Annotated in this window: 56 protein-coding genes (2 of these 56 cut by a window edge); 35 read left to right on the top strand and 21 right to left on the bottom strand. The window is 63.6% G+C overall.

The genetic code is table 11. The features are described 5' to 3' along the window. Positions 1-739, bottom strand: the 5' portion of a protein-coding gene (locus ACGYKA_RS05720) for an NAD-dependent succinate-semialdehyde dehydrogenase (protein ID WP_067266799.1). Its footprint begins 737 nt before the window's first position; 739 of the gene's 1,476 nt are visible here — the first part of the coding sequence; its start codon is at positions 737-739; the stop codon falls past the left edge of the window. Between the two features lie 91 nt (positions 740-830). Here ACGYKA_RS05720 and ACGYKA_RS05715 point away from each other — a divergent pair, with 91 nt between their 5' ends. The 3 genes from ACGYKA_RS05715 to ACGYKA_RS05705 all read left to right on the top strand — a co-directional run bounded on the left by ACGYKA_RS05715 (position 831) and on the right by ACGYKA_RS05705 (position 4,961). Next, positions 831-1,619 carry an alpha/beta hydrolase gene (locus ACGYKA_RS05715; RefSeq protein WP_394408459.1) on the top strand — a complete coding sequence of 263 codons (789 nt, stop codon included), beginning with the start codon at positions 831-833 and terminating at the stop codon, positions 1,617-1,619. 128 nt (positions 1,620-1,747) lie between these two features. Further along, a complete protein-coding gene (locus ACGYKA_RS05710; RefSeq protein ID WP_394408462.1) occupies positions 1,748-2,377 on the top strand; it encodes a DUF1523 family protein in 630 nt (209 codons plus the stop codon). A gap of 76 nt (positions 2,378-2,453) precedes the next feature. Then, positions 2,454-4,961: a cation:proton antiporter gene (locus ACGYKA_RS05705; protein ID WP_394408464.1), complete on the top strand. Its 2,508-nt coding sequence runs from the start codon at positions 2,454-2,456 to the stop codon at positions 4,959-4,961. Between the two features lie 115 nt (positions 4,962-5,076). Here ACGYKA_RS05705 and ACGYKA_RS05700 read toward each other — a convergent pair whose 3' ends face one another. Continuing rightward, positions 5,077-5,589 carry a PepSY domain-containing protein gene (locus tag ACGYKA_RS05700; protein ID WP_394408466.1) on the bottom strand — a complete coding sequence of 171 codons (513 nt, stop codon included), beginning with the start codon at positions 5,587-5,589 and terminating at the stop codon, positions 5,077-5,079. Between the two features lie 99 nt (positions 5,590-5,688). Then, positions 5,689-7,266 carry a DUF5928 domain-containing protein gene (locus ACGYKA_RS05695; protein ID WP_394408468.1) on the bottom strand — a complete coding sequence of 526 codons (1,578 nt, stop codon included), beginning with the start codon at positions 7,264-7,266 and terminating at the stop codon, positions 5,689-5,691. Between the two features lie 170 nt (positions 7,267-7,436). Between ACGYKA_RS05695 and ACGYKA_RS05690 the strand changes: the two genes are divergently transcribed. The 5 genes from ACGYKA_RS05690 to ACGYKA_RS05670 all read left to right on the top strand — a co-directional run bounded on the left by ACGYKA_RS05690 (position 7,437) and on the right by ACGYKA_RS05670 (position 13,083). Then, positions 7,437-8,255, top strand: a complete 819-nt coding sequence (locus ACGYKA_RS05690; protein WP_394408471.1) for a sulfotransferase family protein — start codon at positions 7,437-7,439, stop codon at positions 8,253-8,255. A gap of 47 nt (positions 8,256-8,302) precedes the next feature. Then, a complete protein-coding gene (smpB, locus tag ACGYKA_RS05685; RefSeq protein WP_067266812.1) occupies positions 8,303-8,791 on the top strand; it encodes an SsrA-binding protein SmpB in 489 nt (162 codons plus the stop codon). 306 nt (positions 8,792-9,097) lie between these two features. Then, positions 9,098-9,952: a 3-mercaptopyruvate sulfurtransferase gene (sseA, locus tag ACGYKA_RS05680; protein ID WP_394408474.1), complete on the top strand. Its 855-nt coding sequence runs from the start codon at positions 9,098-9,100 to the stop codon at positions 9,950-9,952. Positions 9,953-9,985: 33 nt separating this feature from the next. Further along, positions 9,986-11,167 carry an aromatic amino acid transaminase gene (locus ACGYKA_RS05675; protein WP_394408477.1) on the top strand — a complete coding sequence of 394 codons (1,182 nt, stop codon included), beginning with the start codon at positions 9,986-9,988 and terminating at the stop codon, positions 11,165-11,167. Between the two features lie 215 nt (positions 11,168-11,382). Next, on the top strand, positions 11,383-13,083 hold the full coding sequence (locus ACGYKA_RS05670) for a histidine kinase N-terminal 7TM domain-containing protein (protein WP_394408480.1): 1,701 nt from the start codon (positions 11,383-11,385) through the stop codon (positions 13,081-13,083). A gap of 59 nt (positions 13,084-13,142) precedes the next feature. On the opposite strand, the gene ACGYKA_RS05665 is transcribed toward ACGYKA_RS05670, so the two are convergent. Beyond that, on the bottom strand, positions 13,143-14,450 hold the full coding sequence (locus ACGYKA_RS05665; protein ID WP_067266825.1) for an ammonium transporter: 1,308 nt from the start codon (positions 14,448-14,450) through the stop codon (positions 13,143-13,145). Positions 14,451-14,721: 271 nt separating this feature from the next. Here ACGYKA_RS05665 and ACGYKA_RS05660 point away from each other — a divergent pair, with 271 nt between their 5' ends. From ACGYKA_RS05660 to ACGYKA_RS05625, 8 genes are all read left to right on the top strand, one after another. Continuing rightward, positions 14,722-16,971, top strand: coding sequence for a transglycosylase domain-containing protein (locus tag ACGYKA_RS05660; protein ID WP_394408483.1), 2,250 nt, complete (start codon positions 14,722-14,724; stop codon positions 16,969-16,971). 112 nt (positions 16,972-17,083) lie between these two features. Further along, positions 17,084-18,820 (top strand): type I secretion system permease/ATPase, encoded by a 1,737-nt coding sequence (locus ACGYKA_RS05655; protein WP_394408486.1) that lies wholly within the window; start codon positions 17,084-17,086, stop codon positions 18,818-18,820. After that, entirely contained in the window at positions 18,817-20,127 is a 1,311-nt protein-coding gene (locus ACGYKA_RS05650) for an HlyD family type I secretion periplasmic adaptor subunit (RefSeq protein WP_394408489.1), read from the top strand. Before ACGYKA_RS05655 ends, ACGYKA_RS05650 begins: the two co-directional genes overlap by 4 nt. An 85-nt stretch (positions 20,128-20,212) precedes the next feature. Continuing rightward, positions 20,213-20,671, top strand: coding sequence for a RidA family protein (locus ACGYKA_RS05645; protein WP_394408492.1), 459 nt, complete (start codon positions 20,213-20,215; stop codon positions 20,669-20,671). Next, positions 20,668-21,429 (top strand): glycerophosphodiester phosphodiesterase family protein, encoded by a 762-nt coding sequence (locus tag ACGYKA_RS05640; protein ID WP_394408495.1) that lies wholly within the window; start codon positions 20,668-20,670, stop codon positions 21,427-21,429. The genes ACGYKA_RS05645 and ACGYKA_RS05640 overlap by 4 nt, the downstream gene beginning before the upstream one ends. 48 nt (positions 21,430-21,477) lie before the next feature. Beyond that, positions 21,478-22,665: a GNAT family N-acetyltransferase gene (locus ACGYKA_RS05635; protein ID WP_394438174.1), complete on the top strand. Its 1,188-nt coding sequence runs from the start codon at positions 21,478-21,480 to the stop codon at positions 22,663-22,665. Continuing rightward, positions 22,662-22,970 carry a 4a-hydroxytetrahydrobiopterin dehydratase gene (locus tag ACGYKA_RS05630; protein WP_209218515.1) on the top strand — a complete coding sequence of 103 codons (309 nt, stop codon included), beginning with the start codon at positions 22,662-22,664 and terminating at the stop codon, positions 22,968-22,970. The genes ACGYKA_RS05635 and ACGYKA_RS05630 overlap by 4 nt, the downstream gene beginning before the upstream one ends. Positions 22,971-22,982: 12 nt before the next feature. Continuing rightward, positions 22,983-23,828, top strand: a complete 846-nt coding sequence (locus ACGYKA_RS05625; RefSeq protein WP_394401907.1) for a mechanosensitive ion channel family protein — start codon at positions 22,983-22,985, stop codon at positions 23,826-23,828. 222 nt (positions 23,829-24,050) lie between these two features. On the opposite strand, the gene ACGYKA_RS05620 is transcribed toward ACGYKA_RS05625, so the two are convergent. Then, the gene (locus tag ACGYKA_RS05620; protein WP_394408501.1) at positions 24,051-24,539 is read right to left on the bottom strand and encodes a peroxiredoxin; all 489 of its coding nucleotides are present in this window, start codon (positions 24,537-24,539) and stop codon (positions 24,051-24,053) included. An 88-nt stretch (positions 24,540-24,627) separates the two neighbouring features. Here ACGYKA_RS05620 and ACGYKA_RS05615 point away from each other — a divergent pair, with 88 nt between their 5' ends. The 8 genes from ACGYKA_RS05615 (at position 24,628) to ACGYKA_RS05580 (ending at position 32,226) form a co-directional block, all read left to right on the top strand. After that, the gene (locus ACGYKA_RS05615; protein WP_394408504.1) at positions 24,628-25,833 is read left to right on the top strand and encodes an NAD(P)/FAD-dependent oxidoreductase; all 1,206 of its coding nucleotides are present in this window, start codon (positions 24,628-24,630) and stop codon (positions 25,831-25,833) included. Next, the gene (rsmD, locus tag ACGYKA_RS05610; RefSeq protein WP_394408507.1) at positions 25,830-26,387 is read left to right on the top strand and encodes a 16S rRNA (guanine(966)-N(2))-methyltransferase RsmD; all 558 of its coding nucleotides are present in this window, start codon (positions 25,830-25,832) and stop codon (positions 26,385-26,387) included. The genes ACGYKA_RS05615 and rsmD overlap by 4 nt, the downstream gene beginning before the upstream one ends. Positions 26,388-26,515: 128 nt before the next feature. Then, positions 26,516-27,778, top strand: coding sequence for an imelysin family protein (locus tag ACGYKA_RS05605; protein WP_394408510.1), 1,263 nt, complete (start codon positions 26,516-26,518; stop codon positions 27,776-27,778). Positions 27,779-27,839: 61 nt separating this feature from the next. After that, complete coding sequence (locus ACGYKA_RS05600) at positions 27,840-28,088, top strand: bacterioferritin-associated ferredoxin (RefSeq protein ID WP_067266845.1); 249 nt, start codon at positions 27,840-27,842, stop codon at positions 28,086-28,088. Beyond that, positions 28,085-28,570 carry a bacterioferritin gene (gene bfr / locus ACGYKA_RS05595; RefSeq protein WP_136720255.1) on the top strand — a complete coding sequence of 162 codons (486 nt, stop codon included), beginning with the start codon at positions 28,085-28,087 and terminating at the stop codon, positions 28,568-28,570. The genes ACGYKA_RS05600 and bfr overlap by 4 nt, the downstream gene beginning before the upstream one ends. Positions 28,571-28,622: 52 nt before the next feature. Then, on the top strand, positions 28,623-30,164 hold the full coding sequence (locus tag ACGYKA_RS05590; RefSeq protein WP_394408513.1) for a di-heme oxidoredictase family protein: 1,542 nt from the start codon (positions 28,623-28,625) through the stop codon (positions 30,162-30,164). Beyond that, positions 30,164-31,150 (top strand): imelysin family protein, encoded by a 987-nt coding sequence (locus tag ACGYKA_RS05585; RefSeq protein WP_271688801.1) that lies wholly within the window; start codon positions 30,164-30,166, stop codon positions 31,148-31,150. Before ACGYKA_RS05590 ends, ACGYKA_RS05585 begins: the two co-directional genes overlap by 1 nt. Further along, complete coding sequence (locus ACGYKA_RS05580; protein WP_271688802.1) at positions 31,150-32,226, top strand: DUF1513 domain-containing protein; 1,077 nt, start codon at positions 31,150-31,152, stop codon at positions 32,224-32,226. Before ACGYKA_RS05585 ends, ACGYKA_RS05580 begins: the two co-directional genes overlap by 1 nt. Positions 32,227-32,254: 28 nt before the next feature. Here the strand turns inward: ACGYKA_RS05580 and map are convergent, their stop codons facing one another. Together map and sfsA are read right to left on the bottom strand one after the other, a co-directional pair. Next, positions 32,255-33,085, bottom strand: a complete 831-nt coding sequence (map, locus tag ACGYKA_RS05575) for a type I methionyl aminopeptidase (RefSeq protein ID WP_271688803.1) — start codon at positions 33,083-33,085, stop codon at positions 32,255-32,257. A gap of 51 nt (positions 33,086-33,136) precedes the next feature. Then, on the bottom strand, positions 33,137-33,844 hold the full coding sequence (gene sfsA, locus ACGYKA_RS05570; protein ID WP_271688804.1) for a DNA/RNA nuclease SfsA: 708 nt from the start codon (positions 33,842-33,844) through the stop codon (positions 33,137-33,139). A 47-nt stretch (positions 33,845-33,891) separates the two neighbouring features. On the opposite strand from sfsA, the gene ACGYKA_RS05565 reads away from it, so the two are divergent. The 4 genes from ACGYKA_RS05565 to ACGYKA_RS05550 are packed head-to-tail and all read left to right on the top strand — an operon-like array spanning position 33,892 to position 36,855. Further along, the gene (locus ACGYKA_RS05565) at positions 33,892-34,611 is read left to right on the top strand and encodes a molybdopterin-binding protein (RefSeq protein WP_271688805.1); all 720 of its coding nucleotides are present in this window, start codon (positions 33,892-33,894) and stop codon (positions 34,609-34,611) included. Next, positions 34,608-35,324 carry a GNAT family N-acetyltransferase gene (locus ACGYKA_RS05560; RefSeq protein WP_394408516.1) on the top strand — a complete coding sequence of 239 codons (717 nt, stop codon included), beginning with the start codon at positions 34,608-34,610 and terminating at the stop codon, positions 35,322-35,324. The genes ACGYKA_RS05565 and ACGYKA_RS05560 overlap by 4 nt, the downstream gene beginning before the upstream one ends. An 11-nt stretch (positions 35,325-35,335) precedes the next feature. Then, complete coding sequence (locus ACGYKA_RS05555) at positions 35,336-35,905, top strand: peroxidase-related enzyme (RefSeq protein ID WP_271688807.1); 570 nt, start codon at positions 35,336-35,338, stop codon at positions 35,903-35,905. Further along, on the top strand, positions 35,902-36,855 hold the full coding sequence (locus ACGYKA_RS05550; RefSeq protein ID WP_394408519.1) for an OmpA family protein: 954 nt from the start codon (positions 35,902-35,904) through the stop codon (positions 36,853-36,855). The genes ACGYKA_RS05555 and ACGYKA_RS05550 overlap by 4 nt, the downstream gene beginning before the upstream one ends. Position 36,856: 1 nt before the next feature. Here the strand turns inward: ACGYKA_RS05550 and ACGYKA_RS05545 are convergent, their stop codons facing one another. Then, positions 36,857-37,288 carry an Lrp/AsnC family transcriptional regulator gene (locus ACGYKA_RS05545; RefSeq protein ID WP_067262523.1) on the bottom strand — a complete coding sequence of 144 codons (432 nt, stop codon included), beginning with the start codon at positions 37,286-37,288 and terminating at the stop codon, positions 36,857-36,859. Between the two features lie 123 nt (positions 37,289-37,411). Here ACGYKA_RS05545 and ACGYKA_RS05540 point away from each other — a divergent pair, with 123 nt between their 5' ends. Further along, positions 37,412-38,653 carry an MFS transporter gene (locus tag ACGYKA_RS05540; protein ID WP_394408522.1) on the top strand — a complete coding sequence of 414 codons (1,242 nt, stop codon included), beginning with the start codon at positions 37,412-37,414 and terminating at the stop codon, positions 38,651-38,653. Here the strand turns inward: ACGYKA_RS05540 and ACGYKA_RS05535 are convergent. Genes ACGYKA_RS05535 through ACGYKA_RS05515 form a run of 5 tightly spaced genes read right to left on the bottom strand, consistent with a single transcriptional unit; the run spans position 38,650 to position 42,461 of the window. After that, a complete protein-coding gene (locus tag ACGYKA_RS05535) occupies positions 38,650-39,564 on the bottom strand; it encodes an ornithine cyclodeaminase family protein (protein WP_394408525.1) in 915 nt (304 codons plus the stop codon). The two genes, ACGYKA_RS05540 and ACGYKA_RS05535, sit on opposite strands and share 4 nt — an antisense overlap. Then, positions 39,561-40,181: an HAD family hydrolase gene (locus ACGYKA_RS05530; protein ID WP_394418128.1), complete on the bottom strand. Its 621-nt coding sequence runs from the start codon at positions 40,179-40,181 to the stop codon at positions 39,561-39,563. The genes ACGYKA_RS05535 and ACGYKA_RS05530 overlap by 4 nt, the downstream gene beginning before the upstream one ends. Before the next feature lie 32 nt (positions 40,182-40,213). Next, a complete protein-coding gene (locus tag ACGYKA_RS05525; RefSeq protein ID WP_394408530.1) occupies positions 40,214-40,666 on the bottom strand; it encodes a YaiI/YqxD family protein in 453 nt (150 codons plus the stop codon). 3 nt (positions 40,667-40,669) lie between these two features. Continuing rightward, on the bottom strand, positions 40,670-41,503 hold the full coding sequence (gene fghA / locus ACGYKA_RS05520; protein WP_394408533.1) for an S-formylglutathione hydrolase: 834 nt from the start codon (positions 41,501-41,503) through the stop codon (positions 40,670-40,672). 28 nt (positions 41,504-41,531) lie between these two features. Continuing rightward, positions 41,532-42,461: an AEC family transporter gene (locus tag ACGYKA_RS05515; protein ID WP_322328481.1), complete on the bottom strand. Its 930-nt coding sequence runs from the start codon at positions 42,459-42,461 to the stop codon at positions 41,532-41,534. 254 nt (positions 42,462-42,715) lie between these two features. Here ACGYKA_RS05515 and ACGYKA_RS05510 point away from each other — a divergent pair, with 254 nt between their 5' ends. Beyond that, a complete protein-coding gene (locus tag ACGYKA_RS05510; RefSeq protein WP_394408536.1) occupies positions 42,716-43,177 on the top strand; it encodes an I78 family peptidase inhibitor in 462 nt (153 codons plus the stop codon). Positions 43,178-43,185: 8 nt separating this feature from the next. Here ACGYKA_RS05510 and paaK read toward each other — a convergent pair whose 3' ends face one another. Next, positions 43,186-44,496, bottom strand: coding sequence for a phenylacetate--CoA ligase PaaK (gene paaK, locus ACGYKA_RS05505; protein ID WP_394408539.1), 1,311 nt, complete (start codon positions 44,494-44,496; stop codon positions 43,186-43,188). Further along, entirely contained in the window at positions 44,496-44,933 is a 438-nt protein-coding gene (gene paaI, locus ACGYKA_RS05500; protein ID WP_394408542.1) for a hydroxyphenylacetyl-CoA thioesterase PaaI, read from the bottom strand. Before paaI ends, paaK begins: the two co-directional genes overlap by 1 nt. 130 nt (positions 44,934-45,063) lie before the next feature. Between paaI and ACGYKA_RS05495 the strand changes: the two genes are divergently transcribed. Further along, on the top strand, positions 45,064-45,411 hold the full coding sequence (locus ACGYKA_RS05495; RefSeq protein ID WP_209218493.1) for a DUF2794 domain-containing protein: 348 nt from the start codon (positions 45,064-45,066) through the stop codon (positions 45,409-45,411). Here ACGYKA_RS05495 and ACGYKA_RS05490 read toward each other — a convergent pair. The 3 genes from ACGYKA_RS05490 to ACGYKA_RS05480 all read right to left on the bottom strand — a co-directional run bounded on the left by ACGYKA_RS05490 (position 45,408) and on the right by ACGYKA_RS05480 (position 48,010). After that, a complete protein-coding gene (locus tag ACGYKA_RS05490) occupies positions 45,408-46,190 on the bottom strand; it encodes a C40 family peptidase (RefSeq protein ID WP_271688818.1) in 783 nt (260 codons plus the stop codon). The genes ACGYKA_RS05495 and ACGYKA_RS05490 overlap by 4 nt on opposite strands. After that, the gene (locus ACGYKA_RS05485; protein ID WP_394408545.1) at positions 46,187-47,569 is read right to left on the bottom strand and encodes a leucyl aminopeptidase family protein; all 1,383 of its coding nucleotides are present in this window, start codon (positions 47,567-47,569) and stop codon (positions 46,187-46,189) included. The genes ACGYKA_RS05490 and ACGYKA_RS05485 overlap by 4 nt, the downstream gene beginning before the upstream one ends. A 63-nt stretch (positions 47,570-47,632) precedes the next feature. Then, positions 47,633-48,010: a hypothetical protein gene (locus tag ACGYKA_RS05480; protein WP_209218490.1), complete on the bottom strand. Its 378-nt coding sequence runs from the start codon at positions 48,008-48,010 to the stop codon at positions 47,633-47,635. Positions 48,011-48,164: 154 nt separating this feature from the next. On the opposite strand from ACGYKA_RS05480, the gene ACGYKA_RS05475 reads away from it, so the two are divergent. Then, the gene (locus tag ACGYKA_RS05475) at positions 48,165-48,815 is read left to right on the top strand and encodes a carbonic anhydrase (protein WP_394408548.1); all 651 of its coding nucleotides are present in this window, start codon (positions 48,165-48,167) and stop codon (positions 48,813-48,815) included. A gap of 72 nt (positions 48,816-48,887) precedes the next feature. Here ACGYKA_RS05475 and ACGYKA_RS05470 read toward each other — a convergent pair whose 3' ends face one another. The 3 genes from ACGYKA_RS05470 to ACGYKA_RS05460 all read right to left on the bottom strand — a co-directional run bounded on the left by ACGYKA_RS05470 (position 48,888) and on the right by ACGYKA_RS05460 (position 50,988). Continuing rightward, on the bottom strand, positions 48,888-49,910 hold the full coding sequence (locus ACGYKA_RS05470) for an aspartate-semialdehyde dehydrogenase (RefSeq protein WP_067266005.1): 1,023 nt from the start codon (positions 49,908-49,910) through the stop codon (positions 48,888-48,890). 108 nt (positions 49,911-50,018) lie between these two features. Then, a complete protein-coding gene (locus ACGYKA_RS05465) occupies positions 50,019-50,693 on the bottom strand; it encodes a transcriptional regulator (RefSeq protein ID WP_394408551.1) in 675 nt (224 codons plus the stop codon). A gap of 1 nt (position 50,694) precedes the next feature. Continuing rightward, on the bottom strand, positions 50,695-50,988 hold the full coding sequence (locus ACGYKA_RS05460; RefSeq protein ID WP_394408554.1) for a hypothetical protein: 294 nt from the start codon (positions 50,986-50,988) through the stop codon (positions 50,695-50,697). A gap of 217 nt (positions 50,989-51,205) precedes the next feature. Here ACGYKA_RS05460 and ACGYKA_RS05455 point away from each other — a divergent pair, with 217 nt between their 5' ends. The 3 genes from ACGYKA_RS05455 to ACGYKA_RS05445 form a co-directional block, all read left to right on the top strand. Continuing rightward, positions 51,206-51,787, top strand: coding sequence for a hypothetical protein (locus tag ACGYKA_RS05455; protein ID WP_394438159.1), 582 nt, complete (start codon positions 51,206-51,208; stop codon positions 51,785-51,787). 124 nt (positions 51,788-51,911) lie between these two features. After that, positions 51,912-52,541 (top strand): ribonuclease HII, encoded by a 630-nt coding sequence (locus ACGYKA_RS05450; RefSeq protein ID WP_394408560.1) that lies wholly within the window; start codon positions 51,912-51,914, stop codon positions 52,539-52,541. 88 nt (positions 52,542-52,629) lie between these two features. Further along, positions 52,630-53,218 carry the 5' portion of a site-specific DNA-methyltransferase gene (locus ACGYKA_RS05445; RefSeq protein ID WP_136720258.1) on the top strand. It continues 512 nt past the right edge of the window, so the window shows 589 of its 1,101 coding nt (coding positions 1-589); it begins with the start codon at positions 52,630-52,632; its stop codon lies beyond the right edge, outside the window.

The raw sequence follows: 53,218 nt of genomic DNA, 5'->3' as shown, positions 1-53,218 counted from the left end.
CCACCTCGGTCGAGCCGGTGAACGTCAGCTTGCGCACGGCGGGGTTCTCGCAGAACTCCTTGCCCACGGCGGAGGAGGAGGAGGATGGCACCACGTTGAACACGCCCGCCGGGATCCCTGCGCGTTCCGCGAGCACACCCATGACGATGGCCGACAGCGGCGTCTCCGCCGCCGGACGCGCCACAAAGGAACAGCCCGCCGCCAGCGCTGGCGCGGCTTTGCGGGTGATCATCGCATTGGGGAAGTTCCACGGGGTGATCGAGGCCGCGACGCCGATGGGCTGTTTCATCACCATGATGCGCTTGTCGCGCTGGTGGCCGGGGATCATCTCACCGTAGACCCGCTTGGCCTCTTCGCCGAAGAATTCGATGAAGGAGGCGCCATAGGCGATCTCGCCCTTGGCTTCGGCCAGCGGCTTGCCCTGCTCGGCGGTGAGGATGGTGCCCAGATCGTCTTGGTTCTCCATCATCAGGTCGAACCATTTGCGCAGCACGGCGGCGCGTTCCTTGCCAGTCCAAGCGGCCCAGTCCTTCTGCGCCTTCTCGGCTTGGGCAATCGCGCCCGCGACCTGCGCGCGGCTAAGGTCTGCGACCTGTGCGATGACATCGCCCCGCGCGGGATTGGTCACGTCAAATGTACCGTCGTCGCCTTCGACCCATTGGCCGCCGATATAGGCGCGGGTTTCAAGCAGGCTGGGGTCTTTCAGCAGTGATTTCAGATCCGTCTTAGCATCAGTCATGTCATCTCTCCGCTATTCTCTATAGCCTCCAAAGCAACAACGAGTATGATTGTCCAGTTAAGTTTGATCAAATCCGGGGTGGGAGACCCAAATGATGCTAGATGACGCCTATGCAAACGCTGCCTATATCGACGGGGCCGACGGCTTTCCGCCCCGCTGGGAAAAGGAGGCAGAGGCATTCCGCGCGTCATTGGGGGCGCGGGCGCAGCTTAACGTGCGCTATGGTCCTTCGGACCGTCAAAAGTTCGACTTCTTCCAGCCCGAGGGGGTGTCGCGGGGCACGGCGGTTTTCGTGCATGGCGGCTATTGGAAGGCTTTCGACAAGAGCTATTGGTCGCATCTGGCCGCCGGTCCTTTGGCGCGGGGCTATGCCGTGGCGGTGCCGTCCTATGACCTCTGCCCTGAGGTGCGCATTTCCGAGATTTCCACCCAGATCGCCGCGGCGCTGACCGAAGTGGCGAACCGCACGCAGGGCACCATCGTGCTGTCGGGCCATTCGGCGGGCGGGCATTTGGTGGCCCGCATGACCGACCCGCTGCTGCTGGGGGCCGAGGTGCGCGACCGGATCACGCGGATCGTGCCGATCTCCCCCGTGGCCGATCTGGAGCCCTTGCTGCAAACCGAAATGAATGACACCCTGCGGCTGGATGAGGCCGAAGCCGCCGCTGAAAGCCCAATCAAGATGACCCCGCCCCATGGTGTGGATGTGACCGTTTGGGTCGGCGCGGCGGAGCGGCCCGTCTTCCTCGAACAGGCCGAGAATTTCGCCCGCAGTTGGGGCGCGAAACATGTGGTGGCCGAGGGCAAGCACCATTTCGACGTGATCGATCCGCTGTCAGAGCCGGACAGCGACCTGACCAAAGCGCTGCTGGGCAGCTAAGGTCCGCATTTTGCGGCAAATGCCTCGCCTTATTGCGCGTAAGGCATTTGCCGCAGTGCCGCGGAAACACTATGTCAGAAGGGCAAAGGCCCCTGTCCGGCCGCGCGACCTAATGGAAAGGGCCGAAGATGAGAATCGTTAAATGGGTGTTCTGGGTGACCGTCTGGGTGCTGGTGGGGGCGTTCTTCCACTATACCCTGCCGCAGACCGATATCGTCCGCGTCACGGACACCTATGAAAAGCGGATCGACTTCGGCAACAATTCGATCTTCTGGTCCGACTCATCGACCGATAGCGCGGGGCAGGCGGTCAACCGCGATGTCTTTTTCATCCAGACCCGCCGTGCCAAGGGCGATGTCATGGTCTACCGCAACGAAGACACCGGCTGGGGCTGGCCGCCCTATTTCAAGTTCGACACTGCCAACCTTCAGGCCGAGGCAGCCGATGCCCGCAGCACCACCGGCGCGCCGCAGTATTACGCGCTTAAGCATTACGGCTGGCGCAGTGAGCTTTTGTCGATCTACCCCAATGCCATTTCGCTCCGCCCGGTCGATGGGCCGGAGGCGAGCAAGGGTATCCCCTTCGTGACCATCATCGTGCTGACCCTCGCCGCGGCGCTGTTCTATGCGATCTGGGTGCGCTGGCGGCGGTTCCGCCGCGCGCGGCTCGACCCCAAGATCGAGGCGATCGAGGATGACATCGCCGCGCGGCGGGGCCGCTTTGCCCGCTGGCGGGCCGAACGTCGCGCGCGGAAATAACCTCACCACGAACTGCAGGCGCTGAGCGGGGCAAGAAGCGCCCCGCATTCAGCTAAATTCTGGTATTCCATCCTATATGGACATCATCCTCGTCACCACGGTCATTGCGTCGCTCTTTGTCGTTATCGGCTTGGCCGAACCTTTGGCGGCGCGGTTGCAATTGCCTTACAGCGTGATCCTTGCGGTGCTGGGCATCCTGATCGGGGTCTCGGCGACCTTTTTCCTGCGGACCGATCTGACGGATGCGCTAAACCCGGTGGCGGCGGCCATTCTGGGGCTGCCGATCCGGTCGAACGTCTTTCTATACGTCTTCCTGCCGACGCTGTTGTTTCAGGCGACATTGGGAATGAACCTGCGCCGTATGGTCGACGATTGGGTGCCCATTCTGGTGCTGGCGGTCGTGGCCGTGGTGGTGGCGACGGTCAGCATTGGCTACGCGCTGTTCTGGGTCAGTGCGATCCCGCTGGCGGCCTGTCTGCTGATCGGGGCCATCGTCTCGACCACGGACCCATCGGCGGTGGTCTCGATCTTTCGGTCGATCTCGGCCCCGCGGCGGCTTGCGCGGATCATCGAAGGCGAAAGCCTGCTGAACGATGCCGCGGCCATCGCGCTTTTCGGCCTGTTCATGGGCTATGTCATGCTGGGCATTCCCGACCCGGAACTGGGCAGTGCGCTTGCGCAATTCCCGATGCTGATCGCAGGTGGGGCGTTGGTGGGCTGGCTCGGCGCGCGGATCGCGGTTTGGGTCATGGCGCTGTTTGCGCGGCATGAATTGGCGCAACAGTCCATCTCGGTCGCGCTGCCCTATCTGGCCTATATCGTGGCCGAGCAAAGCGTCGGCGCTTCGGGGGTGATCGCCGTGGTGGCGGCGGGTCTGACGCTGAACCTCACCGCGCCGGGGCGGCTGCCGCCGCAGGCGTTGACCAACCTGCGCGAGCTTTGGGACGTGCTGGCCCATTGGGCGGGGGCGCTGATCTTTATCCTCGCCGCCCTGCTGATCCCGCGGCTGCTTGAGGAAGTCCGGCTGGAGGATTTCTTTCTCATCGCCGTGGTCGTGGTGGCCGCCATTTTCGCCCGCGCGGTGATCCTTTTCGGCCTGCTGCCCCTGTTGACGGCGGCGAAGCTTTCGCCCGCGGTCGAGCGGCCCTACCGGGTGGCGATCCTCTGGGGCGGCTTGCGCGGGGCGGTCACCTTGGCGCTGGCGCTGGCGGTGACGGAAAGCGTGCGGGTGCCGGATGACATTCAGCGGATCGTGGGTATTCTGGCCACCGGCTTCACGCTCTTCACCCTGCTGGCCCAGGGTACGACGCTGCGCTGGATCATCGGGCGGCTGGGGCTGGATCAACTCTCGCCCATCGACCACGCCCTGTCGCGGCAGGTCATCGCCGTGGCCCTGCAGACCGTGCGCGAGGACGTGGCCCAAACGACCGAGAATTACGACCTGAACCGCGACATCGTCCGCTCTGAGGCGAAACGGTTTGGCGAGCGGCTTGAGACAGCGGTCAAGACCGCGGAGGAGGCGACCGATATCCTCGACCGCGACCGCATCGCGCTTGGGCTGATCGCGTTGGCGGGGCATGAGCGTGACACGATCCTTGCGCGGGTGCGCGAGCGGACGATCTCGGCCCGGATGGCCGATCTGGTGCTCTCGGATGCGGACCGGCTAATCGAAGGGGCGCGAACCCAAGGGCGCAGCGGCTATCAACGCGCGGCGCGGCGCAGCGTGGCCTATGGGCGCACTTTTCGCGCGGCGGCAGTGCTGCACGGGCGCTACGGCGTGTCGGGGCCGCTGGCGCGGATGACGGCGGACCGCTTTGAAATGCTGCTGTCGCAACGGTTGATCCTGCGGGATCTGGGCACTTTTATCGATGGCCGCATTCGCCGGATCCATGGGCGGCGGGTGGCCGAATTGCTGCACGACCTGTTGGCGCGCCGCATCGAAGGGATTGAAACCGCGCTGGAGGGGCTGCGCTTGCAGTATCCCGGCTATGCTGAGGAGTTGGAACGGCGTTTCATCCGCCGCACGGCACTGCGTTTGGAAGAGCGTGAATATACGTTGATGCGCGAAGACGGTCTCTTTGGGGCCGAGGTCTATACCGCCTTGATGCAGGAACTGGCGACCCGGCGCACCGCGGCAGAGGGGCGTCCTGGCCTTGACCTTGCCGTGCGGCGCGGTGCTTTCATCGAGCAGTTTCCGCTGTTTGCGGATCTGGAGGAGGGCGCGCTCAAACGGCTGAGCCGGGCGCTCAAGACCCGCTATGTCGATATCGGTGACGTGGTTTTGCGTAAGGAAAGCCCGGCGCGCAGCGTGTTTTTCATCGCCTCAGGTGCTGTCGAATTGGAAAGCGCGGGCCAGACTTGGCGATTGGGGCGGGGGGAGATGTTCGGCCAGATGGCCATCCTGACGAACCGCGTCCGTCGGGTGGATGTGCGCGCCATCGCGCCGACCACGCTTTTGGTTCTGGACGAGGACCGGTTCCGCCGCCTGCTGGAACGAAGCGCGGCCTTGCGCGAGGCGGTGCGTGCCAGTGCGGAGAAGCGCGGGATCGATCCGGTGGATCTGATCTCGGGCGGGCGGGGGTAGCTCGGCGCGTCAAACGTTGGGGGGCGTTTGGGGGCGGTGTTGTGCAGGGTATTTGAGAAAGGATGAAGATAAGGGGAAGTGCGGCCGGTAGAGGCGGCCGCACCTTTGGCTGGGCTTAGTCTTCGGGGGAGATTTCGCCGGTGGTGGCGTCGATCAGAAGTTCGCGTTCGCCGGTGGCGTCGGTCAGTTCGACTTCATAGACCATGCGGTCATCTTCATCGTCGAGCGAGACTTCCTCGATCCGTGTGCCGTCTTGGCCTTCCAGCTCGGTCAGCGCGGTCATCAGCACATCGCGGGCCGTGCCAGCGGCGCGCAACTCATCCTCTTGGAAGAGGCCGCTGAGGAAGCTGGTGAGTTGCTCTTCGGATTGCTTCATCACATCGCCGGTGGCGGCATTGACGGTGACTTCGTACACGGATTCGCCGCGTACCAGGTCGATCTCATAGACCAGCGCGTCGCCTTCGGTTTCGATTTCGGCTTCCAGCACGCCGCCATCGATGCTGCTTTGCGCGGATTTGATGGCTTGGGACATGCTGATGCGCTCAGCCTCGGGGGCGGTCTCTTGCGCGAAGAGGGCTGCGGGGGCGAGCAGGAGCGATGTGGCGAGGGCGGTGAACTTATGTGTCATGGAAAACCTCTTGCGTTGTGGTGCGTCGGGCCGCGAAACGGCGGTCTTGGTTCAACGCTTGGCGCGGGGGGCTGTTCCGAACGGTAGGGGCGGGCGGCGCTAATCTGCGAAGAGGCCTGCGGGTTGGACGATCGCGCGGGCCTCGTCTCCGGTCACCTTGAGGAAATGGGCGAGGGCCGCGGCGTTGGTTTCGGGGTTGGCGTATTCGGAGAGGCGGCTGTAGTTTGCGAATTGGGCGTCGCGGATTTGGTCGACCTCATGCAGCATGTTCCCGCGGATCGTGGGGAGCAGGCGGGACAGGTTTTCTTGCGATGTTTGCGCGCCGCTGAGGCCGATGCGCCGGGCGTGGCCGCTGAGATAGGTGTCGGTCAGTTTGCATTCGACTTCGAGCATGCGCACCTGCGCGCGGTCCGAGGCGAAATCGCGCAGCAGGTCGAGGTTCGACGTGTCGATGCAGACGATCAGCCGCGTGCTGTCGTAGTAGTCGTAGAGCATCCGCATCAGGGCGCGGCGGTGGCGGGTGCGTTTTTCCAGCGTGGTTTGAATGCCGCCGAGGTCGGGCAGAGGGGTGTCTTCTTCGTTGAAGAGAAAATCCACCGCCGGGAGGCCGGTTTGCTGGCGTATCCGTCCGACCAGCCTTTTTGCCACATGCCATTTCTTGGCGATGATGATCAGCAGTTCACGTTCGCGGCCAAGGCTGGATTCCGTCTCCCAAAAGCGGGGGGCGAAGCGGCGGCCAATGCGGCCCCGCGCGGTGAGGAATTCGAACAGGTTGCGGCCTTCGTCGCTGATCTGGAAAGGCACGCCTTGGGCGGCGTAGAGCAGGCCGAGGCGGCGTTTGAGGTCCAGTGCCTCGGGGCTGATTTTGCGGGCGAAGAGGTGGTTCTGGCCGAGCAGCAGGTCATAGTGGTCATTGTAGAAGGTGACCGGCATGCCGTAGTCGGAAAACAGCAGAAAGGTCAGGCTGCGGTTGGCAATTTCGCCTTCGGGGACGAGGTGGCGCACGAGGGTTTGAAAGAAGGTCTCATCTGGGATCCAAGTGCTGCGGAAAAAGCGGATGACATCGGGGCGTTCGTGGCTGAATGCCATCAGCGCTTCGACGGTGCGGCGGCGCAGGCACCACCATTGGCTGCCGATTTGCACCTGAAGGTCGGCAGGGATCTTCCGGGTCAGGCCGAGACGCTTTTGCGCCTCGAACATTGCGTAGAAGCGTTTGCGCTGCGTGCGTTCGTTGAACCAATGGCGATAGATCAGCCGCTCTTCTTTCCAGCCGGTCTTGATCCAATCGCTTTCGAAGTAATCCACGCTTTCGATGAAGTCGGTGTCATTCTCATCGAGGAACCGATGCGCGTATTCGGCGGATTTGATCGCCATGCAATCGCCAGAGAGCAGGTAGAAATGCGTGGCGCGCGGGAAGGCTTCCATCGCGGCGGTAAGCGTGTCGAGCGTGGCTTGCACCAGTGACCATTCGCCCCAGCCGCAGCGGATGCGTTTGCGCGGGAAGGCGACGTTGGGGTTGTCGCGCAGGGCCGCGGTGACCTGGGCGTAGTCTTCGGCGCTGGCGGAGGCGTCGAAATGGATCGCCATGTAATCGCCCACGGCGGTCAGCCGCTCGGCTTGCCGGATGATGGCCTCCGGATCCTTGTGGCACAGCAGGATATAGGCAATTTTCGCCATGCAGGATACCGAATGTCCTTGTCGCGGCCCGCTTGCATCGGCCTTTTGTCGTGAATCACCTTCCTAGTTAATCCTGAAGACCGATTGAATAAACAGCATTTCTTTGCTTTTTTGCACCGAGGTCTGACTGTTGCTTAAAACAGCCAGCGCCAGCAGGAGGCAGGACGCGCATGGGTTTTCCCGGAACATGGATGACGGAAAGTGAGAGCATGGTGTACCGCGTGGTGCCGAAATGCGCCTGTTCGACCATCGGCCAGATCATGTATTATTCCGATCATGGAGAGTTCTTTGACGGCGACATCCATGATGCCAAGTCAGGCATTCATAAATGGGCCTTGGATGGGTCGCAGGGGCCGATCACCGAGAATGTGACGGCGTGCAAGTCCTATGCCTTTACCTGCGTGCGCAACCCTTACACGCGGATTCTGTCGTCTTTCTTTGACAAGATTTGCGGCATTCAGCGCAACGGGCGGCGCTATCGCGGCAATCTGGTGCCGCTGCTGGTGCAGAAATACGGGATCGACGTGGGCGGCGATGACGGCAAACAGGAATTTGACCAGATCGCGAGTTTCCGGCGCTTCTTGCTGTTTGCGCGTGATACCATCCGTTGGCGGCGGCCGATGGACCCGGACATTCACTGGTCTGCGGTCTCGGGCCATATCAGCACCTTTATCGTCAATGGCGGCACCTACGACCAGATCTTCTGGACCGAGCGGTTCAACGATGGGATGCAGCAGGTGCTTGATGCCGTGGACACGCCGCACCCTGTCGATCTGGCCGCGATCCCGCGCTTTAACGAGAGCGAGGGCCATGGGCCCAAGCGGGCGCATCCGGTCGAGGATTACTTTGACGATCTGTCGATGCATCTGATGCGCGAGATCTACAAGCGCGACTTCGACCTGTTCAAATATGACTTCGACAACCCCGGCAATAAGCAACCCTTGGGTGAGATCGATCTTGATGAGGTGCACGCCAAACTGGGTGACTGAGCGGCAGCATCTTGCACCGGGGCGGGTCGCGCTCTACATGCTTTGGCATGTCACAGGTCAAATCCAGCTCCAAATCCGATCCGAACTACAAGGTGATCGCCGAAAACCGCCGCGCGCGGTTTGACTACGCGATCGAAGAAGATATCGAATGCGGTATTATCCTTGAGGGATCCGAGGTGAAATCCCTGCGCGAAGGCGGGGCGAATATCGCCGAGAGCTACGCCGCCGTGGAGGATGGCGAACTGTGGTTGGTGAACTCCTATGTGGCGCCCTACAAGCAGGCCAAGACCTTCCAGCACGAGGAGCGCCGGCGTCGGAAGCTCCTGGTCAGCCGCAAGCAATTGGCCGATCTGTGGAACGCGACGCAGCGCAAGGGCATGACGCTGGTGCCTTTGGTGATGTATTTCAACCATCGCGGCATGGCGAAGATCAAGATCGGCGTGGCTAAGGGTAAAAAGCTGCATGACAAGCGCGAGACGGCGGCCAAGCGCGATTGGTCGCGGCAGAAGCAGCGGTTGTTGAAGGATCACGGGTAAGACGCGCGGCAGGCCCGGAATCAAGCCGTAGGCGCCGGGCCATCGCCTGCCCGCCCGTCACGCCAAAGGCGTGCCAGAATATACTAGGCGCACCTTTGGTGCGACCGGGCTGGCGATTTGGTGAGGCGGGCGCCTCCTTGACGGCACACATCAAAGTTGAACCATAAAGTGGTGCCAACAGCCCGTAGCATCGCCACCCCACGGGCAGGCGATGGCCCTCAGCACGCCTCACCCCCGCCCCTTCCACTTGCCAGCATCCCCCGCCGGTTATAGGCATGGGCAACGCCCGCGACGAAGGAGGCCCCCATGGCCGACGATCCCAAGACATTGGTTTCAACCGATTGGTTGGCTCAGCATCTGAAAGACCCGGACCTGCGCATCCTTGATGCCTCGTGGTATCTGCCCGATGCCGGGCGCGATCCGAAGGCGGAGTATGACGCCGCGCACATCCCCGGCGCGCGCTTTTTCGACATCGACGATATCTCGGACGCGCGCTCGGACCTGCCGCATATGGCCCCGCCGATCGAGAAATTCATGTCGCGGCTGCGCGCCATGGGTGTGGGTGACGGGCATCAGGTGGTGGTCTATGATGGCGCGGGGCTGATGTCCGCCGCGCGCGTCTGGTGGCTGTTCCGCCTGATGGGGCAAGAGAATGTCGCCGTGCTGGATGGCGGGCTGCCCAAATGGCAGGCCGAGGGTCGCGAGACCGAAGACATGCCCCCCGTGCCGCGCGACCGCCATATGACCGTGCGCTTTCAGAACCAATTGGTGCGCGATGTGACACAGGTGGCCCATGCCTCCAAACTCGGCGATCCGCAGATCGTCGACGCCCGTGCCGCAGCACGTTTCCGCGGCGATGCGCCTGAACCGCGCGAGGGGCTGCGCGCAGGCCATATTCCCGGCGCGCGCAACGTGCCCTTCACCGAATTGCTCAACGACGACAAGACGATGAAAACCCCCGTAGAGACCCGCGCCATTTTCGAGGCAGCGGGCGTGGACCTGTCGAAACCCGTCATCACCTCTTGCGGGTCGGGTATCACCGCCGCCGTGCTGGCGCTGGCGCTAGAGCGGATGGGCCACCGCAAATGGTCGCTCTACGATGGCTCATGGGCGGAATGGGGCATGTTCCCCACCGTGCCCGTGGCCACCGGCGCGGCTTAATCCTTTACCGTTACCTTCCAACCGGAGAACCCCATGTTCGAGACGCTCAAGGCGCAACCCGCCGATAAGATCCTCGCCCTTGTACAGGCCTACCGCGAAGACCCGCGCGACACGAAGATCGACCTCGGCGTCGGTGTCTACAAAGACGCCAGCGGCAACACCCCGGTGATGCGCGCCGTCAAAGCCGCCGAGCAGCGCATCTGGGAAAACCAAGACACCAAGGTCTACACCGGTCTTGCGGGTGATCCGACCTATACCAATGCGATGGTTGCGCTTGTTCTGGGCGATGCCGTGCCGCGCGGCGCGATTGCCGCCGCCGCCACCCCCGGGGGCACAGGTGCCGTGCGTCAGGCCTTTGAACTGGTGCGTATGGCCAACCCCGAAGCGCGCGTTTTCGTCTCTGATCCGACATGGCCGAACCACCTGTCGATCCTGTCCTATCTGGGCATGGAAGTGGTGAACTACCGCTATTTCGACAGCGCGACCGGCGGCGTGAACTTCGACGGTATGATCGAAGACCTCAAGACCGCCAAGAAAGGCGATGTGGTCCTGCTGCACGGCTGCTGCCACAACCCCACGGGCGCGAACCTCAACAGCGCGGAGTGGGACGCGGTGATCGAAGTGCTGCAAAGCACCGGCGCCGTGCCGATGATCGACATCGCCTATCAGGGCTTTGGCGACGGGCTGGAAGCGGATGCCGCCGCGACGCGCAAAGTGGCCGCCTCGGTGCCTGAGTGCCTGATCGCGGCAAGCTGCTCTAAGAACTTCGGCATCTACCGCGAACGGACCGGCATTCTGATGCTGGTAGCCGCCGAGGCGGCGCAGGGGCTGAACCAAGCCACTTTGGCCTTCCTCAACCGCCAGAACTACAGCTTCCCGCCCGATCACGGCGCGCGGATCGTGTCGACCATCCTGACCGATGACGAGCTCAAGGCCGATTGGATGGCCGAGCTTGAGGATGTTCGCAACGCCATGCTGGGTCTGCGTGAGCAACTGGCGGGTGAGTTGCAGAAACTTTCCGGGTCGGACCGCTTTGGCTTCCTCGCCCAGCACCGGGGCATGTTCTCGCGCCTTGGCACCACGCCGGATAAGGTCGACGCGCTGCGCGAAAAACATGGCATCTATATGGTCGGCGACAGCCGTATGAACATTGCCGGGTTGAACCAGAACAGCGTGCCGATCCTTGCCCGTGCGATCATCGACGTCGGTATCTAACCACCCACCGGGCCGCGCATGTCGCGGCCCGGACAGTATTCGATTGTTGCGGCACAATCGCCCTATGCCTCTATTCTGGCCCGTTTTAATCAAAACTTGGTCGAAATGGCATGTTTGGATAGCTTGAGTGAAAACTCAGGGTCGGGCCAATTTTAGAATCATTCTTACAGTGCATCCGCTTGGATGTGAGCTTGCCGGCGGTAGAGCTGGTAATCGTGACAGCTACGCTTGTCACCGTGTTGGGCTATTGGGTGCGCGGGCACAGCAGCCTGCCCGGTAAGCATTGGTTTTTGCTGGCCATTCTGGCCATGGACCTCTGGCTTCTGTCGGTCGGGGTCGAACTTTCCGCCACCTCTGCCGCCTGCGCCTTTGGGGTCAGCCGCCTTGCGTGGATCGGCTTTGTTCTGCTGCCAACCTTCTGGGCTTTTTTCCTCTATGAATATGCGCTTGGGGCCAAGGTGCCGCGATGGCTGGTGCCGCTTTGCGCAGGGCTTGCGCCTGCGCTGATCACCCTCGCCGCGGTGACGAGCGGTTGGCATGAGAAGTTCTATGGCCCCGAAACCAAGTGGTTGCTGAGCGCAGAGGGGGCCTATGTCCAATCCGACCACGGCCCGCTGTTCTTCATCGCGATCACCTATCTTTACATGGTCATCATGGCGGCGGCGGTCGTGGCGGGGCGGGCGGTGCGTTCGGCCAACCCGGCGGTGCGCAGCTTTTTCCTCAAGCTTTTTGCCGCGACGCTGATCCCCATGGTGGCCAATCTGGCCTATATCTTGGGCGGCATCACCCTGTTCAATACCGATCCGACGCCTTTCTCATTCGCGCTTTCGCTGACGCTGGTGGTCTGGCTGGTGGCCGATAACCGCTGGATCGACGTGAACGCAATCGCGCGCGAGCTGTTGTTCTACAACAGCACCGATCCGGTTTTCGTGGTCGACCCGAGCGGCGCTGCGATCGAGACCAATCCAGCCGCCGCCGACCTCTTGCGTCGGGAGGCCGATCCCGAGGCCCCGCTGAGCGCCTTTGGGGAGTTGGGGCCGATCATCCGCTATCTCGCGGCCCATGGCAGCCTGCCCGATGTGACCGATATCCAACTGGGCCACCGCCATTTCGCCGTGCGCGCCCATGCGATTTCTCTGGGGGCGGGGCAGAAACAGGTGGGCTGGGCCGTGGCGCTTTTGGATGTGACCGTGCAAAAGATCGCCGCCGAAAAGGCCATCGCCGCCGAGCAGATGCAGGCGCAGTTCCTCGCCACGGTCAGCCATGAGCTGCGCACCCCGCTGACGGTCATCAACGGCGCCCTTGGCCTGCTGTCGCAGGGCGGGGCCAAGGTGAGCGATGCGCAAAAGGCGCGTCTGCTGGCAAAGGCCGCAGGTAGCTCCGAAACGCTGACGACCTTGGTCAATGATCTGATCGACACCCAAAGCCTCAGCAGTGCCGAGTTCAGCATCGACCTGCAGCCTGCCCCTCTCGCCCCGCTGGTGCAAAAGGCCGTGGCCCGGGCAGAGAGCCTGCAACCGGAGAAGCATATCCGCTTCCGCTGCGAGATGCCCGAGACGGTGCTGACGGTCCAAGCCGATGCAGAGCGGTTGGGGCAGGTCTTTGGCAACGTGCTGTCGAACGCGGTGAAATTCTCTGCCCCGGGCGGGCAGGTGGAGGTCAGCCTTCAGCAGTCCGAAGGCATGGCGCATGTACAGGTCAGCGACAGCGGCTGTGGCATCCCCCCGGGCGCGGAAGAGCAGGTCTTTGCGCCCTTTTCGCAGGTCGACGGCTCCGACACCAAGGTCGCCTATGGCAGCGGTCTGGGAATGCATATCACCCGGCAGATTCTGGACCGGCACGGCGGCAGCATCCGCTATGTCAGCGCGCCGGGTGTCGGCACGACCTTTACCATTTCTTTACCCCTAGTGGCCTAACGCAAACCGCCCGGCCATTGCGGGCCGGGCGGTCGATTGTTTGGCGATGTCGCCGGGGCTTAGCCCTTGGCGAACTCGGGGTAGGCTTCCATGCCCAGTTCCGACATGTCCAGACCGGTGATCTCGGCCTCTTCGCTGACCCGGATGCCACCGGCGGCTTTCAGGATCAGCCAGACGACGAAGCTGACGATGAAGACAAAGAGGCCAACCGCGGCAAAGCCGATGATCTGTGTGACGAAGGATGTACCTTCGGTATAGACCGGCACGACCAGCGTGCCCCAGAAACCGGCGATCAGGTGAACCGGGATCGCGCCGACCACATCGTCGATCTTGAACTTGTCGAGCATCGGCACGGTCAGCACCACGATGACACCACCCACGGCGCCGATCCAAAGCGCACCGAAGAGCGTCGGGTCAAGCGGCCCTGCGGTGATCGAAACGAGGCCCGCCAGGGCGCCGTTCAACACCATGGTCAAGTCGACCTTTTTGTACATCACCTGCGTCAGGATCAGCGCAGCGACGGCACCGGCGGCAGCGGCCATGTTGGTGTTGGCGAAAATCTGCGCCACGGCGTCAACGTCTTCGATGGTGCCCATGGCAAGCTGCGACGCACCGTTAAAGCCGAACCAGCCCATCCACAGGATGAACGTGCCCAAAGTGGCGAGGGCAAGGTTGGAACCCGGCATCGGCACAACGCGGCCATCCTTGCCGTATTTGCCCAAACGCGGCCCCAGTACGATGGCCCCGGCGAGTGCGGCGAAACCACCAGCGGCGTGCACGAGGGTCGAACCGGCGAAGTCGCTGAAGCCCATGGCGGAAAGGAAACCGCCGCCCCACTGCCAAGACGCTTCGATCGGGTAGATGAAGCCGGTCAGCACGACCACGAAGATCAGGAAGGGCCAAAGCTTGATCCGCTCGGCCAGTGCACCCGACACGATGGAGGCGGTGGTGGCGCAGAACATCAGCTGAAAGAAGAAGTCGGAGGCGTTGGAATAGCCGCCCGCGTCGATCTCGGTCTTGATGTCCTTGGTCGCGAAGGTGCCAAAGACGCCTTCCATGATCCAATTGCCGTCACCGGGATACATGATGTTGTAGCCGACCAGCCAATACATGACCGCGGCAAGCGCAAAGAGGCCCATGTTCTTGGTCAGCTGCGTGGTGACGTTCTTGGAACGCACCAGCCCCGCTTCCAGCATGGCGAAACCCGCCGCCATCCAGAAGACGAGGAAGCCGCCGATCAGGAAAAGCAGGGTGTTGAAGATGAAGGTCGTATCCGCCAGCGTCGCGTATTCCGCGTCCTGTGCCAGCGCCAGCCCGGGCAGGGCGCTGACCGCCGCTGCGAGGGGAAGTATTAAGATGGGTTTCATATGGTCGTTTCCTGTCTGCGGGTCCGAATGCGTGCTTACCGAAGCGGGCGGCTGCCCGTGCAGCATGAGAAAACCGGATATCAGGCGCTCTTGGACAGGTTTGCCTGCCATATTTGCGCCATTGCTTGGCAGTGCCGCCTAAAAAGCGGGCGCAGGCTGGAATCTGCCTATAAATTAATCAGACATTTGACGCCGATTGGACCTTGCAGCGCTAAACAAACCGCTGCAGTCAGGCTAAAGTGGCGAAAAATAGGGCCGAGCAGGCGATATTATGACCGACAAGAACAAGCGCAAACGCCCTTTGGTGGCCGACAAGCGGTATCCCGGTAAGGCCAAACCCAAGGCCAAGACCGCGGCGCGGGGCAAACCGGCCACGCGCAAGGCTGCGCCCGCCCGTCGCAAAGCCGCCCGCCCCAAACGCCCCCGGCGCGGCGGTATCCTCGGCTTTTTTGCGGGGGTGGCCCGTTGGATTTGGCGGTTGATCTGGACCATCACATGGCGAGTGAGCCTTGTGATCTTCCTCGTGCTCGCCTTGGCGGTTGGCTATATCTACACCACGATCCCGCCGCTCGAAACGCTGCTGGATGGCCGCGCGCGCGGCTCAGTCACCATGCTCGACCGTGAGGGAGAGGTTTTTGCTTGGCGCGGCGACCAGTTTGGCGGCGTGGTCTCGGCGGAATCGGTCTCCAAACATCTGAGAAACGCGGTCATCGCCACCGAGGACAAGCGATTCTATCGCCATCTGGGCGTCAGCCCGCGGGGCATCGCCTCGGCTGTGCGCATCAACCTGAGCGAGGGGCGCGGGCCGCTTTCCGGCCACGGCGGCTCGACCATCACCCAGCAGACAGCCAAACTGCTTTGTCTGGGGGAGCCCTATGACCCCAGCAGCGGCATGACGGAAAAGGAATATGAGGCGGAATGCCGTCGTTCGTCCTTGGGCCGCAAGGCCAAGGAAGCGCTCTTTGCCATCGCGATGGAGTTGAAATACACCAAGAACGACATCCTCTCGATCTACCTCAACCGCGCCTATATGGGCGGCGGGGCCTTCGGGGCCGAGGCTGCGGCGCAGCGGTTCTTCGGCAAGCCCGCCGCCGCGCTTTCGCCCTCGGAAGGTGCGATGCTGGCCGGTCTTTTGACCGCGCCCACAACCCTGTCGCCCACCAACAATCTGGACCGATCGCAAAGCCGCGCCGCCACGGTGATCCGCCTGATGGAAGAGCAGGGCTATCTCTCTGCCGCCGAGGCTGATGAGGCCATCGCGAACCCTGCGCAACTGTCCGAGGCGGCAGAAGCCGAGGCGGGCGGCTATTTCGCCGATTGGGTCATGTCATCGGGGCCGGAGTTCTTTACCCGCAACACCACCGAGGACGTGATCATCAAGACCACCCTAGATCAGCGCATTCAGCGCGCGGCCGAGGACGGGTTGAAATGGGTGTTTGAGAATAAGGTCCGCGAAGGCTCCAAGGCGCAGGCGGCGATCGTGGTGATGTCTTCTGATGGCGCGGTGCGTGCGCTGGTGGGCGGGCGCAAGACCAAGGTCGCGGGCGCCTTCAACCGCGCCACGCAGGCGATGCGTCAGACTGGCTCGGCCTTCAAACCCTTCATCTATGCCGCGGCGCTCGATCTGGGCTATTCGCCCGATGACATCATCGTGGATGAGCCCTATTGCCTGAACATTCCCGGCTCGGGTCAGTGGTGCCCCAAGAACTACACCAAGAGTTTCAAGGGGCCGGTGACCCTGACCGAGGCGCTGAAAAGTTCGCTGAACATTCCGGCGGTGAAAGTCTCGGAAAGCGTGGGCCGCGAAACGGTGAGTTCGGTCGCCACCCAGTTCGGCATCAAAAGCGATCTGGCCGCCGGCCCGGCGCTGGCGCTTGGCGCATCGGAGAGCACCCTGCTTGAAATGACCGGCGCCTATGCCGGTATCCTCAACGGCGGCTCATCGGTGACGCCCTATGGGTTGGTTGACCTGCGCCTTCTGGGCGAGACGGAGCCGCTGATGGGCACTGGCGGTGGCATCAACGAACGTGTGATCCAAGAAGATGCCGCGCGCCAGTTGGTCTATATGATGGAAAAGGTGATCTCCGAAGGGACCGGCCAGCGCGCCAAGTTTGGCGGGCGGCAATTGGCGGGCAAGACCGGCACCACCTCGGCCAACAAGGATGCTTGGTTCGTCGGCTTCTCGGCGGATTATGTTGCCGGGGTCTGGATGGGCTATGACGACAACACGCCGCTCACCGGGGTCACGGGCGGTGGCCTGCCCGCAGAGATTTGGCGCGAAACCATGAGCCGCGTGCATGAGGGGATGCCCCTCAAGGAGTTGCCGATGCAGGCGCCCGCCCCGCCCAGCAACCTGAGCGAGGCACAGCCCGAACCGCAGCCACAGCCGCAACCCCAAGGCGGTGGCAACCAAGGCGGCGGCGCGGACAATGTGATCGACAGGGTTCTGCGCGATATCTTTGGCGGCGGCAGCAGCGGCAGCGGGGCCAGTGCGCCCGCGCCGAACTTCCTTGACCGCTGAGGCGGTCGGGGGCGGGCCGAAAAATCAATAGCATTGGGTTGTTAAACTCAGTATCAATTCCCCAAAGGCGGGAAGGTGCTGCGCGCGTGGCGGGCAGCGTTGAAGGGATTTGATGCAGAGCGATGTGGTGAACAGGGGGCTGTCCGAACTGCGTCGCGTGCGCAGGCGCAGCCGCGGGCTTTATTGGGCGGTGGCCTTGTTCAGCCTTTTTGCCAATATGCTCATGCTCACCGGCCCGCTCTATATGTTGCAGGTCTATGACCGCGTGCTCGGCTCAGGGTCAGAGGAAACGCTGATCGCCCTCTCGGTTCTCGTCGTCTTTCTCTATGCGGTGATGGGGCTTTTGGACTACACCCGCGGCCGGATCATGGCGCGGGTGGGGGCGCGGTTTCAATCCGACCTCGACCGGCGGGTGTTCGACGCGGTGGTGCGCAAATCCGCCGTGGCCCCGGACGTGAAAACCAACGCGGGCCTTGCCGATCTCGAAGCCGTGCAGCGCCTCATGACCTCCCCGGTGCTGATGGCCGCCTTTGATGCGCCATGGACGCCGATCTTCTTTGCCGCGATCTTCTTGTTCCACCCGATGCTGGGCTGGCTGGCCTTGGGTGGTGCCGCTGTGCTGGTGGCAATCGCGGTGGCCAATCAGATGCTGTCGCGCGAAAGCCAAGCCCGGGCTGGCGTCTCGGGGCAGGCGGCGGATGCCATGTCGGGCCAGATCAGGGTCGAAGCGGAGATGGTGCAGGCCATGGGCATGCGCGATGCCGCCTTTACCCGCTGGCAGCAGGCCCGGGGGCAGGCGCTGGCGCAGCAGGTGAAATCGACCGACGTGGGCGGCACTTTCACCGCGATGACCAAGACGCTGCGGCTGTTTCTGCAATCCGCCATGCTGGGCCTCGGCGCGTGGCTGGTCTTGAAAAACCAGATGACGCCGGGCGCGATGATCGCAGGCTCGATCCTCTTGGGCCGGGCGCTGGCGCCGGTGGAACTGGCGTTGAACCAATGGCCGGTGGTGCAGCGGGGCCGGGCCGGTTGGGCCAATCTGGCGCAGCTTCTGGGTGCGGTGGGGGAAGAGCCCGCGCGCACTGCCCTACCACAGCCTAAGGCAAAACTCGCCGCAAAGGCGCTGACCGTCGTGGCGCCGGGTGAGAAACAGGCGGCGCTCAAGTCGATCAACTTCACCGTAGAGCCGGGGCAGGCGGTTGGCGTGATCGGCCCTTCGGGGGCGGGGAAATCGACCTTGGCCCGCACGCTCACCGGGGTCTGGCCGCCTGCGGGCGGGTCTATCCGCCTCGACGGGGCCGCGCTGGAGCATTACGGGAGCGAGACCTTGGGGCGGCATATCGGATATCTGCCGCAGCGCGTTCAGTTGTTCGACGGCACCATTGCCGAAAATATCGCCCGCCTCTCCCCCAATCCTGACGACGACAAAGTGGTCAAGGCGGCCAAGATGGCGGCGGCCCATGAGATGATCCTCGAATTCCCGCAAGGCTATGACACGCCCATCCGCGCGGGGCAGGTGCGGCTTTCGGGCGGGCAGATGCAGCGGATCGGGCTGGCCCGGGCGCTTTATGATGACCCGGTGATCGTCGTGCTGGATGAGCCGAACTCGAACCTCGACAATACCGGCTCTCAGGCGCTGAACCACGCGATCCGGCAGATGAAGGCCAGCGGGCGGTCGGTGCTGATCATGGCGCATCGCCCGGCGGCCATTCAGGAATGCGACACGCTGCTGGTGCTGGATAACGGCATGCGCAAAGCCTTTGGCCCCAAGGATGAGGTGCTGGCCGGGATGGTGCAAAACCACCGCGAGATCCAGAAAGCGCCCGCGCGCTCGGGGGGCGTGGTATGAACGCCCGCGAGGACAAGCGCTGGTCGGCGACGCGGCCCCTGATCCTTGGGTTCATCGGGCTGCTCTTGCTCTTCGGCGGTTTCGGCACATGGGCGGTGACCAGCCAAATCGCCGGAGCAGTCGTGGCCTCGGGCCGGATCGAAGTCGACCGCAACCGGCAGATCGTCCAGCATGAGACCGGCGGTGTCGTGGCCGACATCCTCGTGGATGAGGGCGATAGCGTCGCCGCCGGGGATGTGCTGCTGCGGCTGGATGCGGAGCAGTTGACCTCGCAATTGGCCATTGTCGAAGGGCAGCTTTACGAGCTTATGGCCCGCCGGGGACGGCTAGAGGCGCAGCGCGACGAGGTCGAGACGGTCACATTTGCCGAAGAGTTGCTATCAGCCGGGGCGACGAACCCTGACGTGCAGGAATTGGTGGACGGGCAGCGCAACCTTTTTGACGCGCGCCGCGTCAGCGTGGCGCAAGAGCTTGAGCAGTTGGGCAAACGCCGGGCGCAGATCAACGCGCAAATCCGCGGGGTCGACGCGCAAGAGGCCGCGCTTTCGCGGCAGTTGGAGCTGATCGAAGAGGAATTGGCCAATCAGCAATCGCTGCTGGACCGGGGCCTGACACAGGCCTCTGCCGTGCTTACCCTCATGCGCGAACAGGCCCGCCTGCGCGGCCAGATCGGAGAGCTTTCGGCGCAAAAGGCCCAGTCACAAGAGCGGGTGACAGAGATTGACATCGAACGGCTCAAACTGCGCTCCGCCGGGCGGGAAGAGGCGATCACCCAGCTGCGCGATCTGCGATACCGTGAGTTGGAGATGGCCGAGCAGCGCCGCGCGCTGAGGGCCGAGATCGACCGCCTTGATATCCGCGCGCCGGTGTCGGGGGTGATCTATGGTATGCAGGTGCAGACCCCGCGCTCGGTCGTGCGCGCGGCGGAGCCGCTGATGTATCTCGTCCCGCAGGACCGTCCGCTGATCATCGCCTCGCAGGTGCAGACCATCCACATCGATCAGGTCGCCGTGGGCCAAGAGGTGAACCTACGGCTTTCGGCGCTGAACCAGCGCACCACGCCGGAACTGGTGGGCAAGGTCTTGCAGGTCTCCGCCGATTCCATCGAAGATGACGCCACCGGTCAGAGCTATTACCGGGCCGAGATCGCGCTGAACCCCGGTGAGACGGATAAGCTGGAGGAGGGCACCATTCTCCTACCCGGCATGCCGGTCGAGGCTTTCATCCGCACCGGGGAGCGCTCTCCCATGGCCTATTTGCTGAAACCGATGGCCGACTATTTCGCCCGCGCCTTCCGCGAAAGCTGAGGCGGGGCAGGTGGCAAAGGGGCTTTCCCTTGGCGCGGCGGGCGGTTAGCGTCCGCCCCAGAACCGCAACCAAAGGAAGCCCGTCATGTCCCTGACCGCCCGCCTTGCCGAACTCGGCATCACCCTGCCCGACGCGCCCGCACCCGCCGCGAACTACGTGCCCTTCGTGGTCACCGGCAATACCGTCTATGTCTCGGGGCAGATCTCCAACGGGCCGGATGGGTTGATCACCGGGCGTTTGGGCGCTGATATGGATGTCGACGCCGGTGCCGCCGCCGCGCGCAGCTGTGCGCTGAGCCTTCTGGCGCAGGTCCGCGCCGCTTGTGATGGCGATCTGGACCGGCTCAAGCGTGTGGTGAAACTGACTGGCTTCGTGAACTCCACCGCCGATTTCACCGACCAGCCCAAGGTGATCAACGGCGCCTCCGATTTCATGGTCGCGGCGTTGGGCGATGCGGGCCGTCACGCCCGCTCGGCGGTCTCTGCCGCGTCGCTGCCGCTGGGTGTCGCCGTCGAAATCGAAGGCATCTTTGAGATCGAATGACCCTTCCTGCCGCCTTTTTGAACATTCCGCTGGCGCATCGCGCGCTGCATGACCTTGCCGCCGGACGGCCCGAAAACAGCCGCGCCGCCGTGTGCGCGGCTGTCGATGCGGGGCTAGGCATCGAGATCGACCTGCAACTCAGCGCCGATGGCAAGCCGATGGTGTTCCACGATTACGGGTTGGAGCGGCTGACGGAAGAGCAGGGCGCGGTTCGGCTGCGCGATGCGAGCGCCCTCGCCGCGGTCCCGCTGAAGGGCGGTGATGAGGGGATTCCGACGCTTGAGGACATCCTCGACCTCGTCGCCGGGCGCGTGCCGCTCTTGGTGGAGTTCAAGGATCAGGACGGTGCTATGGGGCCGGATGTTGGTGCGCTTGAGGCCGCCGCGGCGGAACTGCTTGGCCGCTACCGCGGTGATCTGGCGGTCATGTCCTTCAACCCGCATTCGGTGCGCGCGCTGGCCCGGCTTTTGCCCGAGGTGCCGCGCGGCCTAACCACCAGCGCCTATCGCCCCGATGAATGGCCGCTGCCCGCCGCGACCTGTGACCGGCTGCGCGAGATTCCCGATTACGCTGACAGCGGGTCTTGTTTCATCAGCCATGAGGCCGACGATCTGAACCGCCCCCGCGTGGCGGAACTCAAGGCCGAAGGGGCGGCGGTGCTCTGCTGGACGATCCGCAGCCAAGCGGAGGAAGAAATCGCGCGTCAGGTGGCACAGAACGTGACCTTCGAGGATTATCTGCCGCGCCCGCGCCCTTGATCTGCGAGGCCGAGGCCACACATAGGACCCAAGGCAGGCAAGGCTCAGATGAACGCGCAGGAAATCGAGATTACCGTGGTGCCGGAATTGGCGCAGATCGGCCAAGAGGATTGGGACGCCTGCGCCTGTCCCGAGGCCGCGGATGGGGGCCGTCCGCGCGACCCTTTCACCACCTATCGCTTCCTCTCGGCGCTTGAGCAAAGCGGCTCGGTCGGCCCCGGCACCGGTTGGCAGCCGCAGTATCTGGTGGCGCGGATCGCGGGCCAAGTGATCGCTGTCGCGCCGATGTATGCCAAATCCCACAGCCAAGGCGAATATATCTTCGACCACAACTGGGCCCATGCCTATGAGCGGGCGGGCGGGCGCTATTACCCGAAACTCCAGATCGCAGTGCCGCATACCCCCGCCACCGGGCGGCGTTTTCTAGTGCGGCCCGGGTTCGAAGAGGCGGGCACGGCCGCGCTGGTTCAAGGCGCGGTGCAGTTGACCGACAACAACGGCCTGTCCTCGCTGCATGTGACCTTTTGCACCGAGGGCGAAGTCGGGCGTGCCGAAGAGCTTGGCCTGATGAGCCGCAAAAGCCAGCAGTTCCATTGGCACAACCGCGACTACGCGGATTTCGACGGGTTCCTCGCCAGCCTGTCCTCGCGCAAGCGCAAGAACATCCGCAAAGAGCGCGCGCAGGCGCAGGACTTCGGCGGCAAGATCCATACCTTCACCGGCGACCAGATCGCGCCGGAACATTGGGACGCCTTCTGGCAGTTCTACCAAGACACCGGCGCGCGGAAATGGGGCTCACCCTATCTCACGCGGGACTTCTTTTACCATGCGCAGGAAAGCCTGCGTGACGATATCGCATTGGTGCTGGCCGAACGTGACGGGCACTGGGTGGCCGGGGCGCTCAACTTCATCGGGCGCGAGACGCTCTTTGGCCGCTACTGGGGCTGCACCGAACACCACCCCTTCCTGCATTTCGAACTGTGCTATTATCGCGCCATGGATTTCGCCATTGCCCACGGCCTTGCCCGCGTTGAGGCGGGCGCGCAGGGCGAACACAAGCTCGCGCGGGGCTATCTGCCTTCGCCCACATGGTCGCTGCATTGGATGCGCGACCCGGGCTTTGCCGCCGCCGTGGGAGAGTATTTGCAGGCCGAACGCGACGCCGTGGACGAAGAGATCAGCGTGCTGACCGACTACGGCCCTTTTAAAAAGACGACGATCGAGGAACAAGAATGACCGAGAGATTGAGCATCGAAACCCGAAAGACCCTGCTTCAGCCGCTGTTCAACACGGGCTGGGAGATGGTGGAAGGCCGGGATGCGATCCACAAGACCTTCAAGTTCAGTGATTTCGTGGATGCCATTGGCTGGATGACAAGGGTAGCAATCTGGGCGGAAAAATGGAATCACCATCCGGAATGGAGCAACGTTTACAACCGGGTGGAGGTAACGTTGATCACCCATGACGTGGATGGGCTCAGCTCGCTCGACGCGAAGCTGGCGCGTAAGATGGATGGTCTCTTTGGGGCCGGCAAAGACTGACGGAGAGACCTGATGCAAGATTTGTTTGAAACCGAGTTGTGGCAGGGCAAGACAGTTGCCGATCTGCTGACGCTGGAGTTCTTGGCCAGCGCGGCGGGGTCGGTGATCGCCGCGATTGCCATTTTGCTGCTGGGGTGGATCATCTCCAGTTGGCTGCAGCACCGGGTTGAGAACCTTGGCAAGCGGCACAAACACCTTGATGAGATGCTGTTCGAATTTCTGGCTTCCATCGTGCGCTATGTGGTGCTGGGCTTCACTGTTCTGTTCGTGCTCAACACTTTCGGGGTCAAAACGACCTCGGTCGTTGCAGTCATCGGTGCGGCGGGTCTGGCGATTGGTCTGGCCCTACAGGGCACCCTGTCGAACGTGGCCGCGGGCGTCATGCTGATCCTGTTCCGCCCTATCAAGATCGGCGATTTCGTTGTGATCGCGGGCGAGATGGGGACGATCAAACAGATCAACCTGAACTACACGGTTCTGGCCGATCTCAGCAACGTGCAGGTCATCGTGCCGAACTCCGAGGTTTGGGGCAATGTGATTACCAACTATTCGGTCAACCCGACGCGCCGGGCGGAGTGGACCTTTGGCGTGGGCTATGGCGCGAACCTCAAGACCGCCGAGGATATCATCCGCAGCACAATCATGTCGGATGAGCGCGCGCATACGGACCCCGAGCCCTTCATTCAGGTGAACAACCTCAACGACAGTTCGGTAGATTTCCTTGTCCGGGTCTGGTGCAGCGCGGACGATTACTTTGCCTTCAAGGCCGATATGACCCGCAAGGTTAAAGAGGCGCTGGATGAGGGCGGGGTGGATATCCCCTTCCCCACGCGCACGATCGTTCAGGCGGCGGAGTAAGGCTTCTGAAGGGGCGTTGCCTGCTGAAACGAAGGGCATCGCCCTCCCTGGGGGGCGATGAGGGGCTCGCTGTATGGCGGGCCGGTTCACCCTAAATTGAGGTTCCGTCTGCCAGACCCTTGCAAAATCGCCCTCCGGGGGGAGGGAGGGCGATGCCCGGTGTGCCACCGGGCGGATCGTTGAATGGGCAGCGCCTGATCCGGTCAGCCGCTGCCCAACACTTTACATATTATCCAGCAATGCTTCGCCGCCGGAAATCTCGCAGGTGCCTGCGCTTTCTTCGGGCTGCCAGAGGGTGACCTTACCGTCCTCGACCAGCATCGCATAGCGTTTTGACCGGCCCACCAGCCCGGCGCCCTCGGCGTCGAACTCCATGCCGATGGCGCGGGTGAACGCGCTGCTCGCGTCGGCGAGCATGGTGATCCCGGCCTCTGTCGCGCCGGTCGCCTCGCCCCAAGCCTTCATCACGAAAGGATCATTGCAGGAGATGCAGATCACCTCATCCACGCCCTTGGCGTCGAACTGATCCTTGGTGCGCACGAAGCTGGGCACATGGGCAGAGTGGCAAGTCGGCGTGAAGGCGCCCGGCACGGCAAAGATCACCACTTTGCGGCCTTTGACCTTGTCGGCCATCTGCACCGGCTCGGGCCCGTCGGCGCCCATCTGAACCAGTTTCGCGTCTGGCAGTGTCGAACCTCGAGAAATCGTCATGGGATAGCCTCTCCTGTCATTGCGGTTGTCTTGGGGCCAGATATAGGCTTTGACCGCGACTGAGACCAGATCAATCGGGGGATGGCAGATGCAGCATGTGGTGGTGATCGGAGCCGGGCAGGCGGGAGCGTCATGCGTGGCAAAACTGCGAAGCGGCGGGTTCGAGGGGAAAATCACCCTCATCGGCGCCGAGCCGTGCCCCCCTTACCAACGCCCGCCCCTGTCCAAAGGCTACCTGCTGGGGGAGATGAGCCAAGAGCGTCTCTTGCTCCGGCCCGAGGCATTCTACGCCGATCAGGGGATCACGCTGAAAACCGACTGCCGCGTCACGGCGATTGACCCCGAGGCGCGGGTGCTGAGCACCTCTGACGGGGCTGTCGCCTATGACGAACTGGTGTTGACCACCGGCTCAACCCCGCGCCGCTTGCCCGCCGCGATCGGCGGGGCGCTGGAGGGTGTCTTTACCGTGCGCGATCTGGCGGATGTCGATGCCATGGCCCCGCGTTTCGTCAAGGGCGCGAAGGTGTTGATCGTCGGCGGCGGTTATATCGGGCTGGAGGCGGCGGCGGTCGCGGCCAAGCTGGGGCTTGAGGTCACGCTGGTGGAAATGGCCGACCGGATCCTGCAACGGGTCGCAGCGCCAGAGACCAGCGATTATTTCCGCGCCCTGCACGAAAGCCACGGCGTGCGCCTGCGCGAAGGGGTGGGGCTGGAGCGGCTCTTGGGCGAGGGCCATGTCACCGGCGCACGGCTGAGCGACGGCACAGAGATCGCCGCCGATTTCGTCATCACTGGCGTCGGCATCGAGCCCGACATCGCGCTGGCCGCCAGCGCGGGGGTCGAGATCGACAACGGCATCAAGGTTGACGCGCAGGGGCGCGCGAACCTGCCCGGCATCTGGGCGGCGGGGGACTGCACCTCTTTCCCCTATCGCGGCGGGCGCATCCGTCTGGAAAGCGTGCCAAACGCCATCGATCAGGCCGAGGTCGTGGCCGAAAACATCCTTGGCGCGGGCAAGGAATACATCGCCAAACCGTGGTTCTGGTCTGACCAATATGACGTGAAACTGCAAATCGCCGGGCTGAACACAGGCTATGACCGCGTCGTCACCCGCCGGGGCGAGGGCAGTGCGTCCTTCTGGTATTACCGCGGTGAGACGTTGCTGGCCGTCGATGCGGCGAACGATCCACGGGGCTATATGGTCGGCAAACGGTTAATTGAGGCGGGCAAATCGCCCGACCCTGCCTTGGTCGCGGACCCTCAGACGGACCTCAAGGCGCTGCTGCGGGCATGAGGATCATCGCTGGGAAATACCGGGGCCGCCCACTGGCCGCACTTGGCAAGGGCGACGCCGGGGCACATCTGCGCCCGACCTCGGACCGGGTGCGCGAAAGCCTTTTTTCGATGCTGACCCATCAGGACGTGATCGAAGGCGCGCGGGTGTTGGACCTCTTTGCAGGCACCGGCGCGCTTGGGTTCGAGGCGCTGTCGCGCGGGGCCGCATCGGTTTGTTTCGTTGAGAATGGCCGCAGCGGGCAGCGGCTGATCGGGGAGAATATGCGCAAGCTGGATGCGGCGGCGGACACGCAACTGCTGCGCCACGATGCCACGCGGCTGGGGGTGTGGACGCAGGCGGCTTTCGATCTGGTCTTTCTTGACCCGCCCTATGGCAAGTCCATGGGGCAAAAGGCGCTTGCCACGGCGGCCGAAGGCGGCTGGCTCACCCCCGGGGCGATGGTCGTCTGGGAGGAAAGCGCCCCCATGCAGGCGCCTGAGGGATTCGCCGGGATCGACACGCGCAAATATGGCGATACCCATGTGACCCTGTTGGAAAGGGCCACCAACTAACGGGGTTCCCTAGGTTCAGCCCGCGTGAGGTTGTACCTTGTCTTTTCCGACAAAATAAGTCACCTATTGCCCGAAGGCCCGATACGCCCTGTGTCGGGACCATGGTGATTTTCAAGGAAGGACATCCGATGCGCCTCAAAGCGTCCACGGCCATTGCGCTGATCACATTTGCCGCCGCCCCGGCATTCGCCCAAGGCGAGGCCGAGGTGCTGAACACCTATGCCGACATCGCGCAGGCCGGATACGAAGACAGCCTGACCACCGCGCAGACCCTGCAAGCCGCCGTCGAGACGCTGATCGCCTCCCCCTCTGCCGAGGCGCTTCAGGCCGCGAAAACCGCATGGCTGGCCGCCCGCGTGCCCTACCAGCAGACCGAGGTGTTCCGCTTTGGCAATGCCATCGTCGATGATTGGGAAGGCAAGGTAAACGCATGGCCGCTGGACGAAGGTCTGATCGACTATGTCGACGCCTCCTATGGCGGTGAAACGGATGAGAACCAACTGGCGGTTCTGAACGTCATCGCCAACCCGACATTCACGCTCGGCGGGGAAGAGGTGGACGCCACCGAGATCACCCCCGAACTGCTCGAAGGGCAGTTGCATGAGGCGGGCGCGGTCGAGGCCAATGTCGCCACCGGCTACCACGCCATCGAATTCCTGCTTTGGGGCCAAGACCTGAACGGCACCGACCACGGCGCGGGTGACCGTCCTTGGACCGATTACGCAGAGGGCGACGACTGCACCGGCGGCAATTGCGACCGCCGTGGGCAATACCTCAAGGCCGCCACCGATCTCTTGGTCAGCGATCTGGAATGGATGGCCGGGCAATGGGCCGAAGGCGGTGAGGCACGCGCCGCCGTGCTGGCCGACGAAGACGCCGGGATCGACGCGATCCTGACCGGCATGGGCTCGCTCTCCTACGGCGAACAGGCCGGGGAGCGGATGAAGCTGGGCGTCATGTTGAACGACCCCGAGGAAGAGCATGATTGCTTCTCGGACAACACCCACAACAGCCACTACTACGACGGGTTGGGTGTGCGGAACGTCTATCTGGGCGAATACCTGCGCGTCGACGGGCGTGTGGTCTCGGGCGCGTCGCTGTCCGATCTGGTGGCCAGCGCCGACGCGGGTGTCGATGAAGACCTGCGCGCCAAGCTGAACGCTTCCATGGTGGAGCTGGGCCAGATCAAGACCGCCGCCGAAGCGGGTTTCAGCTATGACATGATGCTTGAGCGCGGCAATGCCGAGGGCGAGGCGCTGATCATGGGCGCGGTCGACGCGCTGGTGAACCAGACCCGCGCCATTGAACGCGCGGTGACGGCTCTGGGCGGTGACGAGATCGCCTTTGAAGGCTCCGACAGCCTCGACGCGCCGGAGGCCGTCTTCCAGTAATCCTAAACTTTCCCCCGGGGCGCTGCGGCGGCCCGGGGCCAGCCAAGGAATACGCAAAACCATGATTGTTTGTCACTGTCAGAACATCACCGATCGCGACATCAACAATGCCATCGACTGGATGCGCGCCTCGGACGCGCGAACGGTTATTACTGCCGGCAAAGTATACCGCGCTTTGGGCAAAGCAGCCGATTGCGGGGGGTGCATGCCTCTCTTCTTGTCTACCATGCGCGGAAATGGCAACTTTTCCGTGCCGGTGCTGACAACCACTCTATGTCAGGCAAAACCAAACAAGGAGACAGGTTCATGAAGGGCGACGACAAGGTCATCGAATATCTCAACGCTGCACTGCGCAGCGAATTGACGGCGGTCAGCCAGTACTGGCTGCATTACCGGCTGCAAGAAGACTGGGGCTATGGTCGGCTTGCCGATAAATCGCGCGAGGAAAGCATCGAAGAGATGAACCACGCCGACAAGCTGATCGAGCGGATCATCTTCCTCGAAGGGCATCCCAACCTGCAAAAGCTGGACGCGCTGCGCATCGGTGAGACGGTCAAGGAATGCCTTGAGGCCGATCTCGCCGCCGAACATGAGGCCCGCACCCTCTATATCGAAGCGCGCAATCACTGCGATCAGGTGGGCGACTACGTCTCGAAGAACCTGTTCGAAGAATTGATCGCCGATGAGGAAGGGCATATCGACTTCCTCGAAACCCAACTGGCGCTTCAGGCGGAACTGGGCGAGGCCGTCTATGGCCAGCTTCAGGCCAAGCCGACAGACGACAGCAAGTAACCGCGACAGGCAGGCCCGGTTTCGGGCCTGCCGCTTATCCAAGGCATTCCCCATGCGTTTCCTCATTCCGATGCTCACGGTGGCCGCCGCGAGCATGGCCGCCGCCGCCCCGCAAGCTTTGGAGGAACCGCATCTCAAGGTGATCCCCCGCACCGCGGAAGAGGCCGCCCGGATCGCTAAGGTCACCGCCCCTGCGACCGAATTCGACAAGCCCGAACCCTTTGAGACGAACCCCGCAGGGGCCGCCACGGTCAGCCCGCGCGGCAATGCCGATGCGTTCTCGCTGCCCTCGGGCAATATCCCTTTCGAGCGTGAGTTGGACTTCAAAGTCGGCAACGGGCTGTTCAAAAAGCTATGGGTCTCTTCGCCCTCGTCGACGCTGGCCTCTGACGGGCTGGGGCCGCTCTTCAACGCGCGTTCCTGCCAGCGCTGCCACCTGAAAGACGGGCGCGGCCATCCGCCCGAGGGGCCTCAGGATGATGCGGTGTCGATGTTCCTGCGCATCTCGGTTCCCACGCCCCCCGAAGAGGCGATGAGCGAGATCGAAGCCTTCCTGCTCTCGGTCGGGGATGAGACCCCGCGCACGCGGCCCGATCCGGTCTATGGTGGGCAATTGCAGGATTTCGGGGTGGCGGGCCACCCAGCGGAATACCGTCTCGGCGTGAGTTACGAAGAGGTGGAAGTCGCCCTGTCGGAGGGGGAGACAGCCAGCCTGCGCCGCCCGACCTACAGTGCCGAAGACCTCGGCTATGGCCCCTTGGCCGAGGGCGCGATGCTCAGCCCCCGCGTCGCCCCGCCGATGATCGGCTTGGGCCTGTTGGAGGCGATCCCAGCGGCAGATATCTTGGCGCTGGCCGACCCGGAGGACGCCGATGGCGATGGCATCTCGGGCCGGGCGCAGATCGTCTGGTCCTTTGAACATGCGCGTCCGATGCTGGGCCGTTTCGGCTGGAAAGCCGGGGCGCCGACGATCCGCGAACAATCCGCCAGCGCCTTTGCGGGGGATATCGGCATTTCCTCCCCCATTTTCGACGCGGCATGGGGCGATTGCACGGCAGAGCAGACCGCCTGCCGCGCGGCACCCCATGGGGATGGTGACGACCGTGGCACCGAGATCGACGCCGAGGGGCTGGATCTGGTGACCTTCTACAGCCGCAACCTGGCCGTGCCAGCCCGACGCGATGTCGGCGCGCCTGAGGTGCTGCGCGGCAAGGCAGTGTTCCATGAGGTCGGCTGCACCTCCTGCCACCAGCCAAAATTCGTGACCGAACGGTTGGAGGACCAGCCCGAACAGAGCTTTCAGCTGATCTGGCCGATGACCGATCTTTTGTTGCATGACATGGGCGAAGGGCTGGCTGACAACCGCCCCGAGGGCCGCGCGAACGGGCGCGAATGGCGCACCGCGCCGCTCTGGGGCATCGGCTTGACCGAACAGGTCAACGGCCATACCCAATTCCTGCACGATGGGCGCGCGCGGTCACTGCTCGAAGCGGTGCTCTGGCACGGCGGCGAAGCCCAGCCCGCCCGCGATGCCGTGGTCGACATGCCCAAAGCCGACCGTGACGCCCTGATCCGCTATCTGGAGAGCCTCTGATGCGCAGCCTGCTGACCGCCACCTTCCTTCTGACTGCCGCCCCCGCCCTCGCCGGGGTAGAGGAGGTGATCCAAGATCACGCGCTGCCCGGCACCGCCCGTTTCGCCTCGGCCACGGCGGCGCTTGATGCGGCGGCGCAGGCCGATTGCACCGATGCCGCCCTGCGCCCGGCCTATCAGGAGGCTTTCGACGCATGGCTCGGCATCGCGCATCTGACCCTTGGACCGCTAGAGGAAGACGGGCGCGGGCTGGCCATCGCCTTCTGGCCCGACACGCGCGGCATGGTGGGGCGCAGCGTGGCGCGGATGGTGGCCGAAGAAGACCCGATTGCGACAAGCGGTGATTACGCCGAAGTCTCCATCGCCGCGCGCGGGCTCTTTGCGCTGGAACGGCTGCTTTATGACGATGACTTCGCGGGCTACGAGGCTGACAGCTATAGCTGCGCATTGGCCCGCGCGATGGCAGCAGATCTGGCGGAACTGGGGCGGGAGGTCGACACCGCATGGCGTGAGGACTTCGCCGCCACGCTCCGCAGCGCAGGCGAGGCGGGCAATGACCGTTTCCTCAGCCCGCGCGAGGCGTCTCAGGCGCTCTATACGGCTTTGGCAACAGGGCTGGACTTCGTCGCCGACCAACGTCTGGGCCGCCCGATGGGCCGTTTCGACTCCCCCAAACCGCAGGTGGCCGAGGCGCGCCGTTCGGGCCGCAGCCTGCGCAATGTGGTCCTGTCGCTCGAAGCATTGCATGGTCTGGCCGACACGCTGTCGGACGCGCCCACCCCCAAGACCGACGCCGCATTCGACCGCGCCTTGAGCGCCGCGCGCGCGTTGGAAGACCCCGTTTTTGCCGGAGTGGCCGATCCGATCAGCCGTATCCGGGTCGAGGCGCTGCAAAACGATGTGCGCGCCATTTCCGAGGCGGTGGGGGCAGAGATCGCCCCGGCGCTTGGCGTCTCGGTCGGGTTCAACTCGGCGGATGGGGATTGATGCCCTCGCGCCGCCATTTCCTCGCCGGTCTCGCCGCCGCGTCGAGCCTGCCGGCGATGGGCTGGGCCGCCGCCGGGAGCCCTGTCTATCTTGCCGCCGCGCGTGATCCTTCGGGGGCCTATGCGCTTTTCGGGCTGGACGGGACCGGCCACGACATTTTCCGCATTCCGCTGCCCGACCGGGGCCATGCCGCTGCCGCCCATCCCACCGCGCCCGAGGCGGTCGCCTTTGCCCGCCGTCCGGGCCGGTTCGCGCTGGTGATCGACTGCGAGAAGGGCCGTGTGGCCCATCGGCTCGACGCGCCAGAGGGGCGGCATTTCTACGGGCATGGGGCGTTTTTGCAGGGCGGGGCCATCCTCGCCACCAGTGAGAATGAGATCGACAGCGGCGAAGGGCGCATTGGCCTGTGGTCCCGCGCCGATGGCTATGCCCGGATCGGAGAGATCGCCTCGGGCGGGGTCGGCCCCCATGAAATCCGCCGCTGGGCCGAGGATGTGCTGGTTGTGGCCAATGGCGGTATCCGAACCCATCCCGACAGCGGGCGGGAAAAGTTGAACATCGACGTGATGCGGCCCAACCTGTCTTATGTCAGCTTCTCGGGCGAAGTGCTGGAGCAGGTTTCGCTGCCCGATGATCTGCATAAGAACTCGATCCGGCATCTGGCCTTGGCGCCGGACGGGCAGGTGGCTTTTGCGATGCAATGGCAGGGGGAGCCGGGCGACGGCGTGCCGCTGCTGGGGCTGCATCGTCGCGGGGAAGACCCGATCTTGGCCGAGGCCGATCTGGCCGAGCAAATCGCGATGCAGGGCTACGCGGGCAGCGTGGCATTTGCCGTCGATGGCGGGGCGGTCGGGATCACGTCACCGCGCGGCGGGCGGCTGCATGTTTTTGACAACAAGGGTTCTTTCCTTGCCAGCCATCGCCGCGCCGATGTCTGCGGGTTGGCACCGGGCCGGGGGGGCTTCGTGGCTACGGATGGGCTGGGCGGTATCCTGTCGCTGCAAGAGGCGACGCTGTCGCGGCTGACCACGGCCAAACGGGCGTGGGACAATCATTTGGTTGCCATCGACGCATAGGCGGGCGGGGGCCGTGCCCCCGCTGCATTTAGTCGGTCTTGTAGGTCGGGTGGAACAAACCACCGGGCGAGAGGGTGAAGATCTCCACCCCGTCTTCGGTCACGCCCACCGAATGTTCGAACTGTGCCGAGAGGGATTTGTCGCGGGTCACCGCGGTCCAATCGTCGGCCAAGGTCTTGGTTTCGGCGCGGCCAAGGTTCACCATCGGCTCGATGGTAAAGAACATGCCCGGCTCAAGCACAGCACCGGTGCCGGGGCGGCCATAGTGCAGCACGTTGGGCGGCGCGTGAAAGACCTGCCCCAGACCGTGACCGCAGAAGTCGGTCACGACCGACATGCGGTGGCCTTCGACAAATGTCTGGATCGCGTGGCCGATGTCTCCAAAGGTGTTGCCCGGCTTCACCGCTTCGATCCCGCGCATCAGGCTGTCGTGGGTCACGTTGATCAACCGCTCGGCCTTGCGCGACAGTTTGCCCGCCACATACATGCGGCTGGTGTCGCCGAACCAGCCATCGACGATCACGGTCACGTCGATGTTCAGGATGTCGCCGTCTTTCAGCTTCTTGTCGCTGGGGATCCCGTGGCAGACCACATGGTTCACCGAGATGCAGCTGGCGTGTTTGTAGCCCTTGTAGCCGATGGTGGCGGATTTCGCCCCGGCGGCGTTGACCTTCTCTTCGATCAGGCGGTCCAACTCTCCGGTGGTTTGACCGGGGAAGACATGCTCTGCGATCTCGTCGAGGATGGTGGCGGCGAGACGGCCCGCTGCCTGCATCCCGGCATGATCGGAAGGCTCGTAAATGCGAATGCCGTCGCGCGTCTGGCGGCCTCGGTGTGCGTTGTTCACCGCTCTCTCCATGCTTGTGTTCGCTCCTACTTAACGTGGCTTTCGGGCGAGGGCCAGAGCGGCTCAGCCCGCGAAGGGGATCGGTTGCGCCAGTGTGACGGCTTGGGGCGTGATATGGGTGCCGATGGCGTAGATTTCCAGCCCCGCCGCCCGCGCGGCATGGGAGGCGGCGGCATAGGTCGGGTCGATATCGGCAGCGAGGCGCATCTGCGAGCAATCGGTGCGCTGCACCAGATAGAGCAGCACGGCGCGGTGCCCGGCCTGCGCCATCCGCGCCAACTCGCTCAGATGTTTCGCCCCGCGGGCGGTCACGCTGTCGGGGAATTCGGCCAGCCCGGTTTCGCGTGACAGGGTGACGGATTTCACCTCGACATAGGCATCGGGCAGGCCATTGCCGCTGAGCAGGAAGTCGATGCGGGAGTTTTCGCCGTATTTCACCTCGGGCCGCACCTCGGTATAGGCGGCGAGCGGGGCGACCTCACCCGCGAGCAGCGCTGCCTTCATCGCGCGGTTGGGCAGGGCGGTGTCGACGCCAGTGAAATGGCCGTTCTCATGGTCCACCAACCGCCAGCCGTAGTTCAGCTTTTTCTTTGGATCGTCGTTCGGCTCCAGCCAGATGCGGCTGCCCGGTTCCGCCAGCCCCATCATCGAGCCGGGGTTGGCGCAATGGGCCACCACCTCTTCGCCCGTCTCCTCAAGCCTGCAATCGGCCAGAAAGCGTTTGTAGCGGCGGATCAGCCGGGCGGGGACAAGTTGGGTTTGAAAGCGCATGGGGCGCGGCCTATACCGAAGGGACGCCATCCTCAAGGAGCCGCCCCATGTCAAACCCCACCGCCGCGATGATCGTGATCGGCGACGAAATCCTCTCGGGCCGGACCCGTGACAGCAATATGCATCACCTTGCGGGGGAGTTGACGAAAGTGGGGATCGACCTGCGCGAAGTGCGCGTGGTCTCGGACGATCATGGGGCGATCATCGCCGCCGTGCAGGCGCTGTCTTCGGCCTATACCCATGTCTTCACCTCGGGCGGGATCGGGCCGACCCATGACGACATCACCGCCGATTGCATCGCCGCCGCCTTTAACCGCGACATCGACGTGCGCGACGATGCGCGCGAGATTTTGGCAGAACATTATGCCCGCGCGGGGACCGAGATGAACGCGGCGCGCCTGCGCATGGCGCGCATCCCTGAAGGCTCCGCGCTGATCGAGAACCCGGTCTCTGCCGCGCCGGGGTTTGTGGTTGAGAATGTGCATGTCATGGCCGGGGTGCCTGCGGTTTTTCAGGCGATGGTTGCCAGTGTTCTGCCGGGGCTGACCGGGGGGCAGCCGCTGATCAGTGAGACCCTGCGCATCGACCGCGGCGAGGGCGATATCGCCGGGCCACTGGGGGCGCTGGCCGAGGAATATCCGCATCTGTCCATGGGCAGCTACCCGTTTCAAAAGGACGGCGTCTTTGGCGCGCATGTGGTGATCCGGGGCAGCGATCCGGGGATGGTCGAAGCCGCAATGGCCAAGCTCAAGGCCGCCTTCGCATGAGCGAGGCGCAGGCGTTTTTCGACGCGGGTGACGCGACATGGCCCGCTGCGCGGCGCTTTGAGCACGGCCCATGGACCCTGCGCGAAGGGCAGGGTGGCGGCAAGCGGGTCTCGGCGGCGACAGCGCGTGGGGCGATCTCCGATGCCGACATTCCGACCGCCGAAGCGGCGATGCGCGAGATGGACCAGCGCCCGCTGTTCATGGTCCGCGCGGGGGAAGATGACCTCGACGCGCTGCTGGCTGCGCGGCGCTACGAGGTGGTCGACCCGGTCACGGTGCTGAGCCTGTCGATCACCCGCCTCACCGATATTCCGATGCCCCCGGTCACCGCCTTTTGCATTTGGGAGCCGCTGGCGATCATGGCCGAGGTCTGGGCCGCCGGCGGGGTCGGCCCCGCGCGCCTTGCCGTGATGGACCGCGCCGCAACCAAAACAGGCATCCTTGCCCGCTGGAACGAGAAACCCGCGGGGGTGGCCTTTGCCGGGGTGCACGAGGACATCTGCATGGTCCACGCGGTTGAGGTGCTGCCCCATCAACAACGCCAAGGCGTGGCGACTTGGCTGATGCGGGCCGCCGCCCATTGGGGGCAGGCGCAGGGGGCCGCGCGGCTTTCGGTGCTCTGCGTCGATACCAATATCCGTGCGCAGGCGCTCTATGCCAAGCTGGGCTTTGCACCGGTCGGGCACTATCATTACCGTCAAAGCACCGAGTGAAGGATAAGCCCATGGCCAACGACATGCCCACCGCCCTTGATCTGCCGATGGTCGATCCGCTGCCAGAAGCGACGCAGAAGTATTTCGATGTCTGTCAGGAAAAGCTCGGGATGGTGCCCAATGTGCTGCGCGCCTATGCCTTTGACATCGACAAGCTGAACGCCTTTACGGGCATGTATAACGATCTGATGCTGGCTGACAGCGCGCTCAGCAAGCTTGAGCGTGAGATGATCGCGGTGGCGGTGTCTTCGGTCAACAAATGCTACTATTGCCTCGTGGCCCATGGGGCGGCGGTGCGCGAAATGTCGGGCGATCCGCAGTTGGGCGAGGCGCTGGTGATGAACTACCGGGTTGCCAAGATCAGCCCCAAACAACGCGCCATGCTGGATTTCGCCGTCAAGCTGACCGAGGCGAGCGCCAAGGTCGAAGAAGCCGACCGTCAGGCGCTGCGCGACGCAGGCTTCACCGACCGTGACATTTTCGACATCGCCAGCGTGGCGGGTTTCTTTAACATGACCAACCGGGTGGCCAGCGCCACCGACATGCGCCCCAACGACGATTACCACGCGCAGGCGCGATGAGCCGGGCGCGCGTCGTTGCGGCTCTGGTCGGGGTGCTGCTGGCGGCCCCGGCGGCGGCGCTTGAACTGGCGCTGCCCAGCACCGCGCGCCTGACGGCTGAACGCAATACCGCACCGGATCGCTATGCGGCACCGGTCGGGGTCTATGCCGAAGGGCAGGTGGCGCGGGTCAATGTGGATGGCGACCTGCGCCGCGCCGCATGGCGGATGGACACGCCGGGGCTGACCGCCTTGCAAGTGATGCGCCCGCTGCGGCGGCAGCTTGAAGAGGCGGGTTTCGACATTGTGCTCGACTGCGCGGCGCGGGAGTGCGGCGGCTTTGATTTCCGCTTTGCGATAGAGGTGCTGCCGGGGCCGAATATGTATGTGAACCTGCGGGCCTTCCACTTCATCACCGCCCTGCGACGGGGCGAGGACGGAACGCCGACCGAGGCGATCAGCATCCTTGCCAGCACGGCGGCGACCTCGGCCTATGTGCAGATCATCCAAGCCCGCAGCGGCGACGCGGCGGAGGGTGACAGCCCCCCTGTCACGCCTGCGGCTACGGGGGAGGTGCCGCTTGCCAGCGCCACGGGGGATTTTGCAGCGACGCTAAAGACCGAGGGGCATCAGGTGCTGAACCGGTTGGAGTTCGAAACCGGCACCTCCGCGCTTGGCCCCGGCCCCTTTGCGACCCTGGCGCGGCTTGCCGAATTGCTCAAGGCCGAGCCGGGTCTGCGGGTGGCGCTGGTGGGGCATACCGATGCGGTGGGCAGTCTCGACGCCAATACCGCCCTGTCGCGCAGGCGGGCAGAGGCGGTGCGGGACCGGTTGGTTGAGAGCTATGACGTGGCCCCCGACCGGCTGGAGGCGCAGGGCGCGGGCTATCTCGCGCCGCGCGACAGCAACCTGACCGAAGCGGGGCGCGAACAGAACCGGCGGGTCGAGGTGGTGGTCCTCTCGGTGCAATAGCCTAGGTTGTGACCGTCATCTGGGTGGCCAGCAGCAGGTTCGTCTCGCTTGAACTTACCCCCTGAATGCGGCGGATTTGGCCCAACACGCTGTCGAGTTCTTCGACGGTCTCCGTCCCCGTCTCGACAATCAAATCCCATTTGCCATTGGTCGCATGGATCGCCTGCACCGCGGGCATGCCTGCAAGAATGCGTTTGATCCGGTCGGTGCCCGCCCCTTCGATGGCCAAGAGCGTATGGCCTCGGATCGGGCTGTGACGCATGTCTTCTTTCAGGATCAGCGTGAAGCCCAAAATCGCGCCCGAGCTGACCAGACGTTCCACCCGCGCCCGCACCGTCACCCGCGACAGGCCGGTGGTGGCGGCCAGCGCGGAATAGGACATCCGCGCGTCGCGGCGCAGTTCCGCGATGATCTTATTGTCGATCTCGTCCATCAGCTTCCCGTCTTTTGCATGGGGCCATGTTTACGGCAGCGCGGGCGGGCTGGCCAGTCTTTGGAGATGTGCGATTGACGACGCCGGGGAAACCCATAATCTGCCGTGGAAAGGAACACTTCCATGCAAAGCCGCGCGCCCCTGTTCACCCCGGTCCTGATGGTCGGATGTATCATCATCATGGTCAGCTTCGCCGTGCGGGCCTCCTTCGGCGTGTTCCAGATCCCCATTGCCGAGGAATTTGCATGGGCACGCAGTGAATTCTCCCTCGCCATCGCGATTCAGAACCTCGCTTGGGGCATCGGGCAGCCGATCTTTGGCGCGCTGGCCGAGAAGATTGGCGATAGGCGGGCGATTATCATCGGGGCGGTGGTCTATGCGGTGGGGCTGCTCTTGTCGGCCAATTCCGCGACGCCGATCGAACATCAGTCCTATGCCTGGCTCGTCGGCTTCGGCATTGCGGGCACCGGCTTTGGCGTAATCCTCGCCGTGGTCGGGCGGGCGGCCTCGGACGAGAACCGCTCGATGGCGCTGGCGATTGCCACGGCGGCGGGCAGTGCGGGCCAAGTCTTTGGCGCGCCGGTTGCGGAATGGATGCTAAGCTTCATGTCATGGCAGATGACCTTCGTGAGCTTCGCGGGGGTGATCCTGCTGATGCTGCTGACCTTGCCGATGATGCGCGCGCCCGCGATGGCAAGCCGCGCGGAGCTGGAAGAATCGATGGGCCAGATCCTTGGCAAGGCCTTCCGCGATCCCTCCTATACTTTGATCTTTCTGGGCTTCTTTTCCTGCGGCTATCAACTCGCCTTCATCACCGCGCATTTCCCGGCCTTCGTGACCGAGATGTGCGGCCCGATCCTTGCCGGAGGGGTGCTGCACAACATCGGCATCACCACCACCTCGGCGCTCGGCGCGGTGGCGATCTCGCTTATTGGTCTGGCCAATATCGCGGGCACGCTGCTGGCGGGCTGGGCGGGCAAGCGCTATTCCAAGAAATACCTGCTGGCGGGGATCTACGTTGGGCGCACGGTGATCGCGGCGGCCTTCATCATGTTCCCGATCACGCCGATGACGGTGATCCTGTTCTCTGTGGGCATGGGCGCGCTCTGGCTCGCCACGGTGCCGCTGACCTCCGGCCTCGTCGCGCATATCTACGGGCTGCGCTACATGGGCACGCTTTACGGCATCGTTTTCTTCAGCCACCAGCTGGGCAGTTTCCTCGGCGTTTGGCTGGGCGGGCGGATGTACGACATCTACGGCAGCTACACCGCCGTCTGGTGGGTCGGCGTGGCCGTGGGTGCCTTCAGCGCCGTGGTGCATCTGCCGATCCGCGAGAAACGGCTCGAAGGGCTGGTGACCGCTTAACCTGCCCGCCAGCGTTCGAGGATGTGGTTGGCGGTCATCAGGTCCAGATGCGCGCCGCCGCCGTTCTTGAACAGGGTGATTTCGTCATCGCTCTGCCGGGTGAAGGCACCTAGCTCGTAGTAATCCGCAACCAGATGGTCGCGGGTGATGGTGCCTGCCTCAAGCGGTATGTTGATCTCTCCGATATGGCCGATGGTGGTGTCGAAACTGTCGACGAAGACGCGGGCGCGCAGCAGCGCCGTGTCGTCCACCTCGCGCATGTCGGGGCGGTAGGCGCCGATGAGATCGACGTGCTGGCCGGGCTGCAACCAATCGCCCTTGATTAGCGGGTCGGTCGACATGGTGGCAGAGGTGACGATATCTGCGGCGCGCACGGCCTGCTCTAGATCGGTCGCCACGTTGATCTTGAGCTCTGCGGCCATCGCCTCGGCGTTCTTGGGCGTCCGGTTCCAGACCGTGAAACGCGCCTGCGGGAAGGCCGCGGAATAGGCCGCGTGCAGCGCGCGGCCTTGGGTGCCCGCGCCGACGATCAGGATGTTCTCGCTGTCCGGTCGGGCAAGACGGCGCGCGGCCAAGAGGCTGTCACCCGCGGTCTTCCACTTGGTGACGAGGTGGAAGTCCACGATTGCGGAGAGCGTGCCGGTTTCGTCATCGAAAAGCGAGACGCCGCCGTTGACCATCGGCACCTCCCGGTCGGGGTTGCCGGGGAAGATCGTGGCGGATTTCACCGCCATGCCCAGCCCGTCGATCCATGCCGCGCGGCTTAGAAGCGTGTCCTTGCCGCGATAGAGGAAGGTGTCGCCGATCTCGGCCTTCGGCAGGTCGTGGCCCGTGGCCAGCGCATCGGTAAGCGCGATCCAATCCAGCAGCGCCTCCCCCGCGTCGAAGGAGATGTTCGGGATGTCGGTCATGCGGCCTCCTCCCGGGTCAGCAGACCGGCGGCGACCAGACGGTCGGCCCAGCCTTGTGGTCCGGTGAAATGGTGGGTTTGCCAGCCCCGCGCGGCGGCGGTGGCGATGTTGTCGGCGCGGTCGTCGGTGAAGAGCAGGGCCTCGGGCGGCAGGCCGCTGCCTTGCTCCACGGCCTCGTAGATTGAGGGCGCGGGTTTGATCATGCCGAGGTGGCCGGAAATGAAATCACGGTCGAATTCGCGCAGGAAAGGGTAATGGGTCGCGGCCAGATCATAGCTTTGAATGCCGAAGTTGGTGAGCGAAAAGACCGGCACGCCGCGGGCTTGCAGCGCCTTCATCAGTCGCAGCGAATGGTCGATCACCGGGGCGGCCATCTCGATCCAGCGGTCGTGCCAGAGGCGGATTTCATCGCCCCACTCAGGCGTCGCCTCGGCCATGGCATAGATCGTGTCGCGGAAATTCTCGCCGCTGTCGACGCGGTCGTTCATGTCGTGCAGGTCCACGGCGTCGAACATGGCGCGGCGGCGATCTTCGCCGATGACGCTGTCGTAAAACCGCTCCGGTTGCCATTCGATCAATACGTTTCCGATGTCGAAAACGACCGCCTGTGGTGTCATATCACTTGCCCTAACAATTGCTTAACGCGGGGCTACCCCCGCGCCGCCGCACGCAGTTCCCGCTCCAATGCTTCGAGGAAACGGGAGCGGTCGGCCTTTGTAAACCCCTTGCCGCCGCCTTGGCGGAAGGGGTCGGCGGCGCGCAGGTCGGCCATCAGGTCGCGGGTGGCCAGGACGTTGCCGATGTTGCGCGCAGTCAGCGCCTCGCCGTTGTGTTTCAGCACCCTTGCCCCCGCTTCGACGCATTTGGCGGCCAGCGGGATGTCCCCCGTCACCACGACGTCGCCCGGACCGCACCGCTCGGCGATCCACATATCGGCGATGTCGGGCCCGTCGGGCACGATCACCACCTCGACCAACGGGTTTTGCGACATGCGCAACCCGCCGTTGGAGACGAGGAACATCTTGATCTTGTGCCGGGTCGCCACCCGCTCGGCCTCGGCCTTCACGGGGCAGGCGTCTGCGTCGATGTAGAGCGCGGTCATGGCTCAGCCCGCGTAGAGCGCGTCGGCATGGAAGGCGACGTGATCCTCCATGAAACTCGCCACGAAGAAATAGCTGTGGTCATAGCCCCGCTGCATGCGGAAGCTGCCCTGCTGGCGTTTGGCGGCCATGGCCTCGGCCAGCGCCTCGGGCATCAAGAGGTCAAGGAACTGGTCGCTCGCCCCTTGGTCGATCAGCACCGGCCCGTCGAAGCCCTTCTCACGCATCAGGAGCGTGCTGTCGTGTTTCGTCCATGTGCTCTCGTCGGACCCGAGGTAGGCGCTGAGCTGCTTTTTGCCCCAATCGCTCGCCGTTGGATGGGTGATCGGCGCGAAGGCCGAGACTGAGAGGAAGCGCCCCGGCAGGTTCATCGCGAGCGTCAGCGCGCCGTGCCCGCCCATGGAGTGGCCGGTGATGCCTTGACGCTCCATATCGAGGGCGAAATTTTCGCCGAGCAGGGCGGGCAACTCCTCGGCCAGATAATCCCACATCTGGTAGTGCGCCGCCCAAGGGTCTTGGATCGCGTTCACATAGAACCCCGCGCCTTTGCCAAGGTCGTAAGCGTCATCATCGGCCACAGCTTCACCACGCGGGGAGGTGTCGGGGAAGACCAGCGCGATGCCATGCTCCGCGGCCCAAGCCTGCGCGCCCGCCTTGGTCATGGCGTTCTCATGGGTGCAGGTCAGGCCTGAGAGATACCAGAGCACCGGGACCGGGCCGTCCTGCGCCTCGGCAGGGAGAAACAGGCCGAATGTCATGTCGCAGCCACAGGTGTCGGAGACGTGGGAGTAGACCCCCTGCGTGCCACCGAAACAGGCGTTTTCCGAGATGGTTTTCATGGCAGCGTTCCTTTCGAACTTGAGTGTGTCACAGGGCCGAGACCCAGCCTACGACAAGGCTGACGGTCACGATACTAACTGTGGTTGAGACGAGAATGGCGGCAGAGACCCGCTGAGGGGCGACGCCGTAGTGTTGGGCGAGCATATAGACATTGCCCGCGACCGGGAGAGAGGCCGTGGCGATGATGACCCCGGCTTTATACGGGTCGACGCCGAAGAGAAACAGCGCGCCAAAGGCCACGAAGAGCGGGTGCAGCACCAGTTTGCAAAAGGTCAGCCAGCCCGCGATCTCGATCCGTTCGGCGGATTTAGAGGCCAGCGAGGCGCCGATGGCGAACAGCGCACCGGGGGTGGCAGCGCCGCCAAGGATGGCCAGAAATTCGTTCAGCGGCACGGGGATCGGGATGCCGAAGCCGGACCAGAGGAAACCGAGTGTAATGGCGACGATCATCGGGTTTTTCAGCAGGCCGATCCCGACGATCTTGAGCGTCGCCAGCCGCAATTGCCCCTCGCGGGAGCCGGTGATCAGGATCACGATGAGGCTGGAAAAGATGATCATGTCGACGGTCAGCGCCAGCAGCACGGGGCCGATGGCATCCGGCCCTAAGAGCAGCGTCAGCATCGGCACGCCCAGAAAGCCAGTGTTGCCGATCACGGCGCATTGCGCCTCGATCCCGTTGGTGGCCACATCGAGCCCGCGCAAAAAGCCGACGAGGCTGGCGATGGCATAGACGAAGGCCGTCCCCCAGAGGTAGGCGGCGACAAGGCGGCTGTCCCAGACCTCGGCCAAGGACAGATTGGCGGAAAAACGGAACAGCATCGCCGAGAGGGCGAAGTAGAAGACGAATTTGGTGAGATAGGCCGTCGCTTCGGCAGAGAAAAACCGCGTGCGCCCGGCCCAGTAGCCAAGGCCGATCAGCGCAAAGAACGGCAGGGTTTTCAGGAAGATCGCGACCATGGGTCAAGCATTAGCCAGCCCGCCGTTGGGGTGCAATGGGGCAGGGGCTTGGGCCTTGGCTGAACCGATCGACGCCACCCGCGCGCTCATGGGGTTGCGGCCAGCGGGATCGCCCCGGGCGGCTCCGTGATCTCGCCGCCCCAGCAGTCCTATCGGCAAGTTCCAGCAAGGGCAAAGCGCCCGGCCCTTGGCGGGGCGGGTCAGGGAGCTACCTGTTGCGGGATGGACGCCACGCGAAGAACGAGGTTTGGAATATGAGAGTAGTTTTCTTGGCACCCCTAGTGCTGGCCGGTTGCGCCGAATTATCGACAGCGCCGGTGCAGAACCCGATCCCGGCCCCCGCGCCTGTGGCGACCACGCCCGCGCCGCCACCGGCTGTCTCTAAGCCATCGGCCCCTGCGCGGTCCGAAACCCCCAGCAGCCCGGCCAAGCCCAAGCCCCTGCCGGATTCGGTGGTCAATGCGGTGAATGACACCTCCAGCCCCTCTGAGGACGACGGTCAGGAAGAGCTCGCAGCCGCCGAGCGCCCGACCGACACCTGCAAAGAAGGCAGTTGGTGGGGGCTGATCGGCCGCCCGAAGTCGGCGGCGAGCATCGTTTCCGAGCCCAAGCGCGTCTATACAGAGGGCGACCCGGTGACCATGGATGCCAACCCCAACCGCACCAACATCGTCTTGGACGCGGAAGGCAAAATCGCCAAAGTCACCTGCGGCTAGGGTCGTCCCTAGCCCTTGGGGCGGTTGTCGAGAATACGCACGGCTTTGCCCTCGGACCGGGCAACGCCGCCCACGTCCATGACCTCAACCGTGACCGAAATGCCGACCGTTTGCTTGATCTGCGCCGAGAGCGCCTTGATCGCAGCGGCGCGGGCGTCGGTGGTGATGTTGGCATCCGCGCATTCGCATAGCACGCGCATCTGATCCATCCGGTCGGGGCGCGAGAGTTCGATCTGGAAATGCGGCGCAAGCCCCGGCGTCGCCATCAGTGCTTCTTCGATCTGGGTGGGAAAGACGTTGACGCCGCGCAGGATGATCATGTCGTCGCTGCGCCCGGTCACCTTCTCCATCCGCCGCATCGAGCGCGCGGTACCAGCGAGCAGGCGGGTCAGGTCGCGGGTGCGATAGCGGATGATCGGGAAGGCTTGTTTGGTGAGTGAGGTGAAGACCAGCTCGCCCATCTCGCCATCCTCAACCGGCGCGCCGGTCTCGGGGTTTATGATCTCGGGGTAGAAGTGATCCTCCCAGATGTGCAGCCCGTCCTTGGTTTCCACGCATTCCATCGACACGCCGGGGCCCATGACTTCGCTGAGCCCGTAGATGTCGACCGCATGCATGTCGAAGGCCTGCTCGATCTCCTGCCGCATGGCGTTGGTCCAAGGCTCGGCCCCGAAAATGCCGACTTCGAGCGAGGATTGACGCGGGTCGATGCCCTGTTTGGCAAACTCATCCAAGATCGACAGCGCGTAGGACGGGGTGACCGTGATGCCCTTGGGGGCGAAATCTTCGATCAGGCGCACTTGGCGCGGGGTCATCCCCCCCGAGATCGGCACGGTCGATAGGCCAAGCGCATCGGCGCCAAGGTGGATGCCCAAGCCGCCGGTGAACAGCCCATAGCCATAGGCATTGTGCAGCATGTCGCCCGGGCGCATCCCCGCCGCGCGTAGGGAGCGGGCGACGACTTGCCCCCAGTTCGCCAGATCGTCCTTGGTATAGCCCACCACGGTCGGCTGCCCGGTGGTGCCGGAGGACGCGTGAATGCGCGCCACCTGATCACGCGGCACGGCGAACATGCCAAAGGGGTAATTGTCGCGCAGGTCGGTCTTTACCGTGAAGGGAAAGCGCGAAAGATCGGAAAGCTGTTTCAGATCATCGGGATGCACGCCCGCCTCATCGAAGCTTTGCTTGTAGAAGGGCACGTTGTCATAGGCATGGCGCAGGGACCATTTCAGTCGGTCCAATTGCAGGGCGCTGATCTCGTCCCGGCTGGCGATCTCAATCGGGTCGAGCGTATCCTTCGCGGGGGTCAGGTCTTTCATCAGGTCGGCTCCTCCTCGGTAAATAGCTGGCCCTTGATGTTGCGGGAGAGCCCGCGAAACAGGGCCACGACACGGTCATCCTCGCCCGTGACGGTCACATCATAGATGCCCGACCGACCGCTGCGCGACACTTCGCGGGCGGTGGCGGTCAGCCGCTCCTCCGGCTGGCCGGGGCTGAGATAGGTGATCTGGTTCTGCTGGGCGACAGTGGTCTGGTTGTAGCTGTTGCAAGCAAAAGCAAAGGCGCTGTCGGCCAGCGTGAAGATGAAACCGCCGTGGCAAATCCCATGCCCGTTCAGCATGTCCGGGCGCACTGACATCGACAAAACCGCGCCGCCGGGGGTGACCTCGTCGATCCTCATGCCCAATCCGGCCGAGGCGGAATCTCGGGCGAACATCACCTCGGCACATTTGCGGGCGCGGGCGTCTGGGGTCATTCCGTCATGCCTTTGTGTTTCATTTTTCAGATTGGTTGCACAATTCTGTAACGCTTTCAAGAAATTTTGAGCCGCGCTTTCGGCCATGTCAGGGCTTGATTTGGCCCCCGTCAGGGTCAACTGTAAAGCCATGAGCATAGAGCCCCCATCGCCAATCACGGCTTTCGAGCGCCCTGCCGAACAGGTCGCTTTCCACCGCACCGAACTGTCGCTGATCCTATCGCTCTACGGGCGTATGGTCGCGGCGGGGGAGTGGCGGGACTACGGGATTTCGCACCTTAAGGACGTGGCCGTCTTTTCGGTCTTTCGGCGCACGGCTGAGATACCGCTTTACCGGATCGAAAAACGGCCCAAGCTGCGCAATCGGCAGGGGATGTATGCAGTGGTCGGCACCGGCGGGCAGGTGCTGCGCCGGGGCCATGATCTGAAGGCCGTGCTGCGCGTGTTGGAGCGCAAGCTGATCCGCGCGGTGGATTAAACGCCGGGGCGGCGATGTGCGGTGACCGGCCCGTCACCGCCCGCTTCGATCCGGGCGATGGCCTCGGCGATGTTTTCATAGCTCACGGCCATGGCGTGGGCATTGGCGTGGATCATCGTCTCGCCGTCCACCACCAGCGCGACATGGCCTTTCCAGAACAACAGATCATTGCGCTGATAGGCGTCGCTGACGGGGGCGCCCACGGTCTTTTCCTGCTGGTCGCTGTCACCGGGGCAGGGGATGCCGCAGGCCAGCAGCGCCGCTTGAACAAGGCCCGAACAATCGATCCCCCAACGGCTGTTGCCGCCCCAGAGATAGGGCGTGCCAATGAACAGCGCCGCGATCTGCGCCGGGTCGGCCTCTCGGCTCTCGACGGGTGCAAGATGGCCCAGCGGAATGTGCCCCTGCGGGGTTTCGGCGAAATCCTTGGTCTCTGCCGTGACTGTGACGCGCGCAGCGTAGCTGAGGCTCAGCAGGTCCGGCGATTTCAGATCGGCGTCGCGATAGGCATGGGTGGCAGGCACGCAGACGCGATGCGTGGCCTTGCACGGGGTGCCGAGGGTGCTTTGCAGAACATGCCCGCAATAGCCATCTTTCTCGGCCTTCACATAGGCCCAGCCCGACGCCTCATGCAGCACGGTCACCTGCTCGCCGAACAACAACTGCCGGTCGCGTGGCCCGTCAGGGCGGCGGCAGAGGTCGGCCACCGGCACCGCCACCTGCGCGGGGCGGTTCTGGGTCGCCAGTGCCGGGTCCGGGGTGAGACGCGGATCGCTCATGGTTTCAGCAAGGCGGGCAGGGCGGCATAGATCGCGCGGGTGCCTTGGCCGGTGCCGCCTTTTGGGCGGGCGGGGGCGTCGGCAGGTTGCCAGCCGTAGATGTCGAAATGCGCGTATTTGCTGTCGGTCACAAAGCGGCGCAGGAAGAGCGCGGCGGTGATCGACCCGGCAAAGCCGCCCTTGGGCGCGTTGTCGAGGTCGGCGATGCCGGGCTCGATCAGCGCCTCGTAGGCGTCGTGGAATGGCATCCGCCAGACCGGATCGGCTGACCCGGCAGCGGCGCTTTCCAAGGCCGAGACGAAGGCGGCGTCGTCACTGTAATAGGGCGCAAGGTCCGGCCCCACGGCCACCCGCGCGGCCCCGGTGAGCGTCGCCATCGAGATGATCTGATCGGGCTTGTCCTCATCCGCCAGCGCCAGCGCATCGGCCAGCACCAGACGCCCTTCGGCATCGGTGTTGTTGATCTCAACCGTCAGCCCCTTGCGCGAGGTCAGGATGTCGCCGGGGCGGAAGGCATTGCCCGAGACGGAGTTCTCAACCGCCGGGATCAGCACGCGAAGCTGCACCTTCATGCCGGTGGCCATGATCATATGCGCCAGCCCCAGCACGGCGGCGGCCCCGCCCATGTCCTTTTTCATCAGTGCCATCGAGGCGCCGGGCTTCAGGTTCAGCCCGCCGGTGTCGAAACAGACGCCTTTCCCCACCAACGTCAGCTTTGGCCCCGCGTTGCCCCATGTCATGTCGATCAGCCGCGGCGCGCGGTCGGCGGCGCGGCCCACGGTGTGGATCATCGGCAGGTTGTTTTCCAGCAGGGCATCGCCGGTTGTCACCTCGATCTGCGCGCCATGCCGCTCGGCCAGTTTGCGCGCGGCGGCTTCAAGGTCGGGCGGCCCCATGTCTGAAGCGGGTGTGTTGATCAGATCGCGGGTCAGCATCTCACCCGTGGCCAGCGCGGTGATCTGTTCGGCGTCGACCCCCTCGGGCGCGACGAGGCGGGCGGGCATCGGGGACTGCTCGCGGTAGCGGTCAAATCGGTAGCCCGCCAGCAGCCAGCCAAGCGCCTCTGTCGCCGCCTGATCCTCGGGCAGGCCGCTTTCGATTCGGTAATCCCCGGCAGGAAGCTTGGCCGCAGCGGCGGCAAGGTGAAAGCGGCCCCGGCGGCGGGCGGCTTCGGACCCGTAGCCCGCCAGTGCCATCACCGGCGCGCCCTCGGCACCCGGCACGACAAGCGCCTGACCAAGGCCGCCCGCAAAGCCGCTGGCCTTCACCCATGCCTGCACCGCGCCGGGCTGATCGGCAAGCCAGCCTTCAAGCGCGGTCTCGCTCAAGACGTGAAGCGGCAGGGCATTGGCGGAGGGGGCGGCGAATTCGGCGGACATGACAAACCTTTGCAAATCTGGATTTGCGCGCAGCCTACCTTTTCCATCGCCACCCGCAAGCGATCAGATCGTGATCTCTGGCAGGTCCCATATAGCGGTCAGCGACCGTTCGCCGCTGCGGATCAGCCGCGACAGCGTGGCCGCCGTGGCGATGTCATCCCCGGCGTCGATACAGACCATCACATCCGCCGCCACCCGGGCGACGAGCGCCATGCCGATTTGATCGGCGATGGCGATCAGGCGGTGCACGCTTTTGCGCAGCCCGGCGCGGTCTTGGCCCTCATGGAGCCTCTTGCAATGGGACAGGCGCAGGGCCAATTCCTCCATCGCGCGGCAGAGGACATCTTCGGCCCCCACCTCACCCAGTTGTGTGTAGAGCAGCGCCAGCCGCTCTTGATCGACGCAGACCTGTTCGGTCGGGCGAATTTGCATAAGTTGCATTCCAGTCATCCTTCGATCGCCCCCACGGCCTAGGGGCAATATGGCGCATGAAGGTGTGCAAAGGGTTGCGATGATTGTGCCTTTTCTCTCGAATTCGTATGGCATTTGCGCTATCTGCGCTAAAACCGCATCACGCATTAGGGGACGTTTACACATGGACAAGGCCAAGGCTCTGCCGTCGTATCTGTTGCAACGCTATCAGGGGTGGAAGGCGACCGGCTATGCCGAAAACCAGTCGTGGTATCGCCGCCTTGCTTCCGAAGGGCAGCATCCACGGGCCATGGTAATTTCCTGCTGCGACAGCCGGGTGCATGTGACCTCGATCTTCGGGGCCGATCAGGGCGAGTTCTTTATTCACCGCAACATCGCCAACCTCGTGCCGCCTTACCAGCCCGACGGCAACCAGCACGGCACCTCGGCGGCGATCGAATATGCGGTGACGGCGCTGAAGGTCGCGCATGTGATCGTGTTGGGCCATTCCAGCTGCGGCGGTGTGGCGGGCTGTGCCGCCATGTGCCGGGGCGAGGCGCCGGAGCTTGAGAAGAAAGACAGTTTCGTGGGCCGCTGGATGGACATCCTGCGCCCGACCTTCGATTCCGTGTCCAGCATCAAGGACAAGCGCGAGCAGGAGCGTCAGCTTGAAAAGCTCGCCGTTGTCACCTCGCTGGAAAACCTGATGACCTTCCCATGGCTGAAAGAGGCGGTCGATAAGGACGAGTTGTCGTTGCACGGTCTTTGGACCGACATCGGCGAGGGCGGGTTGGAGCATTACCTGCCCGAATTGCGCGCGTTTGAGCCGGTCTGACCGTCGATAAATCGTAGAACGAAAAAGGGGGCCGCTTGGCCCCCTTTCTTATTCCTAGACTGTGGCTGAACCTCAGCCCTTTTTCAGCACTTCGCGGCCCAGCAGTTCGGCGATCTGTACGGCGTTCAGGGCGGCACCCTTGCGCAGGTTGTCGCTGACGCACCACAGGTTGATGCCGTTGTCGATGGTGCTGTCCTGACGGATGCGGCTGATGAAGGTGGCGAAATCACCCACGCATTCGACGGGCGTGACGTAGCCACCGTCTTCGCGCTTGTCGATCACCATGATGCCCGGCGCTTCGCGCAGGATGTCGCGGGCTTCGGCCTCATCAAGGTGGTCTTCGAACTCGATGTTGATCGATTCCGCATGGCCCACGAAAACCGGCACGCGCACGCAGGTCGCGGTGACCTTGATCGACGGATCGACGATCTTCTTGGTCTCGGCGACCATTTTCCATTCTTCCTTGGTCGACCCGTCTTCGAGGAAGACGTCGATATGCGGAATCACGTTAAAGGCGATCTGCTTGGGATAGACCTTGGCCTCGTAATTGTCGGTCGGGTTGTAGACCGATTTGGTCTGGTCCCAAAGCTCGTCGATGGCCTCTTTGCCCGAGCCGGAAACCGACTGGTAAGTGCTGACCACGACGCGCTTGATCTTGGCGCGGTCATGCAGCGGCTTCAGCGCCACGACCATCTGCGCGGTGGAGCAGTTGGGGTTGGCGATGATGTTCTTTTTGGAATAACCGTGCACGTCTTCGGGGTTCACCTCAGGCACGATCAGCGGCACTTCGTTGTCGTAGCGGTAGAGCGACGAGTTATCGATCACCACGCAGCCCGCTTTGGCAGCGGCAGGGGCGTATTTCTTGGTGGCCTCGGAGCCCACGGCAAAGAGCGCCATGTCCCAGCCGGTGAAATCGAAAGTGTCGAGGTCTTTGGTCTTGAGGGTCTTGTCCCCGAAGGTGATCTCGGTCCCGAGCGAACGGCGGCTGGCAAGGGCCACGATCTCGTCCACGGGGAACTGACGCTCCGCAAGGATGTTCAACATTTCACGGCCCACATTGCCTGTGGCACCGACGACGGCGACGCGATAACCCATTTGATTACTCCAGTCTGTCCAATTTAATTTGACGCCATTTAACGTGCCTGCGGGGCATTGGCTAGGGCCAGCCGCGTGAGGGCGGGGCAGGGCGGTGCTTTGCCGGGGTTAAAGAACCTTGATCACGTCCTTGTTGATCGCCAGCATATAGCCGCGCCGGGCGATGTTCTTGACCAGCAGTTCCGACACCAGCTGGTTGCCAAGCGTGTCGCGCAGGCGTTTGATCCGCGTGGCGCCTGCGGCCTCATCACAGTCGGCAGGGCTGCGGCCCGAGATCATGCCTTCAATCTCAGAGCCCGACAGCACGTCGTCATCCATCCGCGCCTCGGCAAGGACCGACATCGTCTCCATCGCGGCGGCGGTCAGTTTGAAGCCGAGGTTGTTGAGATAGACGGTATTCTCTTCCCGGCTGATCAGCAGAGAGTTCACTTGAATGCCCGTCCGCTCAATCTGCGCCATGCGGCGGTTGAAGCCGATCAGCATGAACAAAAACACCATCGCCGCGACCAGCATGGCGCTGGCAAAAACCAAAAGCACGACGATCACGATGCGGTAGCTGGCCAAAGTCTCGGAAAAGGCGGTGCCGGACTGGGCGAGGATTTCCAGCAGCTTGATCTCGGCCTGGGTGGTCAGATCGTCGTTCTCGATAAAGATCCGCTCGACCCGGGCGTTAAAGACGTTCGCATCCGGCAGCGCCCAGAGCAGCACAAGCGCCACGACCAAAAGCACGGCGACCACGGCGGCGATGCCACCGATCACGAAACGCCCGCCAAATCTGCGCATGTCAGAAGCGGAGGTAGAATGTTCCTGCACTGTCTTTCCTTTGATCCAAGCCTTCGTCACCGAAAACAGACAGCACATTCAACAATGTCCAGCCCTCCGCTGCAAGACGCGGCGTGAGTTCGGTTTCGGCGGAGGCTGGCTCACAGGCCCCGGAGATCTGTGCCACCCCATAGTGAAGGCGCAGCGGATTGTCTTGCTTGGCCTTGTAATCGGCAAAGCATCCAGCCGTTGCCGCGGCGGGCAGGGCCAGAATGACCGCCAGCGCGGTCAGCAAGGAGAGACATGCGTTTTTCATATGTTTTTAATGCGCTTTCGCCCGTTGATATTCAATAACCAAGGCGTTTTGAGCGTCTTGTTATTGGATAACGACCCCCTGTTATTGCCTGTCTTTGGCCCTCATCCCAATTTGGTGGCACCAACAGACATACGAACCGATACGCGGCCCCCGAGTTATGGCCGCAGAGGATCAAGGGCGCAGCGAAACGCGCCGATAACGAGAAGGGACCAGACCCATGTACCGTAAGTTCATTGCTACCATCGCCGCCCTGTCGGTTGCCATCACTGCCTTTGGCGCCCGCCCGGCTGCTGCCGATGAAAAAGAGGTGCTGCGCACGCTCGCCGCGATTGCGGGTGTCGCGATCGTGGGCAAAATGATCTACGACAACAACAAAGAGCGTAAAGAGCGTGAGACCGTGACCCGCCGCCGCGCCGCGCCGGTCTATGAGGCGCCCCGGTATTACCCGACGGTTTCCAAGCGGCCCCATCAGCGCCCCTATGTTGACCCGCGCCCCGCACCGCGTCGCAGCGACTGGACCCGCCCTGAGCGCGACCGCGCCACCTACCCCGAGCGCGAAGTGCGCCCCCTGCCTGAGCGCGTGGACCGCAAGCTGCTGCCGCAGCAGTGCTTCCGCAGCTACACGGGCGATGAGGGCAAAGTCATGATGTTTGGCGAGCCCTGCCTTGAAAAGAATTACTCCTATGCCGATCGCCTGCCCCGCTACTGCGCCAAACGCGTTAGTACCGCCGAGGGCGCGCGCTACGGCTATGACGCCCGCTGTCTGCGCGACTCGGGTTACAGCTTGGCGCGTCGGTAACCCCGGCGTGCCTTGACCGAGCGGCACGTCCCTGTCGCTCGGGTTTTGAAAGGGGGGGTGTTCGGGCGCCTCCCCTTTCTCTTTTTTGTTGCACCTTAGGGGCGCATGCGGTTTCACCAGCCCCATGATACCTGACTATGAACTCGAACGCGGGGCGATGACCCGCGGCTTTCGCACCATCGCCGGTGTGGACGAAGTGGGCCGTGGCCCGCTGGCCGGGCCGGTCACAGCTGCCGCGGTGGTCTTTACCGAAGGGCAGATCCCCGAGGGGCTGAACGATTCCAAGAAGCTCACCGCCCGCGCCCGCGAAAAGCTTTATGAAGAGATCATGTCGGTCGCCGTTGTTTGCGTGGCCCATGCCACGGTCGAAGAGATCGAAGAACACAACATCTTGCGTGCCAGCCATCTGGCCATGACCCGCGCCTTGGCCGGTTTGGCCTGCAAGGCGGACTATGCGTTGATCGACGGCAATATGCTTCCGCGTGATTTGGCGCTGCCCGCGCAACCTGTGGTGAAGGGCGATGCGCGCTGTCTGTCGATCTCGGCGGCTTCTATTGTTGCGAAAACCGTGCGCGATAACCTCATGGTGGATTTGGCGCAACAGCATCCGGGTTACGGTTGGGAAACCAATATGGGCTATGGCTCGAAAAGCCACATTGCCGCCCTGCAGGATCTTGGTGTCACCCCACACCATAGACGTTTGTTCAAACCGGTACACAATATCTTGTATCAAGCCAATTTGTTAACCGATTGATTCAAAAAAGAAATTGACCACGATTCTCTGATGGCTCATTTTATCCACAACCAATGAGCGCTTAAGCGCCGGGTAATGAGGCAGAGATATGAAAACGATGACAAAGGGCGCCGCGGCGCTTCCCTTGAACACTATTGTTGCGGGCGATTGCATTGAGGCAATGAACGCCCTCCCAGCAGAATCGGTGGATCTGATCTTCGCGGATCCGCCCTACAACTTGCAGTTGCGAGGTGATTTGCATCGCCCCGACAACTCCAAGGTCGATGCAGTTGATGACGAATGGGACCAATTCGCCAGCTTCAAAGCCTATGACGAATTCACCCGCGCATGGCTCAAAGCCGCGCGGCGTTTGCTCAAGCCCGATGGCGCAATCTGGGTGATCGGCAGCTACCACAACATCTTCCGCGTCGGTGCCGCGCTTCAGGATCAGGGGTTCTGGATCCTCAACGATGTGGTCTGGCGCAAGTCGAACCCGATGCCGAACTTCCGTGGCAAGCGCTTTACCAATGCCCATGAGACGATGATCTGGGCCGGGAAGAGCGAGAACAGCAAATACACCTTCAACTATGAGGCGCTGAAGGCGCTGAACGAAGGCATTCAGATGCGCAGCGATTGGGTGCTGCCGATCTGCACCGGCCATGAGCGTCTGAAGGATGAGGCGGGCGAGAAAGCGCATC

The sequence above is a fragment of the Sulfitobacter sp. 1A15106 genome (assembly GCF_043556995.1).
Taxonomy (GTDB): Bacteria; Pseudomonadota; Alphaproteobacteria; order Rhodobacterales; family Rhodobacteraceae; genus Sulfitobacter; species Sulfitobacter faviae.
Note: the sequence above shows the minus strand (reverse complement) of the source record. Positions and strands in the feature narration are given on the sequence as shown.

What these genes read in the sequence shown, in the direction of transcription:
- ACGYKA_RS05715 (WP_394408459.1), top strand. Translation starts at nt 831, where the DNA reads ATGATGCTAGATGACGCCTATGCAAACGCTGCCTATATCGACGGGGCC.
- ACGYKA_RS05710 (WP_394408462.1), top strand. Translation starts at nt 1,748, where the DNA reads ATGAGAATCGTTAAATGGGTGTTCTGGGTGACCGTCTGGGTGCTGGTG.
- ACGYKA_RS05705 (WP_394408464.1), top strand. Translation starts at nt 2,454, where the DNA reads ATGGACATCATCCTCGTCACCACGGTCATTGCGTCGCTCTTTGTCGTT.
- ACGYKA_RS05700 (WP_394408466.1), bottom strand. Translation starts at nt 5,589, where the DNA reads ATGACACATAAGTTCACCGCCCTCGCCACATCGCTCCTGCTCGCCCCC.
- ACGYKA_RS05695 (WP_394408468.1), bottom strand. Translation starts at nt 7,266, where the DNA reads ATGGCGAAAATTGCCTATATCCTGCTGTGCCACAAGGATCCGGAGGCC.
- ACGYKA_RS05690 (WP_394408471.1), top strand. Translation starts at nt 7,437, where the DNA reads ATGGGTTTTCCCGGAACATGGATGACGGAAAGTGAGAGCATGGTGTAC.
- smpB (WP_067266812.1), top strand. Translation starts at nt 8,303, where the DNA reads ATGTCACAGGTCAAATCCAGCTCCAAATCCGATCCGAACTACAAGGTG.
- sseA (WP_394408474.1), top strand. Translation starts at nt 9,098, where the DNA reads ATGGCCGACGATCCCAAGACATTGGTTTCAACCGATTGGTTGGCTCAG.
- ACGYKA_RS05675 (WP_394408477.1), top strand. Translation starts at nt 9,986, where the DNA reads ATGTTCGAGACGCTCAAGGCGCAACCCGCCGATAAGATCCTCGCCCTT.
- ACGYKA_RS05665 (WP_067266825.1), bottom strand. Translation starts at nt 14,450, where the DNA reads ATGAAACCCATCTTAATACTTCCCCTCGCAGCGGCGGTCAGCGCCCTG.
- ACGYKA_RS05660 (WP_394408483.1), top strand. Translation starts at nt 14,722, where the DNA reads ATGACCGACAAGAACAAGCGCAAACGCCCTTTGGTGGCCGACAAGCGG.
- ACGYKA_RS05655 (WP_394408486.1), top strand. Translation starts at nt 17,084, where the DNA reads ATGCAGAGCGATGTGGTGAACAGGGGGCTGTCCGAACTGCGTCGCGTG.
- ACGYKA_RS05650 (WP_394408489.1), top strand. Translation starts at nt 18,817, where the DNA reads ATGAACGCCCGCGAGGACAAGCGCTGGTCGGCGACGCGGCCCCTGATC.
- ACGYKA_RS05645 (WP_394408492.1), top strand. Translation starts at nt 20,213, where the DNA reads ATGTCCCTGACCGCCCGCCTTGCCGAACTCGGCATCACCCTGCCCGAC.
- ACGYKA_RS05640 (WP_394408495.1), top strand. Translation starts at nt 20,668, where the DNA reads ATGACCCTTCCTGCCGCCTTTTTGAACATTCCGCTGGCGCATCGCGCG.
- ACGYKA_RS05635 (WP_394438174.1), top strand. Translation starts at nt 21,478, where the DNA reads ATGAACGCGCAGGAAATCGAGATTACCGTGGTGCCGGAATTGGCGCAG.
- ACGYKA_RS05630 (WP_209218515.1), top strand. Translation starts at nt 22,662, where the DNA reads ATGACCGAGAGATTGAGCATCGAAACCCGAAAGACCCTGCTTCAGCCG.
- ACGYKA_RS05625 (WP_394401907.1), top strand. Translation starts at nt 22,983, where the DNA reads ATGCAAGATTTGTTTGAAACCGAGTTGTGGCAGGGCAAGACAGTTGCC.
- ACGYKA_RS05620 (WP_394408501.1), bottom strand. Translation starts at nt 24,539, where the DNA reads ATGACGATTTCTCGAGGTTCGACACTGCCAGACGCGAAACTGGTTCAG.
- ACGYKA_RS05615 (WP_394408504.1), top strand. Translation starts at nt 24,628, where the DNA reads ATGCAGCATGTGGTGGTGATCGGAGCCGGGCAGGCGGGAGCGTCATGC.
- rsmD (WP_394408507.1), top strand. Translation starts at nt 25,830, where the DNA reads ATGAGGATCATCGCTGGGAAATACCGGGGCCGCCCACTGGCCGCACTT.
- ACGYKA_RS05605 (WP_394408510.1), top strand. Translation starts at nt 26,516, where the DNA reads ATGCGCCTCAAAGCGTCCACGGCCATTGCGCTGATCACATTTGCCGCC.
- ACGYKA_RS05600 (WP_067266845.1), top strand. Translation starts at nt 27,840, where the DNA reads ATGATTGTTTGTCACTGTCAGAACATCACCGATCGCGACATCAACAAT.
- bfr (WP_136720255.1), top strand. Translation starts at nt 28,085, where the DNA reads ATGAAGGGCGACGACAAGGTCATCGAATATCTCAACGCTGCACTGCGC.
- ACGYKA_RS05590 (WP_394408513.1), top strand. Translation starts at nt 28,623, where the DNA reads ATGCGTTTCCTCATTCCGATGCTCACGGTGGCCGCCGCGAGCATGGCC.
- ACGYKA_RS05585 (WP_271688801.1), top strand. Translation starts at nt 30,164, where the DNA reads ATGCGCAGCCTGCTGACCGCCACCTTCCTTCTGACTGCCGCCCCCGCC.
- ACGYKA_RS05580 (WP_271688802.1), top strand. Translation starts at nt 31,150, where the DNA reads ATGCCCTCGCGCCGCCATTTCCTCGCCGGTCTCGCCGCCGCGTCGAGC.
- map (WP_271688803.1), bottom strand. Translation starts at nt 33,085, where the DNA reads ATGGAGAGAGCGGTGAACAACGCACACCGAGGCCGCCAGACGCGCGAC.
- sfsA (WP_271688804.1), bottom strand. Translation starts at nt 33,844, where the DNA reads ATGCGCTTTCAAACCCAACTTGTCCCCGCCCGGCTGATCCGCCGCTAC.
- ACGYKA_RS05565 (WP_271688805.1), top strand. Translation starts at nt 33,892, where the DNA reads ATGTCAAACCCCACCGCCGCGATGATCGTGATCGGCGACGAAATCCTC.
- ACGYKA_RS05560 (WP_394408516.1), top strand. Translation starts at nt 34,608, where the DNA reads ATGAGCGAGGCGCAGGCGTTTTTCGACGCGGGTGACGCGACATGGCCC.
- ACGYKA_RS05555 (WP_271688807.1), top strand. Translation starts at nt 35,336, where the DNA reads ATGGCCAACGACATGCCCACCGCCCTTGATCTGCCGATGGTCGATCCG.
- ACGYKA_RS05550 (WP_394408519.1), top strand. Translation starts at nt 35,902, where the DNA reads ATGAGCCGGGCGCGCGTCGTTGCGGCTCTGGTCGGGGTGCTGCTGGCG.
- ACGYKA_RS05545 (WP_067262523.1), bottom strand. Translation starts at nt 37,288, where the DNA reads ATGGACGAGATCGACAATAAGATCATCGCGGAACTGCGCCGCGACGCG.
- ACGYKA_RS05540 (WP_394408522.1), top strand. Translation starts at nt 37,412, where the DNA reads ATGCAAAGCCGCGCGCCCCTGTTCACCCCGGTCCTGATGGTCGGATGT.
- ACGYKA_RS05535 (WP_394408525.1), bottom strand. Translation starts at nt 39,564, where the DNA reads ATGACCGACATCCCGAACATCTCCTTCGACGCGGGGGAGGCGCTGCTG.
- ACGYKA_RS05530 (WP_394418128.1), bottom strand. Translation starts at nt 40,181, where the DNA reads ATGACACCACAGGCGGTCGTTTTCGACATCGGAAACGTATTGATCGAA.
- ACGYKA_RS05525 (WP_394408530.1), bottom strand. Translation starts at nt 40,666, where the DNA reads ATGACCGCGCTCTACATCGACGCAGACGCCTGCCCCGTGAAGGCCGAG.
- fghA (WP_394408533.1), bottom strand. Translation starts at nt 41,503, where the DNA reads ATGAAAACCATCTCGGAAAACGCCTGTTTCGGTGGCACGCAGGGGGTC.
- ACGYKA_RS05515 (WP_322328481.1), bottom strand. Translation starts at nt 42,461, where the DNA reads ATGGTCGCGATCTTCCTGAAAACCCTGCCGTTCTTTGCGCTGATCGGC.
- ACGYKA_RS05510 (WP_394408536.1), top strand. Translation starts at nt 42,716, where the DNA reads ATGAGAGTAGTTTTCTTGGCACCCCTAGTGCTGGCCGGTTGCGCCGAA.
- paaK (WP_394408539.1), bottom strand. Translation starts at nt 44,496, where the DNA reads ATGAAAGACCTGACCCCCGCGAAGGATACGCTCGACCCGATTGAGATC.
- paaI (WP_394408542.1), bottom strand. Translation starts at nt 44,933, where the DNA reads ATGACCCCAGACGCCCGCGCCCGCAAATGTGCCGAGGTGATGTTCGCC.
- ACGYKA_RS05495 (WP_209218493.1), top strand. Translation starts at nt 45,064, where the DNA reads ATGAGCATAGAGCCCCCATCGCCAATCACGGCTTTCGAGCGCCCTGCC.
- ACGYKA_RS05490 (WP_271688818.1), bottom strand. Translation starts at nt 46,190, where the DNA reads ATGAGCGATCCGCGTCTCACCCCGGACCCGGCACTGGCGACCCAGAAC.
- ACGYKA_RS05485 (WP_394408545.1), bottom strand. Translation starts at nt 47,569, where the DNA reads ATGTCCGCCGAATTCGCCGCCCCCTCCGCCAATGCCCTGCCGCTTCAC.
- ACGYKA_RS05480 (WP_209218490.1), bottom strand. Translation starts at nt 48,010, where the DNA reads ATGCAACTTATGCAAATTCGCCCGACCGAACAGGTCTGCGTCGATCAA.
- ACGYKA_RS05475 (WP_394408548.1), top strand. Translation starts at nt 48,165, where the DNA reads ATGGACAAGGCCAAGGCTCTGCCGTCGTATCTGTTGCAACGCTATCAG.
- ACGYKA_RS05470 (WP_067266005.1), bottom strand. Translation starts at nt 49,910, where the DNA reads ATGGGTTATCGCGTCGCCGTCGTCGGTGCCACAGGCAATGTGGGCCGT.
- ACGYKA_RS05465 (WP_394408551.1), bottom strand. Translation starts at nt 50,693, where the DNA reads ATGCGCAGATTTGGCGGGCGTTTCGTGATCGGTGGCATCGCCGCCGTG.
- ACGYKA_RS05460 (WP_394408554.1), bottom strand. Translation starts at nt 50,988, where the DNA reads ATGAAAAACGCATGTCTCTCCTTGCTGACCGCGCTGGCGGTCATTCTG.
- ACGYKA_RS05455 (WP_394438159.1), top strand. Translation starts at nt 51,206, where the DNA reads ATGTACCGTAAGTTCATTGCTACCATCGCCGCCCTGTCGGTTGCCATC.
- ACGYKA_RS05450 (WP_394408560.1), top strand. Translation starts at nt 51,912, where the DNA reads ATGATACCTGACTATGAACTCGAACGCGGGGCGATGACCCGCGGCTTT.